At 34.9% G+C, this 57,671-nt stretch carries 52 protein-coding genes and 1 riboswitch (1 of these 53 running past the window's edge); of the genes, 29 read left to right on the forward strand and 23 right to left on the reverse strand.

Annotated elements, in window-relative coordinates:
• Nucleotides 1-31: 31 nt before the first annotated feature.
• Together B3P23_RS05075 and B3P23_RS05080 are read right to left on the reverse strand one after the other, a co-directional pair.
• Nucleotides 32-433 (reverse strand): DUF5606 domain-containing protein, encoded by a 402-nt coding sequence (locus tag B3P23_RS05075; protein ID WP_045756205.1) that lies wholly within the window; start codon nt 431-433, stop codon nt 32-34.
• A gap of 23 nt (nt 434-456) precedes the next feature.
• Entirely contained in the window at nt 457-915 is a 459-nt protein-coding gene (locus B3P23_RS05080; protein WP_045756204.1) for a peptidylprolyl isomerase, read from the reverse strand.
• 189 nt (nt 916-1,104) lie between these two features.
• Here B3P23_RS05080 and radC point away from each other — a divergent pair, with 189 nt between their 5' ends.
• On the forward strand, nt 1,105-1,794 hold the full coding sequence (radC, locus tag B3P23_RS05085; RefSeq protein ID WP_045756203.1) for a RadC family protein: 690 nt from the start codon (nt 1,105-1,107) through the stop codon (nt 1,792-1,794).
• A 785-nt stretch (nt 1,795-2,579) separates the two neighbouring features.
• Here radC and B3P23_RS05090 read toward each other — a convergent pair.
• From B3P23_RS05090 to B3P23_RS05105, 4 genes are all read right to left on the reverse strand, one after another.
• Nucleotides 2,580-3,761: a homoserine dehydrogenase gene (locus tag B3P23_RS05090; protein ID WP_248753879.1), complete on the reverse strand. Its 1,182-nt coding sequence runs from the start codon at nt 3,759-3,761 to the stop codon at nt 2,580-2,582.
• A 40-nt stretch (nt 3,762-3,801) separates the two neighbouring features.
• Nucleotides 3,802-5,109, reverse strand: coding sequence for an O-acetylhomoserine aminocarboxypropyltransferase/cysteine synthase family protein (locus tag B3P23_RS05095; protein ID WP_094772908.1), 1,308 nt, complete (start codon nt 5,107-5,109; stop codon nt 3,802-3,804).
• 228 nt (nt 5,110-5,337) lie between these two features.
• Nucleotides 5,338-5,452, reverse strand: a riboswitch (SAM riboswitch).
• Nucleotides 5,453-6,040: 588 nt separating this feature from the next.
• On the reverse strand, nt 6,041-6,883 hold the full coding sequence (locus B3P23_RS05100; RefSeq protein ID WP_248753878.1) for a prephenate dehydrogenase: 843 nt from the start codon (nt 6,881-6,883) through the stop codon (nt 6,041-6,043).
• A 12-nt stretch (nt 6,884-6,895) separates the two neighbouring features.
• Complete coding sequence (locus B3P23_RS05105) at nt 6,896-8,065, reverse strand: pyridoxal phosphate-dependent aminotransferase (protein WP_248753877.1); 1,170 nt, start codon at nt 8,063-8,065, stop codon at nt 6,896-6,898.
• Nucleotides 8,066-8,911: 846 nt separating this feature from the next.
• On the opposite strand from B3P23_RS05105, the gene B3P23_RS05110 reads away from it, so the two are divergent.
• From B3P23_RS05110 to ispE, 6 genes are all read left to right on the forward strand, one after another.
• Nucleotides 8,912-10,738, forward strand: coding sequence for an ABC transporter ATP-binding protein (locus B3P23_RS05110; RefSeq protein WP_293924969.1), 1,827 nt, complete (start codon nt 8,912-8,914; stop codon nt 10,736-10,738).
• Between the two features lie 98 nt (nt 10,739-10,836).
• Nucleotides 10,837-12,036 (forward strand): aminofutalosine synthase MqnE, encoded by a 1,200-nt coding sequence (mqnE, locus tag B3P23_RS05115; RefSeq protein ID WP_045754395.1) that lies wholly within the window; start codon nt 10,837-10,839, stop codon nt 12,034-12,036.
• Between the two features lie 8 nt (nt 12,037-12,044).
• Nucleotides 12,045-12,671, forward strand: coding sequence for a histidine phosphatase family protein (locus B3P23_RS05120; RefSeq protein WP_094772906.1), 627 nt, complete (start codon nt 12,045-12,047; stop codon nt 12,669-12,671).
• On the forward strand, nt 12,664-13,392 hold the full coding sequence (locus tag B3P23_RS05125; RefSeq protein WP_293924970.1) for a menaquinone biosynthetic enzyme MqnA/MqnD family protein: 729 nt from the start codon (nt 12,664-12,666) through the stop codon (nt 13,390-13,392). Before B3P23_RS05120 ends, B3P23_RS05125 begins: the two co-directional genes overlap by 8 nt.
• 100 nt (nt 13,393-13,492) lie before the next feature.
• Nucleotides 13,493-13,906 (forward strand): NUDIX hydrolase, encoded by a 414-nt coding sequence (locus B3P23_RS05130; protein WP_248753874.1) that lies wholly within the window; start codon nt 13,493-13,495, stop codon nt 13,904-13,906.
• 43 nt (nt 13,907-13,949) lie between these two features.
• The gene (gene ispE / locus B3P23_RS05135; RefSeq protein WP_248753873.1) at nt 13,950-14,765 is read left to right on the forward strand and encodes a 4-(cytidine 5'-diphospho)-2-C-methyl-D-erythritol kinase; all 816 of its coding nucleotides are present in this window, start codon (nt 13,950-13,952) and stop codon (nt 14,763-14,765) included.
• A gap of 265 nt (nt 14,766-15,030) precedes the next feature.
• Here ispE and B3P23_RS05140 read toward each other — a convergent pair whose 3' ends face one another.
• Together B3P23_RS05140 and B3P23_RS05145 are read right to left on the reverse strand one after the other, a co-directional pair.
• Nucleotides 15,031-15,876: an ATP cone domain-containing protein gene (locus B3P23_RS05140; RefSeq protein ID WP_045755731.1), complete on the reverse strand. Its 846-nt coding sequence runs from the start codon at nt 15,874-15,876 to the stop codon at nt 15,031-15,033.
• A 69-nt stretch (nt 15,877-15,945) separates the two neighbouring features.
• Nucleotides 15,946-16,734, reverse strand: coding sequence for a sulfite exporter TauE/SafE family protein (locus B3P23_RS05145; RefSeq protein WP_293924971.1), 789 nt, complete (start codon nt 16,732-16,734; stop codon nt 15,946-15,948).
• Between the two features lie 105 nt (nt 16,735-16,839).
• Between B3P23_RS05145 and B3P23_RS05150 the strand changes: the two genes are divergently transcribed.
• The 3 genes from B3P23_RS05150 (at nt 16,840) to B3P23_RS05160 (ending at nt 21,439) form a co-directional block, all read left to right on the forward strand.
• Nucleotides 16,840-17,139, forward strand: coding sequence for a YgaP family membrane protein (locus B3P23_RS05150; RefSeq protein ID WP_108159815.1), 300 nt, complete (start codon nt 16,840-16,842; stop codon nt 17,137-17,139).
• Between the two features lie 250 nt (nt 17,140-17,389).
• Nucleotides 17,390-18,607, forward strand: coding sequence for a DEAD/DEAH box helicase (locus B3P23_RS05155; RefSeq protein ID WP_045756063.1), 1,218 nt, complete (start codon nt 17,390-17,392; stop codon nt 18,605-18,607).
• Nucleotides 18,608-18,829: 222 nt separating this feature from the next.
• On the forward strand, nt 18,830-21,439 hold the full coding sequence (locus B3P23_RS05160; protein WP_293924972.1) for a hypothetical protein: 2,610 nt from the start codon (nt 18,830-18,832) through the stop codon (nt 21,437-21,439).
• Between the two features lie 68 nt (nt 21,440-21,507).
• On the opposite strand, the gene B3P23_RS05165 is transcribed toward B3P23_RS05160, so the two are convergent.
• Nucleotides 21,508-21,843 carry a hypothetical protein gene (locus tag B3P23_RS05165; RefSeq protein WP_094772900.1) on the reverse strand — a complete coding sequence of 112 codons (336 nt, stop codon included), beginning with the start codon at nt 21,841-21,843 and terminating at the stop codon, nt 21,508-21,510.
• Between B3P23_RS05165 and B3P23_RS05170 the strand changes: the two genes are divergently transcribed.
• On the forward strand, nt 21,842-22,054 hold the full coding sequence (locus tag B3P23_RS05170; RefSeq protein WP_293924973.1) for a hypothetical protein: 213 nt from the start codon (nt 21,842-21,844) through the stop codon (nt 22,052-22,054). The genes B3P23_RS05165 and B3P23_RS05170 overlap by 2 nt on opposite strands.
• Before the next feature lie 132 nt (nt 22,055-22,186).
• On the opposite strand, the gene B3P23_RS05175 is transcribed toward B3P23_RS05170, so the two are convergent.
• Nucleotides 22,187-24,352 (reverse strand): S46 family peptidase, encoded by a 2,166-nt coding sequence (locus tag B3P23_RS05175; protein WP_293924974.1) that lies wholly within the window; start codon nt 24,350-24,352, stop codon nt 22,187-22,189.
• A gap of 144 nt (nt 24,353-24,496) precedes the next feature.
• Here B3P23_RS05175 and B3P23_RS05180 point away from each other — a divergent pair, with 144 nt between their 5' ends.
• Nucleotides 24,497-25,435: a hydrogen peroxide-inducible genes activator gene (locus tag B3P23_RS05180; protein WP_045752219.1), complete on the forward strand. Its 939-nt coding sequence runs from the start codon at nt 24,497-24,499 to the stop codon at nt 25,433-25,435.
• Nucleotide 25,436: 1 nt separating this feature from the next.
• Nucleotides 25,437-27,245 carry a chloride channel protein gene (locus tag B3P23_RS05185; RefSeq protein WP_045752220.1) on the forward strand — a complete coding sequence of 603 codons (1,809 nt, stop codon included), beginning with the start codon at nt 25,437-25,439 and terminating at the stop codon, nt 27,243-27,245.
• A gap of 17 nt (nt 27,246-27,262) precedes the next feature.
• Here the strand turns inward: B3P23_RS05185 and B3P23_RS05190 are convergent, their stop codons facing one another.
• On the reverse strand, nt 27,263-27,853 hold the full coding sequence (locus tag B3P23_RS05190; RefSeq protein ID WP_045752221.1) for a riboflavin synthase: 591 nt from the start codon (nt 27,851-27,853) through the stop codon (nt 27,263-27,265).
• A gap of 712 nt (nt 27,854-28,565) precedes the next feature.
• Here B3P23_RS05190 and B3P23_RS05195 point away from each other — a divergent pair.
• Nucleotides 28,566-30,176 (forward strand): GLPGLI family protein, encoded by a 1,611-nt coding sequence (locus tag B3P23_RS05195; RefSeq protein WP_293924975.1) that lies wholly within the window; start codon nt 28,566-28,568, stop codon nt 30,174-30,176.
• Between the two features lie 58 nt (nt 30,177-30,234).
• Here the strand turns inward: B3P23_RS05195 and ychF are convergent, their stop codons facing one another.
• The gene (gene ychF / locus B3P23_RS05200) at nt 30,235-31,335 is read right to left on the reverse strand and encodes a redox-regulated ATPase YchF (RefSeq protein ID WP_045753537.1); all 1,101 of its coding nucleotides are present in this window, start codon (nt 31,333-31,335) and stop codon (nt 30,235-30,237) included.
• A 70-nt stretch (nt 31,336-31,405) separates the two neighbouring features.
• Between ychF and B3P23_RS05205 the strand changes: the two genes are divergently transcribed.
• Nucleotides 31,406-31,747: a Rieske (2Fe-2S) protein gene (locus tag B3P23_RS05205; protein ID WP_293924976.1), complete on the forward strand. Its 342-nt coding sequence runs from the start codon at nt 31,406-31,408 to the stop codon at nt 31,745-31,747.
• A 301-nt stretch (nt 31,748-32,048) separates the two neighbouring features.
• Here B3P23_RS05205 and B3P23_RS05210 read toward each other — a convergent pair whose 3' ends face one another.
• The 3 genes from B3P23_RS05210 to B3P23_RS05220 all read right to left on the reverse strand — a co-directional run bounded on the left by B3P23_RS05210 (nt 32,049) and on the right by B3P23_RS05220 (nt 36,836).
• Nucleotides 32,049-32,666 (reverse strand): hypothetical protein, encoded by a 618-nt coding sequence (locus B3P23_RS05210; protein ID WP_293924977.1) that lies wholly within the window; start codon nt 32,664-32,666, stop codon nt 32,049-32,051.
• 137 nt (nt 32,667-32,803) lie between these two features.
• Nucleotides 32,804-34,597 (reverse strand): glycoside hydrolase family 15 protein, encoded by a 1,794-nt coding sequence (locus B3P23_RS05215; protein WP_045753538.1) that lies wholly within the window; start codon nt 34,595-34,597, stop codon nt 32,804-32,806.
• A complete protein-coding gene (locus B3P23_RS05220; protein WP_045753539.1) occupies nt 34,575-36,836 on the reverse strand; it encodes a bifunctional alpha,alpha-trehalose-phosphate synthase (UDP-forming)/trehalose-phosphatase in 2,262 nt (753 codons plus the stop codon). Before B3P23_RS05220 ends, B3P23_RS05215 begins: the two co-directional genes overlap by 23 nt.
• Before the next feature lie 677 nt (nt 36,837-37,513).
• On the opposite strand from B3P23_RS05220, the gene B3P23_RS05225 reads away from it, so the two are divergent.
• Nucleotides 37,514-38,035, forward strand: a complete 522-nt coding sequence (locus tag B3P23_RS05225; RefSeq protein ID WP_293924978.1) for a CinA family protein — start codon at nt 37,514-37,516, stop codon at nt 38,033-38,035.
• Nucleotides 38,036-38,053: 18 nt separating this feature from the next.
• Here B3P23_RS05225 and B3P23_RS05230 read toward each other — a convergent pair whose 3' ends face one another.
• Entirely contained in the window at nt 38,054-40,234 is a 2,181-nt protein-coding gene (locus tag B3P23_RS05230; RefSeq protein ID WP_293924979.1) for an ATP-binding protein, read from the reverse strand.
• 374 nt (nt 40,235-40,608) lie between these two features.
• Here B3P23_RS05230 and B3P23_RS05235 point away from each other — a divergent pair, with 374 nt between their 5' ends.
• The 5 genes from B3P23_RS05235 to B3P23_RS05255 all read left to right on the forward strand — a co-directional run bounded on the left by B3P23_RS05235 (nt 40,609) and on the right by B3P23_RS05255 (nt 43,496).
• Nucleotides 40,609-41,229 carry a hypothetical protein gene (locus B3P23_RS05235; protein ID WP_293924980.1) on the forward strand — a complete coding sequence of 207 codons (621 nt, stop codon included), beginning with the start codon at nt 40,609-40,611 and terminating at the stop codon, nt 41,227-41,229.
• A 2-nt stretch (nt 41,230-41,231) separates the two neighbouring features.
• Nucleotides 41,232-41,888 (forward strand): response regulator transcription factor, encoded by a 657-nt coding sequence (locus tag B3P23_RS05240; RefSeq protein ID WP_045753542.1) that lies wholly within the window; start codon nt 41,232-41,234, stop codon nt 41,886-41,888.
• A gap of 137 nt (nt 41,889-42,025) precedes the next feature.
• Nucleotides 42,026-42,247 (forward strand): hypothetical protein, encoded by a 222-nt coding sequence (locus B3P23_RS05245; protein WP_248753864.1) that lies wholly within the window; start codon nt 42,026-42,028, stop codon nt 42,245-42,247.
• 15 nt (nt 42,248-42,262) lie between these two features.
• Nucleotides 42,263-42,427, forward strand: a complete 165-nt coding sequence (locus B3P23_RS05250) for a hypothetical protein (protein WP_248753863.1) — start codon at nt 42,263-42,265, stop codon at nt 42,425-42,427.
• A gap of 184 nt (nt 42,428-42,611) precedes the next feature.
• The gene (locus tag B3P23_RS05255; RefSeq protein WP_248753862.1) at nt 42,612-43,496 is read left to right on the forward strand and encodes an SDR family oxidoreductase; all 885 of its coding nucleotides are present in this window, start codon (nt 42,612-42,614) and stop codon (nt 43,494-43,496) included.
• A 79-nt stretch (nt 43,497-43,575) separates the two neighbouring features.
• On the opposite strand, the gene B3P23_RS05260 is transcribed toward B3P23_RS05255, so the two are convergent.
• From B3P23_RS05260 to B3P23_RS05275, 4 genes are all read right to left on the reverse strand, one after another.
• Entirely contained in the window at nt 43,576-44,043 is a 468-nt protein-coding gene (locus B3P23_RS05260; protein ID WP_108159798.1) for a hypothetical protein, read from the reverse strand.
• 30 nt (nt 44,044-44,073) lie between these two features.
• Entirely contained in the window at nt 44,074-44,580 is a 507-nt protein-coding gene (locus B3P23_RS05265) for a pyridoxamine 5'-phosphate oxidase family protein (RefSeq protein ID WP_153198350.1), read from the reverse strand.
• Between the two features lie 156 nt (nt 44,581-44,736).
• The gene (locus tag B3P23_RS05270; RefSeq protein WP_248753861.1) at nt 44,737-44,967 is read right to left on the reverse strand and encodes a hypothetical protein; all 231 of its coding nucleotides are present in this window, start codon (nt 44,965-44,967) and stop codon (nt 44,737-44,739) included.
• Between the two features lie 320 nt (nt 44,968-45,287).
• Nucleotides 45,288-45,794 carry a GNAT family N-acetyltransferase gene (locus B3P23_RS05275; protein ID WP_108159796.1) on the reverse strand — a complete coding sequence of 169 codons (507 nt, stop codon included), beginning with the start codon at nt 45,792-45,794 and terminating at the stop codon, nt 45,288-45,290.
• Between the two features lie 370 nt (nt 45,795-46,164).
• Between B3P23_RS05275 and B3P23_RS05280 the strand changes: the two genes are divergently transcribed.
• The 7 genes from B3P23_RS05280 to arsC all read left to right on the forward strand — a co-directional run bounded on the left by B3P23_RS05280 (nt 46,165) and on the right by arsC (nt 53,702).
• Nucleotides 46,165-46,539: a DUF1304 domain-containing protein gene (locus B3P23_RS05280; protein WP_211322275.1), complete on the forward strand. Its 375-nt coding sequence runs from the start codon at nt 46,165-46,167 to the stop codon at nt 46,537-46,539.
• Between the two features lie 226 nt (nt 46,540-46,765).
• The gene (locus tag B3P23_RS05285) at nt 46,766-48,004 is read left to right on the forward strand and encodes a Pycsar system effector family protein (protein WP_293924981.1); all 1,239 of its coding nucleotides are present in this window, start codon (nt 46,766-46,768) and stop codon (nt 48,002-48,004) included.
• 170 nt (nt 48,005-48,174) lie between these two features.
• Complete coding sequence (locus B3P23_RS05290; protein WP_108159795.1) at nt 48,175-49,038, forward strand: SdiA-regulated domain-containing protein; 864 nt, start codon at nt 48,175-48,177, stop codon at nt 49,036-49,038.
• Between the two features lie 4 nt (nt 49,039-49,042).
• Nucleotides 49,043-50,146 (forward strand): metallophosphoesterase, encoded by a 1,104-nt coding sequence (locus tag B3P23_RS05295; protein ID WP_293924982.1) that lies wholly within the window; start codon nt 49,043-49,045, stop codon nt 50,144-50,146.
• 146 nt (nt 50,147-50,292) lie between these two features.
• The gene (locus tag B3P23_RS05300; protein WP_293924983.1) at nt 50,293-52,632 is read left to right on the forward strand and encodes a hypothetical protein; all 2,340 of its coding nucleotides are present in this window, start codon (nt 50,293-50,295) and stop codon (nt 52,630-52,632) included.
• A 98-nt stretch (nt 52,633-52,730) separates the two neighbouring features.
• Nucleotides 52,731-53,273: a YceI family protein gene (locus B3P23_RS05305; RefSeq protein WP_094772890.1), complete on the forward strand. Its 543-nt coding sequence runs from the start codon at nt 52,731-52,733 to the stop codon at nt 53,271-53,273.
• 78 nt (nt 53,274-53,351) lie between these two features.
• Complete coding sequence (gene arsC / locus B3P23_RS05310; RefSeq protein ID WP_260949641.1) at nt 53,352-53,702, forward strand: arsenate reductase (glutaredoxin); 351 nt, start codon at nt 53,352-53,354, stop codon at nt 53,700-53,702.
• A 105-nt stretch (nt 53,703-53,807) separates the two neighbouring features.
• Here the strand turns inward: arsC and truA are convergent, their stop codons facing one another.
• The 3 genes from truA to rocD form a co-directional block, all read right to left on the reverse strand.
• Nucleotides 53,808-54,608, reverse strand: a complete 801-nt coding sequence (truA, locus tag B3P23_RS05315; RefSeq protein WP_293924984.1) for a tRNA pseudouridine(38-40) synthase TruA — start codon at nt 54,606-54,608, stop codon at nt 53,808-53,810.
• A 270-nt stretch (nt 54,609-54,878) separates the two neighbouring features.
• Nucleotides 54,879-55,844, reverse strand: coding sequence for an arginase (locus B3P23_RS05320; RefSeq protein ID WP_293924985.1), 966 nt, complete (start codon nt 55,842-55,844; stop codon nt 54,879-54,881).
• Nucleotides 55,845-55,850: 6 nt separating this feature from the next.
• A complete protein-coding gene (rocD, locus tag B3P23_RS05325) occupies nt 55,851-57,110 on the reverse strand; it encodes an ornithine--oxo-acid transaminase (RefSeq protein WP_293924986.1) in 1,260 nt (419 codons plus the stop codon).
• Between the two features lie 129 nt (nt 57,111-57,239).
• On the opposite strand from rocD, the gene B3P23_RS05330 reads away from it, so the two are divergent.
• Nucleotides 57,240-57,671, forward strand: the 5' portion of a protein-coding gene (locus tag B3P23_RS05330) for an Lrp/AsnC family transcriptional regulator (protein WP_108159788.1). The gene runs 21 nt beyond the window's last position; 432 of the gene's 453 nt are visible here — the first part of the coding sequence; the start codon lies at nt 57,240-57,242; the stop codon falls past the right edge of the window.

Genomic DNA, 57,671 nt, shown 5'->3' on the forward strand with positions numbered 1-57,671 from the left:
GCGAAGACCGCTCTTTTTTATTTTAAATAGTTTACACTAAAGGTGCGGGTGCTTCTTCTTCAAATAAAGGCAAATCTTTAATAATATTGTACCATGTAAAGATCTTTTTGATATCTGATGAGTATACACGAGATTCATCATGACCTGGTGCAATTTCGCGGAAAGTATTGCGTAATGTCTCACCGTCTGCTTTTGGATCTACCGACAATCCTTTTTCTTTGATTGTTTCAAAAACATTTAATAAACGGATTTCTTCATCTTCTCCGTAAATTGTGATGTCTTCTAAAGTCGCCATTTTTGTAGAAGATAAACTTACTACAGATTTAATCTTAGCGCTATCTAAAGTCTCTAAAATAAATCCACCTTTATTCTGTCCAACTAATTTGAACAACCCTGGTTTTCCTGTTACAGAAACTAATGCTCTTAAATTCATAATATACTTTTTCTTACTGAAAACTAGTCTTCAATAACTTCAATACTTAAAATACGGTCACCTTGACGGATATCGTCAACGATGTCAACATTTTCAACAACTTTACCAAAACAGGTATGATTTCTATCCAAATGAGCTGTATTGTTACGGCTATGACAGATGAAAAATTGTGAACCACCTGTATTACGACCTGCATGAGCCATTGATAAAACACCTCTATCATGATACTGATTTTCTCCAGTCAATTCACAATCGATTTTGTAACCAGGACCACCTGTTCCAGGCATCCCAGAAGCACCTTCGCGTGAATTAGGACATCCACCTTGGATTACGAAATCAGGAAGGACACGGTGAAAAGTCAGGCCATCATAATACCCTTCTTTAGCTAATTTGATGAAATTTGCAACTGTATTTGGAGCATCTGCTGTATAGAATTGTACAGTCATGTCGCCTTTTTCTGTTTTAATAATCGCTTTACTCATTTTTTTAAAATAAATATGTTCAAATACAAATATAAGATTTCAAAATGACTTGATAAAAAGAATGCACACTCAAGTCGGATTTCACTGAATTTTATTTGTATAAATAATTGATCCTAATAATTTTATGTTTTTATATTTTTGAGTAAATTAGGAAATTATATTGACCATTTATATTCCTAATTTATTAATATGAGTAAACTAGTCATTCGAGATTGGGCGGAAGCAGATCGTCCAAGGGAAAAATTATTAGAACAAGGACGCCGTGTATTGTCAGATGCTGAACTACTCGCTATTTTAATTGGTTCAGGTTCTCGAGAGGAGACCGCAGTAGAGCTCTGCAAAAGAATCTTATCACGATCGCAACATAATCTGGATAACCTTTCTAAAATGGATGTCGTAGATTTATGTGAATTTAAAGGGATCGGACAAGCAAAAGCTATTACAATAATAGCGGCCCTAGAATTGGGGCGTAGACGTAAAGAAGCTGATCAGATAAAAAAACCATTGCTGAATAGCAGTAAACGGGTGTATGATTATTTTAAATATCAATTACAAGATCTTCCTCACGAAGAGTTTTGGGTACTGTATCTCAATACAGCCTGCAAAGTATTGGATAAACAGCTGATTGGTAGAGGAGGGAATGATTTTACACCAGTTGATATCCGTATTATCTTACGTTATGCACTTAATTGCACTGCTAATTCCATGATATTAATTCATAATCATCCCTCGGGAACTTGTCAAGCTAGTCAAGCGGATAAAATATTAACAAAAAAAATTATAGATGCATCCACGCTAATGGACATTCGAGTCAATGATCATGTGATCTTCACAGACAATGGGTACTTCAGTTTTCGCGATGAAGGATTAATGGATTAAAGTTAGGTTATCGAGCAAACAATAAGTCTATCATTTAATCTTGAATCAGAAAATAAGGGGAGTTATAGTCTCCCCTTATTTCCATTAATCGTTAAATTTTCTTTTTTGCCTTCTATATAGAATATAGATAATTGCCAGTAAGGCAACTACTGCAAGAATTATATAACTTGAATTAGAATGTTGTTGTGTATTGACTGCATTGGTATCTGCAAAAACCAAGTTGCCTACCATTATCAGTAGAATTGTTAACCACTTAGCCATAATTTATTATTTATTTAGTAACTCCACAATATAGTGATATTTAATATATCAAGCAAATTTTCTGCCAGTTATTTGTAATTGTGGATTGTGCTATATTATTTTATAAAATAAAGTGTTGAAATCATATATTGACCATGTTTTTTTTAAAGCACTTAAGATGCTGTATAATTTTGTGTATTCTGTTAAAGGATATTTGTTATTTATGCGCTTGATGCGTTGGAATCGAATCGTGTTTTATAATAAATCTTATTGTAGGATGTTTTTTTACTTAATTCTTGAGGAATTTTTGATCAAAAGATCGATACTTGGTTTTATTTGGAGCTAATTGATATGAGTTTGATCTCTAAAAATTAAATATCAGGACTGAGTCTGTATTTGGTATGTAAGTAAATGTCGCTAAACAGATTTGGGTAGAATATTTTTTGATAAAAAAGAACGCTTTATCCTGATATGATGAATAAAGCGTTCTCTTGTTGGATCTACAAACAGCATAATGCTTGAAATCCGATTGATCGTTGTGTTAATTAACCGATCTCAGCGATGAAATTACCTATTTGATTGATTTCATCTTTATGTGCTGTGATTTGCTTAAGATTGATCGTCCCGATGATATATTTAAAGTCAGGAGCATAGTATCTTTCGATGATTTCAGTAAAACCTAGTTTTTCGATCAGGTTGTCTTCCTCATATCTTAAATACACTTTAATTTCATGATCATTGCTATAAGATAGTGCATCGATGTTTAAATGTTTCTTATACTCATATCTATAATCATAACGCAAAGCTGTGATATCAGATAAGACAGCAGATCCAGTAGGGTGACCGCCTGCGCCTTTTCCGTAGAAAAATTGCTCGTCGGCAAAAGCTGCTTTCACAAGTACACCATTATTTTCATTCTCTACATTAAACAAAATATTATCTGCACTGATAAATTTAGGAATGACATAAAGGACTACCTTACTGTTATTGATTTCACGTGCAGTAGGGATAAGTTTAATTTTAAAGTTTTTTTCTTTGGCAAAACGTATATCTTGTGCACCTAATTTATCAATACCAATATTGAACACATCATCTGGATTGACATAGATACCATAGGCATGTGAAGCGACAATGGTCAATTTAAATTTTGGATCAAATCCACCAACATCTAAAGTGGGGTCGGTTTCTGCAAACCCGAGATCTTGTGCTTCCTTCAATGCATCAGCGTAAGGTTGATTCTCGTTGAATACTTTTGACAGAATAAAGTTCGATGAACCATTGAAGATACCTGTTACAGCATGTAATAATTCATTGTCATAGTATTCTTCCAGATTACGAATAATGGGTATACTTCCACATACAGCTCCTTCATAAAGTAAGCTAGTGCCATATTCTTGTTGGATAGCCGCTAATTCCTCCAAATGCGTAGCAATCATTTTTTTGTTTGCTGAAACAACATTTTTTCCAGATTTAAGCGCACGAACTGTTAAAGCATATGCTGCTTCTGCATCATCGATTAATTCTACGACTGTATTGATATCTGGATCGCCTAATACAGCTTCTGCATCCGTTGTAAACAACTCTGGGGCAAGTGATCTTTTCTTGTCAGCATTCTTGATGACAAATTTTTTAATTTCTAAATTTAAGTTTTTAGTCTTGATAATGTCGTACAATCCTTGTCCTACAACTCCGAATCCAAACATTCCAATCGTTAATTTCTTACTCATAGTTGTTTTTTACGCTTTTATATAATGGTGCTATCTGAAATTATTTTATTTTATCGAAAGCTTGTTGTAAATCATCTTTAATATCATCGACATGCTCAATTCCTACCGATAACCGTAATAACCCAACAAATACTCCTGCTGCTTTTTGTGCCTCTGCACTGAGTTGCTGGTGTGTTGTAGCGGCTGGGTGGATGATCAATGATTTTGTATCACCTACATTTGCTAGATGGCTAATTAACTCTAGGCTATCTATAAAAGCATCGGCTTTAGTGACATCGCCTTTTATCTGAAAAGAAAGAACCGCTCCATATCCATTTTTTAGGTATTTCTGTGCATTTGAATAACTTGGTGAGCTTTTCAAGCCCGGATAGTTCACTTGCTCAACTTGCGGATGCGCTTCTAACCATCTAGCGATTTCTAGGGTGTTGTCTACATGACGCTGAACACGTAGCGAAAGCGTTTCTAGACCTTGTATAAGCTGGAATGAGTTGAAAGGTGATATAGCCGGTCCGAAATCACGAAGGCCTTCCACACGTGCACGGATTGCAAATTGGATGTTGCCAAATGGACCATCTGGGCCAAATACATCTGCGAAGACCAATCCATGATATCCTTCAGAAGGTTCAGAAAATTGTTTAAATTTACCATTGCCCCAGTTATATGTACCACCATCAACGATGACACCGCCAATACTTGTTCCATGTCCGCCGATCCATTTTGTCGCAGATTCGACAACAACAGAAGCACCATGCTCTAGCGGTTTGAATAGATAGCCCCCAGCTCCAAAAGTGTTATCTACGATTAAAGGTAAATCGTGTTTTTTAGCAACTGCAGCTATTTTATCAAAATCAGGAATATCATAACTTGGATTTCCAATTGTTTCTAAGTATAATGCTTTCGTATTTTCATTGATCAATGACTCAAACTCCTCAGCTGTTGTCTCTTTCGTGAAGCGGACCTCAATTCCAATTCTTTTAAATGCAACTTTGAATTGATTGTATGTACCACCATAAATATGGCTACTCGACACAAAATTATCACCAGCCTCTAAAATATTATTTAATGCGATGAACTGCGCAGCTTGACCAGAGGCAACCGCCACTGCAGCAACACCACCTTCTAATGCAGCAATGCGTTTTTCAAAAACATCTGTTGTCGGATTCATCAGACGGGTATAGATGTTTCCAAACTGTTTTAATGCAAATAAGTTAGCGCCATGTTCCGCATTTTCAAATACGTATGAGCTGGTTTGATATATAGGTACTGCACGTGCGCCAGTAGTTGGGTCTGCAACTTGTCCTGCATGAACTTGTAGAGTTTCGAATTTTAAATTTTTATTTGTAGACATGGTTTTTTATAATTAATTAGTTGAATATTTTCGTGAATATTATAGAGTGAGGATCTGCACATGTAGATGCACTTGCTATCCATTAAGTAAAAAATGGATAGATCTAACAATAAAACATAAACATGTGCTCAAACATTCGCATTGAAGTTGATGCAAGAGTTGTAAATGTTACGTTGGTAATTGAACTTACCCTGTTGTTTTTTTGTAATGTAAATATCATTGTCGTTTCATTTATATCCTCCATAACAATATTGATATGGACAGGAATTGGCACCTTTTCAAACGTATTTTGAAGGTTGCCAGTGGGTCATTGAGCCAGTCTCTCGCCACTTCTTTATAAATCAAGACCTGATTGAAAGGTTTTGATTAGGTGTATTTCGATTCGATCTACGTTGCAAATATATGTCTTGGAATTTAGAAACCAAAATATTTTGAATTATTTATTTAATACATGAGTAAGAAATGTAGTTTCTTTTTCTTGAGAAAAAGGTGTAATTATTAAATATGAAGAGTGTTAAGTAATTTAGGTTAATTATGGAATCAAAAGAAAACAAAGGATAAGGGAGATGTGCGTCTTCGCATTCTTAAAAGGTGAAAAAAACGCTTTGCACAAATCGGTTACAATTCGACATCTATTCGTAAAGTAGCCGCCAATCCGCTATAATTCCCATTATTATCTATCTGTCCTATAAGGACAAGAGTGATATCGGATATGCTGTTCATCAAGAAGAGCATTTACACATTGATCCTAGTAGAAATAAAGGTTGAATCAAAAGAACAAGTTGATGATTCTCTTAGTTTAGAGAAATGGTTGATTGTATGTGATCGCACAATGGCCGATGATGATGGCTGCGAACAAAAAAATGCTAGAAGTATTGGCTTCTAGCATTTTTTAACTTAAGTGAACGACCCTAAACTAATAACAGGAGCTTTATTTTATAATGCGCTTTATTTTATTAGATTTTTTAATCAACTTATGTAATTGTGTATAGTTTTCCTCTTGAATAGCATCTTTCAGAGCTTGCAACTGTTTAATATTTTCTTCCAATACTTCTAATACGTTTACTCTATTTTGTTTAAAAATAGGTGTCCACATATCGGGAGAGCTTTTAGCCAAACGTACTGTGGATTCAAATCCAGAACCCGCTAATTCAAATATCCTGCCCTGTGATTTTTCTTTTTCTAATACCGTTAAGGCTAGCGCAAAAGAAGTCAGGTGGGAGATATGTGAAACATAAGCGGTATGGGTATCATGTTCTTCCGCAGTCATAAATGACGTGCGCATTTCCAGTTGTTCAGTAATGGAATCTGCGAGTTCAAAAGCGTCTTCATCAGATTTAAAAGCCTCCACGTAGACCATCATTTTATCTTTGAACAAGTTTGGTAAAGCTGCTTCTGGGCCAGAATATTCAGTCCCTGCCATAGGGTGAGCCGCCACATACCGACCACGATTTGGATGTTCTGAGATCAATTGTAAAATATTAAGCTTAGTAGATCCCATGTCAATAATGACTTGGTCTGTTACTAGATCTAATAATTTTGGTGCCAACGAGATAATCGCATCCACAGGAGCCGTGAGAATAATGACCTTGCATTTTTCTAGTGCCTCTTCCAACGTTGCTTTCTGATCGATAAAGCCAATTTGCAATGCTTTTGTTAAGTTAGCATCACTTTTGTCGACACCAAATACCTGATCACAAAAATGCTTTTCTTTTAGTTTCATGGCGACTGAGCCACCAATTAAACCGACGCCAATAATGGCTATATTTATCATGTTATTTTAATCTTAATTCGTTTCTTTAACTTCTTTAATTCGCTCAATAGCCTCTTGCAACACTTCAACTGAAGCACATAAACTAATTCTGATATAGGAGTTTCCAGCAGTTCCAAATATACCTCCTGGAGTAATGAAGACACGTGATTGATTTAATACCTCATCACTAAGAGCGTAGCCCGATTCGTAACTGTCAGGAACTTTTGCCCACACAAATAAACCAACTTGATTTTTTTTGTAGATACAGCCTAGCATGTTCATGATTTCAAAAACTAATGCTCTTCTTTCATTGTAGATTCCATTTAATTCTTGATACCACGATTGATCTAATTGTAATGCTTTGGCCGCAGCAAGCTGTGCTGGCAAGAACATGCCAGAATCCATGTTGCTTTTAAATCGCAGCACTTCATTGATACGTTCTTCTGCACCCACTAACATACCGATTCGCCATCCAGCCATGTTCGATGACTTACTTAATGAATTAAGTTCTAAGGCAACATCTTTTGCTCCTTCAATAGACATAATGCTCTTAGGGCTGTCTGTCAAGATAAAACTATAAGGGTTATCGTGGCAGATTAAAATATGGTTTGCCTTTGCAAAAGCAATCAATTCAAGATAAAATCCTTCATTCGCACTAGAGCCCGTAGGCATATGTGGATAGTTGATCCACATCAGTTTTACTTTCGATAAATCGTTTTCAGAAAGCTTTTTAAGATCAGGTAACCAATCTGTTTCCTCAGATAAATCATAGGTAATAGCTGTGGCTCCACTTAGTCGCACTGCAGCGGCATAAGCAGGATATCCCGGGTTTGGTATTAAAACCTCATCACCTTCTTGCAAGTAAGTCATGCAAATATGAACAATACCTTCTTTAGAACCTATTAAAGGTAAAATTTCTGTATTTGGATTGAATGTTGCCTGATAATAGCGTTGATACCAATCTGCAATAGCTTGTCTCAATATAGGCGAGCCTTTATAGTTTTGATAGCCATGTACATTGGCTTTAGCCGCTTCTGTCGTCAAGGTCTGAATTACTTCAGGATGAGGTGGTAAGTCTGGGCTTCCGATACCTAAATTAATCACACGAGCACCTGCTTTATTGAGCTCATCAATTTCTCTTAATTTTTTTGAGAAATAATATTCTTCGGTTTGTTGCAACCTTTTGGCAACTTCTATTTGCATTATGTTCTGGTATTTTACTATTTACAAGGACTAAATTAGGTTTTTTCTATTAAAATAATAGTATAACCCATTGTACATTTTAAATAATGTTGCTTTTTAAATTATTGATATTTCCGTTGCATATATTTTTGTTGATGTAGTGCATGGTGTTATTGCATTCATCTTGATCAAGATTGCGGTTTTGAATTCATCAAAACATGGAGCATGATTATCAATAGATATGGTGTACGTTGATATCAAGTATAAAAGGCTTTTTTATCCGTAATCTATTGTAATACGTCTCGATATATATGTAGAGCGACCCCAATATATCTTATACATGCAAGCAGGTTGCGAACAGGGTAGTATCATGGTGAAAATACTATAAACACGGACTGAACACGGACTCAACATGGACTTAACATGGACTTAACACGGATTTAAGATGAATATAATAAGCATATCATACCTATTTATGATGAAGCAAACTCGAATAATCTGCGAATACAAGCTCTACTTATTGAAAAGCTAATGCCAATAAAAATTGGGTTTATTGTTGTTAAATCGTGTTTTTTGTAAATTTATTAAAAGATTAGTAATCCCCTCAATAGATTGATTGGCATAAACTAGAGTTATGCTTGAACGGTTAATAATCAATCAACGAGTCCGAGTCAATTATGATCAATAAGATGTTTTCTGAGTTATATTCATAAATCATAATGCAAAACCGCTAGGTATATTGTGGTTTAAATTTGGTGTTTATTGGATGAAATTTATAATATCATCGAAGTGCAAGATTTCATTCCTTGAAAGTATTCCTTATATATTGCGCGTAATTTTAGTATTTTTGCTACCTTAATATTATAAATGAAAACTTACTTTAGGTTATTATCTTTTGCCAAACCCATTGAGAAATACGCAATTCCGTATATTATCTGCACCCTAATTACGGTTGTATTCAGCACATTGAATTTGGCGTTATTAGCTCCTTTGTTGCAAACTCTTTTCAATACAGATCAAGTTTCTTCTCATGTAGTATTAGCAAAGCCCGATGGATATTTTGATATTCTCGGTTACTTCAATTATTATGCAAGTCTGGCTAACCAACAGTTCGGTGCTTATGGTGCATTGAAGTATGTCTGTATCGTGATCGTAATTTCCGTATTTATAAGCAATTTGTTTCGTTATTTAGCCCAACGAATTATGGAAAATTTGCGTATTCACACTTTATTGAATTTACGGAAGACGGTATTTGATAATGTCATGGATCTACATTTAGGCTATTTTAATGGACAGCGTAAAGGCGATATTATTTCCAAAGTATCTTCTGATGTTCAGGTTGTACAGTATTCTGTTACAGGTACATTGCAGGTTGCTTTTAAAGAGCCACTTCAACTCATTGCATATCTGGTTATGTTATTTGTTATTTCTGCAAAACTGACTTTATTCGCTATGCTCGTCATTCCAGTATCTGCTTTTTTTATATCTAAAATTGTTAAAACTTTAAAGGCACAAGCGATTGCTGGTCAAACATCTTATGCGAATATGATTTCTTTCTTAGATGAGGCATTATCTGGTGTTCGTATCATTAAAGCCTTTAACGGAACAAATTTCGTTAAAAAAAGATTTAATGATGAGAATGATCGTTATGCGGGTATCATGCGTGCAATGGCAAGGCGCCAACAAATGGGTTCACCTGTATCTGAATTGTTAGGTGTGATTATGGTCGCTATCATTTTATTATATGGTGGTAATCTGGTTTTATCAGGGAGTGATGAGTTTGGAGCATCTGAGTTTATTGCCTATATCGCTATCTTCTCACAAGTAATGCGTCCTGCAAAAGCATTGACAGATGCATTTAGTAATATTCATAATGGTATTGCGGCTGGTGAGCGTGTACTGGAATTGATTGATACCAAAAGTGAAGTTACTGATAAGCCTAATGCGAAGAAAATTACTGATTTTAAAAAAGCGATTGAGTTTCAGCATGTAGATTTCGCTTATGGTGAGAAAAACATTTTAAAACATATCAATCTAATTATTGAAAAGGGAAAAACAATAGCGCTGGTCGGTCCTTCTGGAGGGGGTAAATCTACTTTGGTGGATTTAATTCCGCGTTTTATGGATGTTACAGCAGGTCAAATTTTGTTTGACGGTATAGATTTAAGGGATCTAGATCAAGAATCTCTACGCACAATGATAGGTGTAGTGAATCAAGAGTCTATCTTATTTAATGACACCATCTTTAATAATATTACCTTTTCCAATACATCTGCGACCCAGCAAGAGGTTGAGAATGCTGCCAAAATAGCTAATGCTCATGAATTTATCTTGAAAACAGAATCCGGTTATCAAACGAATATTGGTGATCGTGGCGCTAAACTTTCTGGTGGCCAACGACAACGAATTTGCATCGCGCGAGCTGTATTGAAAAACCCACCCATTATGTTATTGGACGAGGCAACTTCGGCATTAGATACGGAATCCGAAAAACTAGTTCAAGATTCTTTATATAAGCTTATGGATAATCGTACTACGGTAGTCATTGCACATCGATTAAGCACCATTCAGAATGCAGATAAAATTGTGGTGATAGATGGTGGCCAAATTGTAGAATTTGGAAGTCATACAGAATTGATTCAGAAAGAGGGTTTGTATAGAAAATTGATCGATATGCAACAGTTCACAGATTAATGGTTATTTCATTGATATTGCTGTACCAAAAACAAGGCTAGATTCTACGAATTTAGCCTTGTTTTTGGTACATTTGTTATAGACTAGGAGACATGATAATGGATGCTAAAGAAAAATTAAATTTCTTACTTTCTAATCCGCTTTTGGATAGTGAGTTAAGAAATATAGCAAATAAAGTGTTGCAAGAAGAACGCATCACATTTGATGAGGGTGTATACCTTTATAAAAATGCCGAATTGGGTTATTTGGGTGTTTTAGCGAATTATATTCGGGAGAAAAGACATGGGGATATCACATTTTTCAATCGTAACTTTCATATTGAGCCTACGAATGTGTGTGTTTACGATTGTAAGTTCTGTTCATATTCCCGTATGATCAAAGAGCGTGCAGAAGGATGGGAAATGGAGGTAGATGGTATGATGAACATCGTAAAGAAATATGATGATGAAGCCGTTACAGAAGTTCATATTACTGGAGGTGTCGTGCCCAAACAAAATCTTGATTTCTATGCGGAATTTTTTAAAAGATGTAAGGCACATCGTCCAGAATTGCACATTAAAGGTTTAACGCCAGTAGAATATTACTATATATTCAAGAAGGCAAAACTGAGCCATTATGAAGGTATGAAATATTTGCAGTCTTGTGGTCTGGATTCGATGCCTGGTGGTGGAGCAGAAATCTTCCATCCAGAGATCAGAGAGCAGATTGCACATGATAAATGTACTGCAGAACAATGGCTAGATATTCACGAGCAAGCACATAAATTAGGGATGCATACCAACGCAACCATGCTATACGGTCATATTGAAGAGTTTTGGCATCGTGTGGATCACATGGAAAGATTGCGTCAACTGCAAGATAAGACTGGAGGTTTTCAAACTTTTATTCCATTGAAATTTCGAAATAAAGAAAATCAAATGTCACATATTCCCGAGGTTTCTGTTATTGAAGACTTGAGAAATTATGCCATAGCACGTATTTATTTGGATAATTTTGATCATATTAAAGCCTATTGGGCAATGATTTCACGGGATACAGCTCAAATGTCATTGGCATTTGGTGTTGATGATATTGACGGAACATTGGATGATACGACGAAGATCTACAGTATGGCAGGAGCTGAGGAGCAGAACCCGGGTATGTCAACGCAGCAGTTGGTTGAGTTGATTCGCAAGGTAGGACGTCATCCAATAGAGCGTGATACCTTATATCAGGTTGTCACCGATTACAAGGATGTAGTTTTTGAAGACGATAGCAAGAAAAAAAATTATTATGCACTACCTGTTGTAAATAATTAAGATATATTTTGAAAAAGACTTTTTATTTTATTCGCCATGGACAGACCGATCTGAATTTGAAAGGTATTGTTCAGGGGCGTGGCGTGAATTCTCCACTTAATGAAACGGGACTGGCACAAGCTCAGGCTTTTTATGATGCTTATAAAGATATCCCGTTTGATAAAATTTATACCTCAACCTTATTGAGAACACATCAGACAGTAGAATCTTTTATCAGAGATGGTATTTCTTGGCAAGAACTCGAGGGTTTAGATGAAATTAGTTGGGGAATCTACGAAGGTAAAGAGCAAGACGAATCTATCATGAGTGGATTCAATGAGCTGGTCTCAGCATGGAAAAATGGTGAATTGGATGTCAGTGTAGATGAGGGGGAATCTCCTAATGCATTGATGTTACGTCAAAGTGAGGCCATCGCACATATGGTTAAACAAGAGCATGAAGAAACCGTATTGGTCTGTATGCATGGTCGCGCATTACGTATTATTCTTTGCCTATTGACAGGAGTAGATGCCTCAAAAATGGATGAATTTCCTCATACAAACACTGCCTTATATAAATTAACGTATGATCATGATCAATTTGAAATTATTGACTATTATAATACGAAACATCTAGAGGTATTGACAAATGGATAAAGTGAGAGTATCGGCAGTTTCGTATACGAATACATTGCCGTTTTTAAATGGGATTAGACAATCCGCAGTTTTAGATCAGATCGAATTGAGCTTGGATAATCCGAGTGTATGTGCCCAAAAAGTGATTGATGACCAAGCTGATTTAGGTATAATTCCTGTGGCGGCTTTATTAAGTCTTCCGCATGCGCATATCATTACCGATTATTGTATTGGTACAGAGGGGGCTGTTGATTCGGTTTTTATTTTTGCTCACAAACCGATTGAAGAAATCCAGACATTATATTTGGATAAGCAATCACGTACTTCTAATGGGTTAGCACGAGTACTGCTTAAAAATCATTGGAAGCGCGACGTGAGGATCGTGACAGATATCGAAGGGGCTGACGCGTATGTACTGATCGGTGACCGTACGTTTGGTAAGAAGAAGACGGTACCTTTTGTTTACGATTTAGGACTTATGTGGAAAGAATTTACAGGTCTTCCATTTGCATTTGCAGTCTGGGTGAGTACAAAAACATTAACAGTAGATTTTATAAGGTTATTTAACGAGGCTCTAAAAGTAGGCGTCTCTGAGCCTGAAGCTGTAATTCCGGGCCTACCCAAATATGAAGATTTTGATTATCATCATTATTTAACTTCAAGCTTAAACTATCATCTTACTGATGATAAGAGGAAAGCTATTGATCAATATTTAGTTTTATTAAAAGAGTTAGATACTTAGCAGTAAAACAAAAATTGGTAAAAAGCGATTATGGAGATAATCGCTTTTTACTTTATATTCTTAATTATAGGAAAGTAGTTTGATTTCAATAAAAAAAGATATGAACAAGATTTATTTAGCAGGAGCTATGGTAGTGGATCCGAATAACAGGCTTTTGGTTGTTAGGAAAAAAAATTCTGCATATTACATGATGCCAGGTGGCAAGATAGAAAAAGGTGAGCTTTCTTCTCAAGCACTTGTTCGAGAATTAAAAGAAGAGTTAGATCTAAATATCTCCTTATCTGAGCTGGAATACCTAGGGTTTCATGAGACCGAAGCTGTCAATGAAGTTGATACCATAGTGAGGGGAGAGATCTTTAAAATTGAATTAAAAGCAGCCCTAGATGTCTTTCCACAGGCCGAGATTGAGGAAGCTATTTGGTTAACAGTGGATAATTATGAAAACTATCAATTAGCTCACCTTATCGAACAATTTACTATTCCAATTTGGAAAGCAGGTACTTTTGAATATTAAAATAGAATTTAAAGTTTAACCGATCTCATATTAAACACACATTATGCTATCATTTGCAAATGCTAAAATAAATCTGGGCCTACATATCGTAGGAAAACGGCCAGATGGTTATCATGATTTGGAAACCATATTCTATCCTGTTAAATTATATGATGTGGTCGAAATCATTCCTTTGGAATCCGGTCCAACTGTTTTTTATTCAGAAGGCATTGTTATTCCTGGAGAAGGAATGAACCTTTGTGAGCGTGCTTATCAATTAATTAAACAAGATTTTGATATTCCATCAATCGCAATTCATTTAATAAAAAAAATTCCTATAGGTGCTGGAATGGGAGGAGGTTCCGCTGATGCTGCTTATGTTTTGAAAATGTTAAATGACAGTTTTCAGCTTGAGCTGTCTGTTAAACAATTGCAGACGTACGCGAAACAGTTAGGCGCAGACTGTCCATTTTTTATAGATAATAAACCTGTATATGCTACAGGAATAGGAACCGATTTCTCTCCGATTGAATTAAATTTAAGCGCTTATTATATCGTTGTTATTAATCCTAATATTCACATATCAACAGCAGAAGCCTATCGTGGAGTAGAAGCTAAGCAACCAGAGTTTGATTTAAGATCGATCATCAAACTCCCTATACAAGAATGGAAATACTATTTGAACAATGATTTTGAGTTGAGCATATTTGAACAGTTTCCAAAAATAAAGGAATTAAAAGATGCACTATATTCTTTTGGTGCTATATATGCTTCCATGTCAGGTTCAGGTTCTTCCGTTTACGGGATTTTTGAAAATCCTGTAGCATTGGATGACTTAAAGGTTTTTGGAGATATTTATTATCCAATAGATCTCTCCTGACCGTGTGTAATGCGTAGACAGAAAATGGTCTTTAATTATAAAATTGGTTATTATCCCAAGTTCATCTCTGTAGATTTCTTTTTATAATTGATCAATAAATTACGGATTTGTTTTTCATTATTAAGTATATTTTAGTACTGTTTTTTCGCTTGTTACCGCAGTAAATAAAGTGAAAAAACAATACTAAATTAAAATGTTATAAAAAGTAATCTCTCGTAGTGGAAGATTCATTGATCTTATTTGGTCTAATAAAATATCATACTCATCAGGACTCTTCATCCACTTTATAATCGATCAATTCTTTAGCCTCTTGTAGCACCAATCTTAATTTTTCTGGACTTAGTTGGAGAGATTGGAGAGCATTTTTATCTTTTAAGATATCTTTCACCAATATGATCTGATGTTGCAATAGTGTTTTTTCCTGTTCATCAGTTAGTGTGGTCAAGCAGGTCACCGGATAAAATACGGCTCTATCTACACGTCTTTTTATACTATTGTCTTCGGGATAATCCCATGAAAGAAAGTTTACGCCATAGTATTTTCCAAAATCTTTAGAATCAGAGGTTAAATAAGCATTGGTGACAAGCCAGCCTTGTGTAAACTTTTTGTATTGCCCAAAAAAATGATAATCAATATCACTGATGTCGTTAAATCGAGACAAAAAATACATCGGGGTTGTTACCGAGATTTTAGCGTCAATATCATTTCTGAACTTACATTCAATAGCAAGCATTTCATTGCCTTTAGCAGCCACTACATCAATCTCATGTGACACAGCATGCCCCTGCACTGTTTGTCCTGTTGTACTTTCAAATCCATACTCTTGAAATAATCGACCTATCCATTTCTCGAAATAGAATCCCTCTGGGCCAAGTTCGCGAAGTGCCTTTTTTAGACTATATCGAGCTGCAAGCGAGTTTCTTTGAGATTTCAAAGCCTCAAAAGCTAATTGGTATAAGGCCTTCGTACTGATACCATCAAATAATTTTTCTTTTATTTGAGCGTACACTTTTTCTACCTGATCATGATTAGCTCCCGAACGTGTCAACGAGTGACGTAAACTGTCGCTATTAAATGGGACTAACTCCCCAGAATATTTTTTTACGAGCATAAGATCTTTAATAAGTTACTCCATTTTTAAGTTAACAATACAATTTACGTGCTAATAATAGCAAGATAACTAAAAGAGTTCCTTAATTAAAATATACGTACCCACAAAAAATATAAACCAACCAAAAATTGGTTTTAACTTGTCCGTCGCGATTTTTTTTTGCAGATAACTACCTATTGCTACACCTAGGATCGTTATAGAAAGTAGCTTTACTAAGAAAAACCAATCCATTTGTACATGATCTATATCTCCTAAAAATCCGATGAGTGAATTTAAGGTTATGATGGATAGCGAAGTGCCAATTGCAATTCGGATCGGCATGCGCAATAAAATAACTAAAGCAGGAATGATTAAAAATCCTCCACCAGCTCCTAAGAAGCCCGTCACTAAACCAATTCCAATTCCCCAAAAGATCATTTTTGTTATTGGTTGTTTTATAGGATGATTGGTACTGACCTGAATCTGTTTATTTTTGATCATACTCCAGGAAGCGCCCAACATCAATACCGCAAAAGCAATCATAGTGATCGTTGATTTTGTCAATTGAAAATGATGGATTTGCAAAATAACTTCTGGAATATGGACCAGTAAAACTTTACGAACGATGACGATGACAAAGACGGAAGGAATTCCAAAATAAGTCGCTGCACTATAATCCACACCATTTTCTTTTATTTTAAGGAAACTACCTATTAAGCTCGTGAAACCAACAATAAATAGGGAATACGATGTTGCTAATGTAGGATGTATATGGAATAAGTAGACTAAGACCGGTACAGTTAAAATGGAACCACCTGCACCGATTAATCCGAGCGTGATACCGATGAAAATGGATAAAGTATAACCTATGATTTCCATCGTTGAAACATTGTGTCGCAAAGAACGGAATAAATATTAGTAAACAAAAACAAAACTGTACGCAGATTGTTATAAAAAGTAGAACAACTTATAAAATTTATACATATGGGTACGTTAGTAGATAAAGTAATTAGCAAAGTTAAAAGTAAGGTAGACGAAAACTGTGAAAATGGTAAAATTGAAACCTCAGAGCGTATACTTTCAGTTGTAGCTGGTGGATTTATATTAGGTGCAGGTGTGAGGTTTTTAATAAAGCACCCTTTAACGGCACTTTCTGGGTTGTCTCTAGGAGGAGCACTTGTCTACCGAGGTGTGACTGGCAAATGTGCTGTCAAGAAAGCCATTGAGGACGATGCCGAGCGTGTCGAAGTTATTGAGCATCGATACTTTATAAAGAAAGATTAAGTTGATAATAAGCAATTTCGATATATAAAAAGCAAAGATCTAATCGTGATATATTAGGTCTTTCTTTTTTACTCTATGATCCTTATTATTTTTATTTTAGACGTGTAATAAAATAGAATTATTAATCTCTCCCAAATCCGATAGCTTTATATATAATTTACTGAAAATCATGTAGTTATTATTTAATATACGGTAAATAAGAAAAAAAAGCTTACATTATGCTGATTTTTAAAGTAAAAGATAAAAAATATTGAAATTTACAGAATTTGGTTTAGCATCTTCGTTGGAAGAGGGCTTAGATAGCATGGGATATGAAGATGCAACACCTATCCAGGAACAGGCAATACCTGTTGTGCTGGAGCATAAAGATTTGATTGCTTGCGCGCAAACAGGTACGGGTAAAACAGCATCTTATTTACTACCCGTTCTACATCAGATCGCCGAGGAACAATCCGACTATATAAATACGTTAATTTTAGTTCCAACTCGAGAGCTGGCTTTACAGATTGATCAGCAAATCATGGGTTTAGGCTATTTTACTGGAGCCACTTCCATAGCTGTATACGGCGGGGGAAATGGAATGGATTACGAACAGCAACGTACAGCAATAAAAGAAGGAGCGAATATTATCGTGGCAACGCCTGGTCGCTTAATTGCACATTTGGCTTCAGGAAAACTTCATTTTAATAAAGTGAAGCATTTTATTCTTGACGAAGCCGACCGTATGTTAGATATGGGATTTCATGAAGATATTATGAAAATTATTAGTTTTCTTCCTGAAAAAAGACAAAATTTATTGTTCTCTGCCACGATGCCAGGTAAGATTAGAACACTAGCTAAGCAAATATTACACAATCCAACGGAGATCAATATTGCTTTATCAAAACCTTCTGAAGGTATTAGTCAACAGGTTTATATGGTCTATGATGATCAAAAAACAGCGTTGATACAACACATTCTTACCAACCCTATCTATACAAGCACCATTATTTTTGCCTCTAAAAAAGAATTTGTAAAGCGATTATCTATTGATCTGCATAAGAATGGGATCGCAGTTGAGGCATTTCACTCTGATTTGGAGCAGGTGCAACGTGAAGATATCATGAATCGCTTTAAAGCAAAAAAGATCAATGTATTGATCGGTACTGATGTTATTTCCAGAGGTATTGATATCGTAGGGATCAGTTTGGTTATCAACTATGATGTACCGCCGGATCCAGAAGATTATATTCATCGTGTGGGTCGTACTGCTCGAGCAGCGACCACAGGAACAGCAATTACTTTTGTTAATCAGAAAGATCAACAGCGCTTTGCCAAGATCGAAGAGTTGATCGGATCAAGTATTGAAAAACTGCCACTTCCAGCAGGTTTTTCTGAAGGTCCAGTTTTTGATCCAAATCGTTTTTCGGAACATAAAAAGAAAAATACAAGAAAGAAGAAATTCAAAAAATTCGTTAAGAAAGATTAATTATAAAGGGTTTGGCCATGTCAAACCCTTTATAATTTAATAATTATTCGGTGATTAATTTTTATTTGATATGGCACGCACATCTTGTATAAGCCATTAACTTGCCTTGCTTATGTCTCTTGTTAGATATCAATTTCTGATGAGATGCATGCCTACCATAAGTGCAATTGAAAATTTTATGTATTTTAGATTTAAAATTGACCTTGCATTAATTCATATCGCATGAACCGTTACACATCCCAGCTCTATAAATATAGGTATTGCATCGTCAATGTATGCTTTTTTATCAATTGTATATCCTTATTAAATGCCCAAACAAAAGCCTCATCGGGTGTTGATTCCGTTTATGCTGTGATAGATCCAAGCTATGACAAAGTGAGCAAAATTCATCGATTTTGGCTCGGAGATTCCTATCGCAAATTATACAATACTCCAGTAAAGATGCGAGTGATGAATCTTCAAGATGAATTTGGGGGTCTCAGCATTGTTAAACTTGGAGGAGGGATGCAGACACAATCGTTACGGCTACGAGACAGCACGGGGCGAGAATGGGTGCTGCGCTCTATAAATAAATATCCTGAAAGAAGTCTACCTGAAAATTTAAGACATACTATTGCAAAAGATATTGTACAAGACCAAATTTCTATCGCTCATCCTTTCGGAGCACTGACGGTGCCAACGTTTAATCGTGCATTGCAAATTCCACATGCAAGCCCTTTATTGGTCTATGTGGGGGATGACCCTGGCCTAGGAGAATACCGCCAAATTTTTAGAAATAGAGCCTACATGTTTGAACCTCGCGTACCCTTAGAAGATGAAAATGCTAAAACGGACAATACGCTCAAAGCACAACGTAAGTTAGAAGAGGACAATGATATCCAAGTCGATCAAGGATTGACGTTGCGAGCAAGGTTATTAGATTTTCTATTAGGCGACTGGGATCGACATGAGGACAATTGGCGATGGGATGCTCAAAAAGTGGAAGATAAGAAAGTTTATAGTCCCGTGCCACGAGATCGAGATAAGGTTTATTATAAAACTTCCGGTGTATTCCCTGTCTTACTGTCTATGCAGTGGCTGAAAGCACATTTACAACCTTTCGGAGATCATATTCGCAATGTCGGACAGTGGAATTTCAATGAAAGGCACTTTGATCGTTATTTCCTGAATCATTTAGATGAAAAAGAGTGGAAATCTGAAGTTCAGTATGTTCAAAAGATCATGACCGATTCCTTAATTGATGTTGCTATGGCTCAAATGCCAGATACCATAGTAAAATTGAGTGCTGCGGAACTAAAAGGACATATCCGTGCAAGGAGAGACAACTTGATGGAGACGGCCCTAACTTATTATAGGGACTTAGCAAAAAATGTCGATATAGCCGCCTCAGCGAAAAATGAATTCTTTTATTTCACCTATCATAAGAATGGTTCTATTGAATTGGAAATTAGGAACAAGAAAAAAGATGGATCTGTAGGTAGAAAATTGGTTAAAAGAACGTTTTATCCAAATGAAACCAAAGAGTTAAGAATTTACGGTCTCGCAGGGACAGATGTATATCATCTAAAGGGAAAGAGTAAATCAAAAATAAAACTCAGATTGATTGGTGGGAAAGGAGCAGATAGTTATTACGTAGAGCCTACTTTCGCCCGTAGTAATCGCGTGTATGTTTATGATGATAAAACCGACCAAAATACATTTGAAACGAACAATGCGTTGCAATTAAAACTCTCTAACGATAGCCTTATACATCATTATGATCGGAATAGTTTTAAATACGATAGAACAGGTATACTCGCATCTTTACAGTACAGCGTAGATAAGGGACTCATGTTAGGAGCTGGCTATCTAATCGAGAAACAAGGGTTTAGAAAAGATCCCTATGCATTTAAGCAAGATTTTTGGGCACATTATACCACAGGTCGAAAATCATTTAATTTCAAATATAGTGCTGATTTTAAATCGTTATGGAACAAAAATGATTTTTTAATACAGTTGGAATCCGATGGACCGAATAACCAGGAAAACTTTTTTGGGTTGGGAAATAATACAGAATTTGAGGAACGTAAAAGTAGGGGAATTCAATATTATCGAAATCGATACGATCGAATTTATGCCAACTTTTTATTAAAAAGGGATTTTGGTAATCATTGGAATTGGAAAGCTGGATCTTCCTCTGATTTGATCATCAGCAATGAAGAAGATAACAAAAGTCATTTTTTTGAAAAGTATGCTTTGGAAAACCCCAGCATTCCAGTTTATGGAAAATTTTTCTTTACAGGAATTTTAGCGGCTTTGCAATACGATAGCCGTGATCAAAAAGATAATGCTAAAAAAGGTGTTTTTTGGCACAATTTGATTGAAGCAAAAAGTCAGTTAACTGCCGGTAATCATCAATTTATGAGAGTAAAATCGACATTTAGTTTTTACAAAACAAATACTGCAGATTGGATCACATTAGCGAATCGGACAGGATTTGAAACTTTGTTCGGTGATCCTTTAATTTTTCAATATGCGCAGTTAGGTGGTGAAAACAGCTTACGGGGATTTAATTCTAAGCGTTTTACAGGAAAGACGATGCTCTACAACAATTTTGAATTGAGACTTAAAGTTTGGAGTTTTGACTCTTATTTAGTTCCAGGAACAGTTGGAATCATTGGTTTTCATGATATAGGGCGGGTTTGGATGTCTGAAGAATCTTCTAGCCGATGGCACACGGGATATGGCGGTGGATTATATATCATACCTGCTGATCTTTTGGTCATTCAAGCTGTTGGAGGATTTTCAAAAGAGGGGTTTCGTCCTTATCTAAGTATTGGTCTCCGCTTCTAATCAGGATATTTTTGTAAATGCATAAATGGATTTTTAAACGAGTGTCTAAAAATCCATTTAAGTATATTTTAAACAGGTTGATCTTTTCCACCGAAAGTAACCAATACCATCCCAAAGACAATAATGGCTGAACCTAAAATTTGCAACCAAGTCAACGGTTGTTTGAAGATGAGGGCCATAGCAAGTTGTACCGTAAGAAATGTTCCTCCCGAACATAAGGCAATTACGATAGGCTGAGGAAAAGTTTTAAATAATTGAATTAAAAACCAACTTGCAATTATTAGAATTAAATTTCCTGCAATCAAAGCAGCCCAATGGTATTTAGGATGAATGCCTCCGTACTTGAAAATAACCGTAGATATAATCTGACAAATCCAAAAAGAAACAAAAAAAAAGTAGTTCATGTCATTAATTTTTGATGAAGATAAATTAAATCTAATTGAAATTTTAATAATATCTGCTATTTCTTATCAATTAAATTGCCAGTTAAGATTATCTTTTTGGAAAGCAAATCGTGAAGCTTTGATCGCTCATGAACGATGTGGACGGGCTAGCGTCTCAAGTTATTTGGAAGACCACCTTAAGAAAGAAAGTGGGATAGTGTCGATTGAATAATTATAAAGTATATCCTACTAATTGAAGATTGAGGTGCAAGATTGATCCCTCAGACTTTAAGTAATAAAATTGGCCCCATACAGTATTTAAACTTTATGGGGCCAAATATGAATGTCTTAATTTTTAATAATTTTAGATACCCATTTCTTTAAGGATAAATTGTGCATTATCAATTTTGTCTGCTACCCACAATACATAACGAATATCGACACCAATTGAACGGCTATAGCTATCATTCCATGCAAAATCGTTGATAGTCGCATCATATGAGCGATCGAAGTTGACACCGATCAATTCACCATACGCATTCATAATAGGCGATCCCGAGTTGCCACCGGTCGTATCCATATTGTAAAGCATATTCACAGGCACATCATTTAATTCTTTTTTAACATATGGTCCAAAATTTTTATTTTCCCATGCCGTTTTGATTTCTGAAGGATAGTCAAAGTCTGCTTCACCAAGATTACCCTTTTGTATGATACCCGCTAGTGTAGTGAAGGGTTTCATATAAGTAGCATCTACTGGTGAGTACCCTTTTATATTACCGAATGTCAATCTTAAGGTCGAGTTGGCATCTGGAATGAAGTTTTTGGATTGGTACAATTCCTTAACAGCAACATAGTCACCCATCAATTTATTGAGGACACCATCTCTTCTTTTTTGCTCTACAGCAAAGTTTTGGATATCAAAATCTAATGCAGATTGGAATTTTAGCAGTTCATCAGAATAGGCCAACAGACTCTTCGAATTTGCTAAAATATGATTGAATACTTCTGCACTATTATTTAGTTTTGATTCTGTAATTAATTTTCCTGCATATGCTCCAACGAGTTGTGGATCTTGGAATTTTAACTTTTGAATGCTTTCAATTTGATTATTGCCTTGGAATGCATGTGCATCTTCAAGCATCTTAGCGAATATTCGTAGATCCGCATATTGACTATAGCTTTCATAGATAGCCTCTAAATTTGTTTTTAATTTAGCGCTATTCAATTCAAAAAATTCCTGTTGTTGTTGTGTTGTTTTTTGTTCTAACATAGCTGCTTTGAAGATATTTATTTCTTTTGCAACACGCATTAGACTGGTACTCGTGTAGATATTATTCATCCACATTTCTTTGTAAGCGTCTTGGTTGATCAAGTTATACAATCCATCGATATCACTCATCAATGTACCATATTTAGTTTTCAAATTTGCTTTGCTGTTGATAAATGCGCTTAAAGCCTGATCCTCTTTTCTTTTAGTATCAATCAAAGCAATATTGCGGAGACCTTTTAGTTTTCCTTTGTAATTTTTAAGCACATTAGCATTTCTTTTGATACGTGTTGCCAGGTACAGGGCAGCATTGTTATCTGTTTTGCCCGCCTCATACATACGATCATTTTGAAATTCGTACAAATTAGATACATAAGGCAACAAAAAGTTTTGCTGATATTGGATGTATTGTGCAGGGCGATGTCTAAATGTACGTCCTGGATAACCCAAAATAAATACAAAGTCATTTTCATTAACACCTTTTGGATTTACTTTTAAAAATTTCTTTGGTTGATAGGGTACATTATCTTTTGAAAATTTGGCAGAAGCCCCATCTTTACCCACATATGCGCGTAAGAAAGAATAATCACCTGTGTGACGAGGCCATACCCAATTGTCTGTTTCACCACCGAACTCACCGATATTTTGGCGAGGAATATAAACGAGACGAACGTCTTCAATAGTTTTGTAACGAAATAGAACATATGTTTTACCAATAAACATTTCGGAAACTTCTGCTTTTATCGTTGGATCTTGCTTTTGCGCTTCAGCAACTAATTCCTGTTGCTTTTTCTTTATTACATTGATTCGTTCAGAAGGATCGGTAATCTGTGCAACAGCAGACAATATTTTGTCAGATACATCCTCATAAGAGTCTGTTATACGTATGGTTAGACCTCTAGCCTCAATCTCTTGTTCATGCGATTGTGCAACGAAGCCATTTTTAAGGTAATTATTAATAGGTGTACTAGCTAATTGTACAGCAGAGAACGCACAGTGATGGTTGGTGATAATCAGTCCGCTACCAGATATAAATGAACCCGTACATCCACTCACTTGTACCAAAGCATCTACTAGACCCACTTTTCCAGGATTATAAATATCTTTTTCACTAATTTTTAGGCCAGCACTCTTTAAGCCTGCTCTGCTTAATTCGCTAAGTGGAAACATACCTTCGTCAGGTGATTTCGCTTGGATGGTAAAGGCAGTTGTTGCTAAAAGAAGGAGCAGGCTCCATGATTTGGTGTTCAATAACTTCATGTTTGTATATATAATATTAATAGGAATGTTTCGTTTCCGATCCAACTCCAAAGATAAAAAATAATAAGTATATATCTTTCGCTCTTCATTCGATCATTTGGTATGAAATATGTTTGTTACTTTTGTACAAATAAAATTGCTAAGATGACGCTCATCCAATTAGAGTATATAGTCGCCGTTGATACATATAGAAACTTTGTAGCCGCTGCCGAAAAGTGTTTTGTGACACAGCCCACATTAAGTATGCAAATCCAAAAACTGGAGGAGTCGATAGGAGTTAAGATTTTTGATCGTAGTCGTCAACCTGTCGTTCCGACAGAAATAGGAGATAAGATTATCGCACAAGCACGTACTATCCTTATTGAAAGCAAAAAGGTATTGGAGATTGTACAAAATGAAAATGGAGAATTAGATGGAGAATTACGCATAGGAGTCATTCCTACCATAGCGCCTTATCTGCTACCTACTGTATTGACAAGTTTTATGGATAAATATCCTAAAATACAATTGCAGATCTGGGAATATACAACTGAGCGAATTATTCATGAGTTAAAAGTAGGTCTTTTAGATTGTGGTATCTTATCAACGCCCCTGCATGAAGCCGGGATTGTCGAGAAACCACTATTTTATGAAAATTTCGTTGCTTATATTTCCGAACAAAGTCCACTATTTGGCAAAAAGATGTTGAGTGCAGATGATATCGGAGAAGATAAGTTGTGGTTGTTGAATGAAGGACATTGTATGAGGGGCCAAGTGTTAAATATTTGCCATCATAAACATAATTATGATACTTCGGGTCGCTTTGAGTATAATACCGGTAGTGTTGAGACATTAAAAAAAATGGTCGATATCAACGCTGGTATTACGATTTTACCTGAATTGTCGATTGTGGATTACAATGAAGACCAGCTTAATCGTATTCGCTATTTTAAGGCTCCTGAACCGGTGCGAGAAATTAGTCTTGTAACGACACAGAATTTTGTGAAAAAACATGCCATAGATGCATTATCAAATGAAATCATGGATGCCATACCAGATAAGTTCAAAACAAAGAAAAAAAAGGAAGTTCTAAGTTTTCAATAAAATGATTAATCATACATTAAGAAGTCGGCTAAACATGAAATTAAATGCGCTCAATAATTGGCGTATGCATAAGATTTCAAATCGTAATTTCATCATTATCCTTGCTTTTGTAGTCGGAATATTTGGAGGGATTGCGGCCTCCGTTTTAAAGGCTTTAACACATTTCATCGCATCAACCTTGCAAGATGATGTTGATTGGCACTATAAATATTCATTTTATTTATTTTTCCCCTTACTCGGTATATTATTGAGTGTATTATATGTGCGTAAGGTTTTAAAATCAAAGAATTTAGAGCATGGTATAACTCCTATCATATACGCGATTTCTAGAAAGTCGAGTAATATCCCTGCACATAATATTTATTCACAGATTGTTACCTCTGCCATGACTGTAGGCTTTGGAGGATCTTGTGGTTTAGAAGCTCCAATTGCAATGAGTGGGTCAGCAATCGGATCAAACACAGGGCGTTTTTTTGGGTTACAGTACAAAGAGGTAACGATGCTGCTGGCATGTGGTGCAGCAGCGGGTATAGCCGGCGCTTTCGATAGTCCGTTGGCAGGGATGGTATTTGCAATCGAGATTTTATTACCTGAATTTTCTATTCCGGTGCTTATTCCTTTATTGATCTCTGCGGCTATGGCCTCCGTTATTTCACAATCTTTATATAGTGAACCTTTATTTCATACCTTTAGTACAGAGTGGGAGGTCTCAGCCTTATTTTTCTACTTATTGTTGGCCCTTTTAGTTGGTGGATATTCTGTTTATTTTGCTAAAATAAGTACTGTCGTAAAGAATTGGTTTGCTCATATTCAAAATCCATATAATAAGGTTTGGGTCAGTGGAATATCATTGGGTCTAATGATCTTTATCTTTCCAGCTCTTTATGGGGAAGGTTATATTGCTATTCAACAAATTTTGAATGGTCAATTTAATGCAATTGTGAAAAACAGTCTGTTTTCAGATTATCAGGATATCGGTCTTGTTATATTAGCCTACTCGGTATTAACGTTATTTGCAAAATCTTTTGCAGCCTTATTTACACTAAACGGGGGTGGTAATGGTGGAGTTTTTGGACCAAGTCTGGTCATGGGAGGTTTACTGGGCTTTGCGTTTGCATATGGTGTCAACCTCACGGGAGTGACCGAATTAAATGTTCCTAATTTTGTAGTAGTGGGTATGGCAGGAGCATTAAGCGGGATTATGCATGCACCATTAACAGGAGTTTTCCTTATTGCGGAAATTACAGGCGGTTATGGTTTAATGGTTCCGCTCATGCTGGTTACTTCCATTTCTTATTTAATAAATAGATCTATTCAGAAATATTCTATCTATACCAAGGTATTAGCAGACTCCGGTGATCTGCTCTCGTATGAAGATAAAGATCGATCCGTATTGAGTATGATGAAAGTCCGATATGTACTGGAGACCAATTTTGTAATTTTGCGACCTGATGAAACGCCTAAGATGAGACAATCGGATATCATCCATAGCAAACGCAATATTTTTCCTATTGTCACTGAGAAAGGAAAACTATTGGGAATCCTATATAGTGAACGCTTATTTTCTATTTTACTAGGTGAGGAGGAAGGTATCGATCAACCTTTTCATAAATTAGCTGAAATACCAACCGATCTTGTTAAAATACATGAAGAAGATATGGAATCGGTCATGCTTAAGATGAAAAAAGATGATGTCTGGATTTTACCAGTCATTGATAAGGACGGAAATTATCTTGGCTTTGTGTCCAAGTCCAGTGTGTTTAATAAATATAGAGCACTACTGATGAGGCAGGGACATTACCTAGAATAATATTAATGGCTTTGAGATTAATTTCTCAAAGCCATAATTTTTGAAACATATTTGCCAATAATATCAAATTCCAAATTTACTTGAGTACCTACTTCCACATGCTTTAAATTAGTATGTTCAATAGTATAAGGAATAATAGCTACAGAAAACTGATCAATTTTTGAATTAACCACTGTTAAGCTTATTCCATTTACAGTTATAGAACCTTTTTCAACTGTTATGTTTTGTAGGCTCGAGTCATATTGAAATGTGAATAAAAAGCTTCCATCCAAATCTTGTTTTCCTATACACGTGGCCACTTGATCAACGTGCCCCTGGACAATATGCCCGTCAAAACGACCATTAGCCTGGGTACATCGTTCGATATTCATCTCATCATCAATTTTTAAATCATTTAAATTTGTTTTCTGAAGTGTTTCATCGATAGCAGTAACTTGGTGGATATTATTTTCAATGCCTACCACAGTCAAACAGATTCCATTGTGGGATACACTCTGGTCTATCTTCAATTCATTTGAAAGAGAACTCTCAATAAATAAATGGATATTGGTATCTTCCTTTACTATATTTTTCACCTTTCCTAAGGTTTCAATTATTCCTGTAAACATGCGTTTTTCTATTTTATACAAAGATATAGATAAAATAAGGATATAAAAATGATTAGAATCATTCTAAATTGTAGATTTTCAACTACAAAATTTATATTCATAAAAAAAGAACATTTAAATAGTTGTAATAGTGTTATTTATACACTATCTTTGATGTATCATAATTTAGGTTTATAATTGGTTATAAAGGTTTTCATTCTCCCCGTTTGAAAACCTTTTTTTATTGTATTAATATATAATTTATTGTTCAAAGTTTAAAAAATATCATTATTATAAATTTTTAATTTTATTTACCTTATCGGCATATTCTATTAATCATCTGCTTTAGTGTTGAGCATACACTTTACATATTAGGGTATTATTGTAGGTTTACATGGTTAAAATGTTGAAAATTGGACTTCATTTAAGTATAATTATTTATTGTTTTAAAATAAATAATAGGTGTTGAGCGCTACTATTTTAAATGTTTTTAAATTTTGATGGAAGAATTGTTTTGTAAGAATAATAAATAAATTTTACCTTTGACTTAGGTTTAGGTTGATTACCTCTTTCAAGAGGTACTTTAAAGCCTGGGAAATCGCTCGATTCTCTCAGGCTTTTCTTATTTTTATCCATATTATGAATCATTTTTCTATTTTTGAGTCTTAATCATTTATCCCATACTATGCGAATATTATATCTATTGCTATCGCTTTTTTTGTCGCAATCACTAATGGCTCAGAAAGGAATTTTAGTTGAATATCAAAGATCAAGTAATAATAAGATCTTAGAAAGTCAAGATCCAACTTTAGTTTATGCAAATGCCGAACAAACGGTGATCACAAGTCGGAAAATTGTAAATGGAGAAGCAAAAACTCCTTATGAAGTTTTTGTTGTCAAGCGACCTTCCAATGCCTATTATAAATTAACGCAAATTACAGCTCAACAACAGATTGCGACTATTGATTCATCTGCGATCAATAAGCAAAAGCTGGAAATCACCACAGAAAGTAAAAAAATATTAGGTTATACCTGTTATCGAGCAAGAACGACTGTAAATTCAAATAGTATTGATATTTGGTATACAACAGAATTAAAAATAAAAGGTGGTCCTTCGGACTTAGGTCAAAACTTAGGTTTTGTTCTTGAAGTGGTTCGCAATGGTAATTCTGCGGTTACAGCAAGTAAAATTGAGCATCTAAAAACTTGGCCACAGGCTTTATCGTTACCGGCTAATCTAACCTATGTGGACGATCTGACCTATAAGGATTTGCTATGGAAAAGTAGATTTATACAGATACCTATTTTTAAAAATGAAAAAATAAGTTTTTCTGATGATAGTAAATCTGATAGTATCTTAAGATTTGCGCAAGGTACTGTCATTGTTAAAAAAGTAAAAATTCCAAAGATTGCAGCTGGACAGAACGTATTTATCCAATTGATCGAAAAATCAAAAGGAGATGCTTACGATCGCACAGGCTCTGTTTTTATCATTCCTCAAGATCAGCAACTTTCTTTTTTGGACGGAATGCAGCAGGGGATGAATACGCTTCCTTTATATGATAATGGTAATGGTAAAAAATACCAAGGTGTAGTCCGAACTGCAAATTATACACCCATCTTAGAACTCATGCGCTTTTTTACTCCATTTGGGGTAAGTCAATTTAATTATTTGAAGTTGAAAGGCAAAACTTGGCAAGATTCTGTAGCGTATAGACAGGATATTACTGAACTCGCAAGTGCGATTAGCGATCAAGAAGTTTACGTTGGAACTTTCATCGGCAACTATGACAAAAATGGACACGAAGTGAGCTTAGAGTTAACCGTACATCCTGGGTTTGATAATAAACAAGGGTTAAAAAAACTACTTCCGATTTTTAATACAACCAATGTAATGGAAATGGGCGGTCAAGAGTACGGAACGATGTTCGACAAAGAAAAGGGATTAGAGGTGACTTTTGAATTGAAAGAAGATGCCTCAAATGTTCAATTACGCTATGTGACAACTGGTCATGGTGGCTGGGGCAATGGTGATGAATTTGTTCCAAAAACAAACAGCTTATTTTTGAATGGGACTGCACTTTTCAGTTATACACCATGGCGCAATGACTGCGGTTCTTACCGTTTAAGCAATCCTGCTTCGGGAAATTTTTCGAATGGACTGTCTTCATCAGATTTAAGCCGTTCAAATTGGTGTCCTGGAACAGTAACTTACCCTATATTCATTGATATAGGTGATTTAAAGGCGGGTAAACATACCGTAAGAGTACAAATACCTCAAGGGGAAAGCGAGGGGACAAGTTTCAGCAGTTGGAATGTGTCTGGCGTATTAGTATATGACTAAAAATAAAAGGGCTGAACATACATCTGTTCAGCCCTTTTATTTTGAATTATTACCTTTTTTAGACGTTGAATCTGAAATGCATAATGTCACCATCTTCAACAATATATGTTTTCCCTTCGACAGATAATTTACCAGCTTCTTTACAAGCTGCTTCAGAACCTAATTCAATGAAATCATTATATTTAATAACCTCTGCACGGATAAATCCTTTTTCAAAGTCAGTGTGGATTACACCTGCTGCTTGAGGTGCTGTAAATCCCTTTTCAATCGTCCATGCGCGAACTTCTTGTACACCTGCAGTAAAATAAGTGGCCAAGTCTAGAAGTGAATAAGCAGCTACAATTAATTTCGACACTCCAGATTCTTTCAATCCTAAGTCATCTAAAAACATTTGACGCTCTTCAAAGCTTTCTAATTGTGCGATTTCCGATTCAATTTGAGCTGAAATAATCAATACTTGTGCATTTTCATCTTTCACTTCCTCTTTTACACGGTCAACATAAGCATTTCCAGTATTAACAGAAGCTTCATCGACATTACAAACGTACAATACAGGTTTAGCTGTTAATAAGGCTAATTCTTGAATAAAATCAAAATCATCCTTTTCGATTGGTGCAGTACGAGCAGATTTACCAGCTTCTAAATGATCTTTTACAACAGATAAGATTTCATAAGTGCGTTTAGCATCTTTGTCACCACCTGTTTTAGCCATTTTTTCCACTTTTTGAATACGTTTTACCACCGTGTCCAAATCTTTCAATTGTAACTCTGTGTCGATGATCTCTTTATCACGGATCGGATCTACAGATCCATCTACGTGTATGACATTGCCATCATCGAAGCAACGTAAAACGTGGATAATTGCATTTGTTGTACGGATATTGCCTAAAAATTGATTACCAAGACCCTCACCTTTAGAAGCGCCCTTAACTAAACCAGCGATATCAACAATCTCAATTGTGTTTGGAACAATTTTTTGAGGATTAACTAATTCAGCTAATTTATTAAGACGGGTATCAGGAACAGTGATCACCCCAACATTTGGTTCAATAGTACAAAAAGGAAAGTTTGCCGCTTGTGCTTTAGCGTTAGACAAACAGTTAAATAGTGTTGATTTACCTACGTTAGGTAATCCAACGATACCGCATTGTAAAGCCATAAAATATGCTAGTTTTTTGAATTTACGCAAAGATAAAAAATAAGTCGAAACTTTCTATGTATCTTTAATTATGTTGCAGTGGTATCAGGTAGATAAGACGACTTCTTATCAAATCAATCAAATTTATGAGGTCAAGGCAGGCAATCATCGCATCTGTATTGTACATGACGGTTCTGGATGGAGAGCTTTTTCAAGAAAATGCCCACATGCGGGAGCCTCATTTGTAACAGGATGGTGCGAAGGAGAGGACCTTGTATGCTCCTATCATCGACATCGGTTTAATCTGAATACCGGCAAAGGCTGCTCTGATCAAGGTAATTTTATAAAAATATATCCGACCAGAGTTGAAGATAGTGTTCTTTTTGTGGGTATTGAAACATCTCGATCTTTCTTTACTCAATTATTTAAATAGGTGCTTCATAATATTTCAATAATCGGTTATAATGATCTTGTTAAGGATTTTATTGAATGAAGTGAATAGATACTTGATGTCAATAAATATCTTTAACTATCGTTTGCTAGTTTACTGAATTTATAATTGATAAAATCATCGAAAAGAAATGACAAAATAAAGGGTAGGCTATAGCTCCGCCGTCTATGAAAGGGATCTTGTACCACATATATTTCATAAAATTTAGGCAAATGCAAGGTCTCAAAGATAAATATACATCCACAACGTACACAAAACATGAAGATCAATAAGTATTTTCAACCTATTGATCTAAATTTCTCACCTGATTAGCAAAACCTTTTATTAATGCTTTCCATTGCGGATAAGATGCTCCTAAAGCCGCTCCTAGACCCACAATAAAATTTCTGACATTATCAATTACCTGATGGTTGTCTGTATTGGGTATTTCGTTTCGGCCAGCATATTGGAATAATAGACTATTGTTTCGTTGCTCAAGAATTAAAGTGGAAGTTGCTATACCTTCAAAGAAATGAGCAGTGTCTTTATTATCTGGTTGAGTTGGATCAGGGCAAGGTTTTAGACTGATGGATAGTATTTTATACTCATTCATGTTTTTTGATTCTAAATTAACGACATTTACCCAATCATAGCCTTTTGTGCGAGGTAAACCCGGTCCCGGAATATCAATTCGAATATAATCATGTAATTGTAAAGGTCTCTCTAATGACGATCCATCAGAATCGACCAATTGAAAAACAGCTGCTGGCACTTCAGCAATCTTATGCCAATCATTGATGGATAATAAATTGTATGCTGCTTTTATAAATGCTTGATTAGCAATGTGAGTATTTGAAAACTCAACCGATTCAAAACAGTCCAATTGATTTCCTTCTTTTTGTGTTGGAATGATATTTTTCATATTTTTTATTTAAATAACAATTCATATGATACTAATGTTTATATCTATTTTTAAGTATAGCTAACTGCAGTCAATGCAATATAGATGATCCATGTATAGCAATACCCTACGCGTCTTGATCAGCGTAGGGTATAGTTTTATAAAAATGCAGGGTGATCTAACTTGACTGCGATGCGATTGGCAGCATTGACTAGTCCCACATGACTGTATGCTTGCGGAAAATTACCCCATTGACTACCATCCTGTTCATCGACATCCTCACTAAATAAGTTGAGATGATTACCATATTTGATCAATTGCTTGAATACTTTTTGTGCTTCATCCAGACGACCTACACAAGCTAATGCCTCTACATACCAAAAGGCACACACCAGAAATGTTGACTTGGGTTTTCCAAAATCATCCTTATGCAAGTAGCGATAAAATAATCCATTTTCACCCTTCAGTTCTTTTTCTAGTGCTTCCAAATGATGTTTTGCTTTTTCACTTGATGGATCAAGATAGTTCATCATGATTAATTGTAAAGTAGAAGCATCTAAATTTGAGTTTTTAGTTGCAGTAGTATATACCTTACGTTCTTCATCGTAACAACTTTCAATATGTACACTAGCACGTTCCCGTAATTGCTGCGCTTTTATTTTTATATCTTGAAATCCGTATTGCTCTGCAATTTTTAACGCTGCTGTTGCACCAGCCCACTGAAATAAATTGGAATAACAATGTCTATTTTCAAAATTTCTAAATTCCCATATGCCGGCATCAAACTCGTCGATGGTACTTTCGATCTTATTTAAGATATAATTAGTCCATGACTTGGCCAGTCCCGTATTCTGATGGCTAAATCGGTGATCGGTAAACATGGGAAGCAGCGCGAGTAAAGCTTGACCATAGACATCATTTTGAACATGCTCGTAAGCCTGATTTCCTAAGCGTACCGGTTTATTACCCAAATATCCTTCCAGATGGTCAAGGGTACTTTCTGTCAAGAGATGCTGCCCCATGATCCCATATAAAGGTTGCAGACGTCCGAGATCTGTCTGGGTGATATTGGCAATGTAGGAAGCATATTTTTCCATTTCTTCAAATTGTCCTATATGGCTCAATGCCGTCAATACATAATAACTATCCCTGAGCCAACAATAGCGATAATCCCAATTACGACCACTACCCGGATGTTCGGGTAGGCTAGTAGTACTTGCGGCAATCAATGCTCCAGTATCTTCATATTGATGGAGCTTCAAAACCAGCGCAGATCGGATCACCTCTTTTTGACAGAAGGAGGGAATAGAGGCATTTTTAACCCACCGTTGCCAATAGGCTTTTGTTCTGCTTAAAAAGTCTTCGGCAGTACGCTCTATAGGTGCTTCAAATGGGCTTCCAAAGGTCATAACCAGATAAATCGTACTACTTAGTACGTGCGGTATATCATCAAAAAAATGACTGACAGGCATATTTGTTGCTAAACGGATTTTAATATCTTCTTGCTCGAATTGAATATGATTACTACCTCTATTTTTACTAAACCCTTCTTTTCCATATGCATATTTAGGTGTGCACCGCACACGAATTTTAGGCCGCCCTTCCAGTGGTTCGACCTTCCGAACCAGCATAAGAGGTTTATAATATCGCTCATATTGTTCAAAGCGGGGTGCAAAATCTGTTATCCTATAACTTCCTTCGGCGGTTGTCAAAGTGGTGCATAAGATATTCGTATTTTCAATGTATTGCTGATCTTTATTGGTGATTTCTGATGTAGGCAGAATTGAAAATTCACCACCATCCTTTTGATCTAACAAACTGCCAAATACAAATGAATCTTCAAATGTCGGCCAGCATAACCAAGTTATATTTCCCGTATTATTGACGTGAGCTATATACGAACAGTTGCCAATGATCCCGCTATTGTATTTATGCTTCGCTGTTTTTGTCATAAGTTTTTATTTTGATTTCAGATGATGTGGCGTTAGTCTCTTTTAGTTTCTTTCTGTTGTAGGCAAAATATTCGATCAGTTTAACTGCTTCCTGTTGCGTGTCGACATAAAACTGTGCTGCTGACTTTTTGTTTCCTACTTTGATGGTGATCGCATCGGCTGGAAGCTCTAAAAACATATCTTCGTCAGTAGCGTCGTCACCGATAGCAAAGATAAAGTCAGGATTATAGCTGTTTACAATATCCATAGCTGCTTTACCTTTGTTTAGTTCACTGTTTTTTACTTCAATTACTTTATCGCCCATTAATAATTGTAGACCATGTTGTTGCACAAGGTAACGTAAGCTTTCCACGAGTTCCAAGGCCCTTAAATGACCCAAGCCAGGCTGTGCCTTACGATAATGCCACGCTAAAGAATAGGATTTTTCTTCAATCACACAACCAGCTGTTATATTAGCAAATTTGGTCATGATATGCTTGACCGGAATTTTCCAGCGTGTGGATAATATGGCTCCACTTTGCCATTTATGTGTAGGATAATTGCTCCATGCGCCATGTTCGGCAACTAAATAATATTGTTCATTAGCAAACCAATTGTCAAGTGTTTCATGTGGTCTACCGCTGATAATGACTACTTGGCTCTCGTCATTTTCCTGCAGCATATTAAGTGTTTCGTATAACGATTCGGTTGGTATAGCAGCAGCAGCATCATTTTGAAAACCGATCAAAGTACCATCATAGTCAAGGAAAAACAATCTCCTTGTGGCACGATTATATTGATCAAGAATCGCTTCCTTGGTTTGCGTATTAATCCTCCTTGCCATTTCATTCTGTTGAAAAATTTTGATTTCGCGAAGCCTGTTAAAGAATAATCGTACCCAATGGCGAACATTGAATTTTTTAACGATTTCGATGCTGTCATTCAACCGCATACGTTGCTCGGCTTCGGGCATATGCAAAGAATTGTATATAGCCGTTGTCACTTGGTCGGTGGCATTCGGATTGATCTGGATAGCTTGGGTCAATTCTTTGGCTGCACCTGCTAGTTCACTCAATATCAAGACCCCATTTGTATTTTCCTTGCTGGCTATATATTCTTTACACACTAAATTCATGCCGTCACGCAATGAGGTGATTAAACAAATATCAGCAGCTACATACAAGGATGACAATTCTTCTAATGGAAAAGAATTGTAGAAATAAGCTATTGGTGTCCATTCGTTACTTCCAAACACAGCGTTGATGTGACCAACGGTCCGGTCGATTTCATCCAACAATTGTTTGTATTGTGCCACGTGATCTCTTGATGGTACGACAATCATATAAAGTACAACTTCACCTTTCAGTTCTGGGTTGGTGACCAGTAAGTTTTCAAAAGCCAGCAAACGTTCAATAATCCCTTTACTATAATCTAATCGATCTATACTTAGGATTATTTTTTGGTCTTTGTAATAATCTTTTATCGCTTGTGCACGTGTCTGTATAGGTTCACTATTAGCCAGTTGGGAGAATTTTTCAAAATCTATACCCATCGGATATACTTCTGTAAAAATACTACGACCACCGGTATGTAAACAATTATTTTGTACACTAAGTCCTAAGATATGTGCACATGAATTGAGAAAATGTTGTGTGTCGTTGAACGTGTGAAATCCGATCAAATCAGCCCCTAACAATCCATTTAACAATTCGTTGCGCCAAGGAATACTTCTAAAAACCTCATCGTTAGGAAAGGGGATATGTTGAAAGTATCCAATTGCGATGCTTGGATAGGATTTTCTGACTAACTCCGGCAAGAGCATCAATTGATAATCATGGATCCATACCTCATCTTTCTCTTGGACGTTTTGCTGATCAACTACATCAGAAAATTTTTCATTTACCTTCTGATACATTTCCCAATCGGGAGTCCGGTACACCGCATATGAAGGTCTGTAGTGGAATACTGGCCATAAGACTTCATTAGAAAATCCTTCGTAATATCCTTTTAATTCTTCCTCTGTTAAGAAAACAGGAATCAGGTTGTGTTCTGCTAATCCTTTGGAAATAATTTCTTCTTCCTCAGTATTTAAAGGAATAATACCAGGCCAACCAATCCATATGTTTTCGTCACTTTTGTAAACTGAGCCTAGACCTGTGGCTAATCCTCCCTCACTGGGGATAAATATGAGCTCATTGTCCTTGCGTTCGATGCGTATAGGTAATCTATTTGAAACGATGATCGTTCTTTTCTTATACATGATTTTAATTTTTTATTATAAAAGCCTATTCAAATAAAAATGATAGGTTCTTCTAACTGATATTGTCTTGATTTTTTATGGTTAAATATTTTTCATATTATTTATAAAACCAGGACTGCTGCATATCTTTGATCGATGTTGTAAGCAAATTGACCTTAATTTAACGATTGTAAATGTAAAGCTTTGAGTTGTTGAATGTCTGTTTTGCGTCTCTGATGGAATAGCTGTTTTCATAAATATATTACTTGATATAGTCTATTTACAATATGTGCAATTTGAGTAGCTGTAAGATATAGATGTAAATTGCAACATATTACAAGCGAATTCCTAGCCAAAAAAGCTGATATAAGATGAGAAAATATGGTTTTATCAAGTGACCGTATTAATACCTGCTATATGGTGTTATATTGATTTATATATTGTGCAACAGGGGATTAGTAATTTTTGGATGCAACTCCTGATGATTTAAGAGATGTTGTTTGTGAAATTAATTTTTACAGTTGTTTTCTTTGATTTTACAAATTGGGTATTTATACCCTTTGCTATAACCAGCTCTATACATTAAAATGAATGTATAGGAGTTCATTTACTTTTTAAATTATTATGAGTAGGTGAACATTTACTGATGGAGAGGTGTTTATATATCGATAGTAATTACAAATTTAATAAATGTATTTATGATGGATTATGTAGAGACCTCCACGTTAGATATTGTCGGTAAATTTTTTAAGGACAATAATATTAAAGTATTTGTTGGAGAAAGTATGACCGGTGGTTTTTTAGGAAGCATATTAAGTATGCAAGTTGACTCAGGCGATTATTTTTTAGGCGGGATCACAAGTTACGCTACCTCTGTTAAAAAATCATTACTACATGTAAATAAACATAGCATTGAACATTTTACGACAGAATCAACACAAGTCACATATGAAATGTTGGAAGGGCTCAAGAAACTTGTTGATGCAGATGTATATATTGCGATAACAGGAATGGCTTACCCAGACTCTGATGCTGTACATGATCATCACGCCGAAGTCGGAGATATTTTTATAGCAATATGTTTTAATGGCATATATCTACAAAAAAAGGTACATTGCATTGATTGCAATCCGGCTCAGATTTACATCACAGCTGTCAATCATGTCATTTATGAATTATACAATTTCATCGAAGATCATGAACTGAATAAAGAACAATAGTGAGTTGTTCACTATTGTTTAATCCGCCAGCATGCTGGGAGGGAAGTCTTCCACTATTGGGAAATAAAGATAAACGGAAGTGCCTTTATTGATTTCCGATTCTATTTTGATGCTTCCTCCAAGTCGTTCCATGATCCGTTTAACTAATGAAAGACCTACTCCGGTACCCTCAATATCTTTAACATTGCTTCCCCTTTTAAAAATTTCGAAAATTTGAGTAAGATTTTCTTTTGGAATACCAATCCCGTTGTCTTGGATCAGATAACAAACTTGACCTCCTTCGAAATAACTATTAATATATAAGGTAGCGGTGGTGACATGTGTTGAATATTTGATCGCATTACTGATTAAATTGCTAAATATTTGATAGAGTGCGCTTTTTTCAGCCCATATGGGCAATAATTTTCCATATTCAACTTCATAAGACTTATTTTCGTAAAGTAAGGAGCTGTCATTAAAAATCTGTTGCAGGTTGTAGGCCATTGGAATAGGTTCTTTAGATAAGCTATTCCCTTTCTGTTGACTCAATGATACCACATTATTAATGATCTCTTCGATACTCTCTGTACTTGCTATCAGATTGCTATACCATTTTTGAAGCGCTACTGCATTAAGCACATCTTTACTATTTTGCAAAAATTGAAGACCGATTTTTAATATAGAAAGAGGATTCTTTAGGTCATGAGAAAGTGTAAAGGTTAGCATCTCCAATTCATTATTAGAAGCTACCACCTGTTCATTCCATTGTTGTTTCTCTTTAAGCTTACTGACAATAGATTCTTTTAAAATCTGATTTAATGTCAAAACAAAATTGATCTCGATATCATTCCACGATTTTGCAATATCTTTATTACTACTTTCCGTAATGACTATTCTTGGGGTATTTTGTTCACTGGTTAATGGGTTTAACTGCAAATTTAGTACTTTACTTGCGCTCTCTTTACGAAACCAGATCAATATCTGATCATTTAAAAGACCAACTTTAAGATACATCAAGCCTGCAAATGGCAGCCGACCTTTGAATTTTTTAGCATGTGTTTCTCTGAAATTATTATCTTTAAACAGTGATTTTTCAGTATGTGCCTGTATAAATGCTACTATCTCGTAAAGTTGGGCTTTAGTAGGGCAGATTCCATTAAAACAAACATCCCCTTGATTAAATAGTGCAAAACCATCAGCATCAACCATATCCATGATGATGTCCATATGTTTCATCAATGCACAATTTACACTCTTACTTTTTAAAAGGTCAATTTTTAAATCAACTTCAGCTGTTCTTAAAATCTCGTTTCTTTCAAGTAGATTTTGCTTGAGGTAACTCTCATATTTACTCGTCGCGTTCTGAATTGCGAATGTACATAGTTTACGTTGCTGGAGGTCGATATTTTTTTCTTTACCGTGATGGGCGACCAATAGACCCCAAAAGTTGCCATCAATATGAATTGAAAAAAATAAAGCACTTACCACACCTTTTTCTGATAAAAAAATTTGATGAAGCTCTGGAACAGGGACTAGTTGGCTTTCTAATAATATGAAATCTTGTTTATTAGTATAAAATTTTTGATTGTTGTTTTTTAAATTTGGGCTATAGCGATAGGAGCACATACTATAGAATGGGAAAACTTCTTTGGGCATAAAGCTTTTTGAAAACTCCATGTCTTTGTAGTATTGTTGACCATCTAACGTATCTTCAGCTACTACGTGGCTATATCCAGTTTCTTCTATTTGAACAACAAATACGTGGTCAAAATGTAATATACGATTGATAGCATGACAGACTAGGTCCCAATTATTGGGTTGTATGGTATCAAGTAAGAAACTGAATTCGTTAATTTTCTTTGCTGAAGTATATTTTTTGAACTGTTCCTCCCATTCAATAAAAATTTGATCATCGTGTAAGCTTAACTTTAAATAGACTCTTTTGTTAGCTAATTTTATTGGAATAATCTGACGTGGAATAACGTGGTCCTTAATATTCTCGATTAGTCGATGAATTTTATTTGTATGCTTACCAAAAATAGTAGGGCCTAAAGATTCTAGAGAACAATCAAGTACATGATCGATATGATCGATCTTTAGTTCTTCTAGAGCATTTTCACTAATGCCAATAATATGCAAATTAAGATCTAATATGATGATGCTGCCGAATTGCTGGATATTAATCGTATTTTGACCTGAAATATTTAAATCGACTCTCATATAAAATATATACTCCTATAATGCCCTAAATTAACGAAAATAAATCATAACTATCAGAATGATATAATGGCTTTAAAACTTCAACTAAATTTAAGTATTTCTATGATCAATAGATAAATGACAAAAAATAAAATCACTGGAACTTTTGTGTTTTTTAATTTGCAGATTTTCAGATTTATATATTTCTTTAGATCATGTATCAACACCAGATTGACATATAAATACTAAATAAGTAACCAAGATAACGCAATATGACCACGTATTAATACGGTTGAAATCACGTATTATTTATACCGTGATAGGATCGATATTTGTAATCGATAACACGAATTATAAGGTGTTAGATACATAACATTTTTTTATAAATCTTGGGTATGCAGTCACGAGAAAAATTATATAAATCGATTATTAAAGAATATGAAGATCAAAATTTACTATTGGGAAAACTACTTCATGAATATATAGCTCAAGATTTATATGCAATACAGTTAACTTTACAGCGTTATTCAATAGAACAGGGACATTCACTACCCATTGATCAAGTCAAAGATATTATTAATGGTACGATCGGAAAGGTTCAACAAATGGCGAATGACCTTTTGCCTGTAGTGTTAAGAGATTTTGGCTTCCAAAGAGCCATAGAAGATTTATTTCTTCAATATAGTAGTACCAAAAATGAAGTTTATGTTGACAAGGCCGTCAACAATTTGGATTTTAATTTTCAGCTCAAGTTATTTCAATTGGTACAGTTTATGTTGCGAGCTTCGTTCATAACTGATAATGAGTGTATATTAGTAATTAAATTAGTGGTAAATAAGGATAATCTATTATTGGAAATGGAAGGAGTAAGTGAAAATTATACTAAAGAGCTTAAAAATTATAATAAAGAAAATATCAGAAAATTGCAAGATCGCGTAAATTTATTTGAAGGGACACTCGACATCAATACAAGTTCGGATAGAAATAAGATCGTTGTTAATGTAAAATTAAATTAATCATGATTAAAATTGTTTTGGCTGAAGATCATTTGGTCGTCCTTAATGGAGTTAAATTATTGCTTGAATCACAATCTGATCTCGAAGTTATTGATCAAGGCACAAATGGCAATATGATTTTAGAGATTTTAAAATCTGGAAATATACCAGATGTGCTTATTACAGATATCAACATGTCTGATATGGATGGGTTAGAATTGATTACTCATGTAAAAAGTGACTATCCAACAATTAAAATAATTGTCCTTTCCATGTTAAATAACGTGCAACATGTATTACAGGCTTTCCAAAATGGTGCTAATGGATATTTGGTTAAAAATGTGGGATATGAAGAAATGCTATATGCAATAAGACATGTAGCAAAGGGGGGAAAATTTATATGTGAAGAGATTAGCATGATTATGTTAGATACGCTTCAAAAATCGCCTACAGCATTTCTCAATATAGAACAGATTATGCTTAAAATTGGTTTATCGGAGCGTGAAATGGAAGTATTGGAACTCATCGGAGAAGGTTTTACAAACTTGCAGATCGCTGATAAATTGTTCTTAAGCAAACGCACAGTAGAGGGGCACCGACAAAACTTACTAGAAAAAACCGGTGTTAAAAATACAGCAGCACTTATAAAATATGCGATCAAAACAGGCTTAATGCAATAATTTTTTCACCATAATCTCGAGGTTACTTGGGCGTATTAATACGCAATAGCCTATGATTAATGCGTATATATCGATAGATAACAAACAATAGCTTCAAAATGAAAGTTAGTTATATGTAAATCAAATTAAAAAAGAATATGAAAAAGTTCAAATTGATAACATTAACAGCATTTTTATCTTTAGGTATATTGGGTGCTTGTAAAAATAATACATCCAAAACTGATAGTGAAGGAAATAATAGTAAAATAGCACCATCGGCTGGTGATGAAACACGTTATAATTTAAGTGAGCAACAAGAAATGAGTATGCAAGGTGATACCATAAAGGTAGATTCGACTCAGAGAGATTCGATTAAGTAACTAAAAAAGCTAGTCATGGAAAATAATTTAGATAATAAGACCAATTATTCAGAGAATGAGGTCCCACAGGAAGCACATGAAGAAAATGGCGATAAACCTGCTGCTAAAACTATACCATGGGCGATCTGGATTGCAGTTATTGTGATGATCGTCGTATTTCTTTACATGTGGCAAAAGTAGTTTTTGCTTTTATGCATTCCACAACAGATCAGTTATGTTTTAAAGATTCAAGTCGTTAGCGCCGACTGATGAACAGGTTAAATAAACACAATATCTGTTGTGGAATGCTTGTTTTATTATTTGATATGCTCTTACACCCCAAATAAGAGTTACAAATTAAGGTATTTTTTTAATTCGAATTATTATGAAAGTAACAAATCAACAAAATCCTTCCTATCCACAGCCACCATTTAAAAAGCAAGATCAAATAGTACCAGGCATCTCTGCAAAAATGGATCCTGTGCCCGATCACGGAGAAAAAACATATATTGGAAATAATCTCTTAGCTGGTCAAGTTTGTTTGATCACAGGAGGTGATTCTGGGATAGGAAAAGCTACGGCTATAGCTATGGCTCGGGAAGGAGCGGATATTGCCATCATTTATCTTGACGAAATTGAAAATGAAGATGCTACAGATACTGCTGGTTGGATTGAAAAAGCGGGTCAAAAGGCTTTGTTAATCCGAGGTGATATACGCAATGAATCTTTCTGCCAATCAGCAATTCAGCAAACAGTAGAAACATTTGGTCGTTTAGATATTTTAATTAATAATGCTGCTTATCAAATGACTTACAATTCCGTTACTGATATCTCTGCAGCAGAGTGGAATAAAACTTTTGAGACGAACGTTAGTGCTATGTTCTATCTTACCAAGTATGCTAAACCTCATTTGCCAAAAGGGGGTAGTATTATCAATACGACATCTGTTAATGCTTATGATCCTAATCCTAAATTACTCCCTTACGCTGCAACAAAAGCTGCTATTCAAAATTATACTGCCAGTTTAGCGCAACAATTTTTCGAAGATGGTTCAGATATTCGTGTAAATGCTGTGGCGCCAGGTCCGGTATGGACACCTTTAATTCCAAGTACGATTCCAGATCATGAAAAGTTTGGAGCGAATACACCTATTGGTAGACCAGGCCAACCAGCTGAAATTGCACCAATTTATGTATTCTTAGCCTCATCCGCTGCATCCTATATTTCTGGAGCTACCATTCCTGCCACTGGAGGACGTGTGACGATTTAATGATAAAATGTTTTACCTAAAAAGGCTAGTATCATTGGGATACTAGCCTTTTTAGGTAAAGCGCAATAATGATTTTTGATTATAATGTTCCTCTCGCTGCTGCTAAACAATCATCAGCATATTTCAGAATATGATCCTTGTCCTGAGCTGAAATTTTCTTTTCCAAAAATGCTTTTTCAACATCAGTTCTATCTTCTAATATATCTTTCTCTGCCTCAATGATATTATCATTAGTTTTAGCATTAATACGGTCTACGATCGATTTGCCTAGATCAGAACAAAGTTCTTTCGCTTTACTATTTGACAAAGCAGGCATAGCTATCTTAGCAACAGCTGCATTTGCAGCTGCCATATTCGAATAAATAGTTTTTTCTAAATCAATATGAGCAGCTTTATCAGAAGCTTTTTCAGCATCAGATGCCGCATCTTGTGCTTTTTCTTCTGTTTTTTCCATAGCATTCTCTGCCTTCTCTTGTGGAGTATTGTTATTACATGAGTAAAGCAATGCCCCTGACAACATCATTGATAAAAATGTTACTTTTTTCATAATATGTGATTTTAATAAATTTTTCTCTAATTAAATATGAATTTGACCTTCTCTGCCTTGATCTTCCAAATCTCCACCTACAGACTTAATTAAGGTAATGGCATATGATATCAACTTGTGATGTTTCGTATCCCAATAATGAGCATGTTCAGGCTTAATTTTGAATAAAATAATATTGGGATCTGTGCGACCTTTTTCAAACCATCCTTCAACAAATTTATTCCAGTATTTATCTATTCTACTTTGATCATCCACTATCTCAGCGTTTCCAAAAAGAGACAGATATTTCATAGATGACGGATCTGAAAAATACAGCTGAACCTGTTTGTTCAGTTTAATGTTTCTGTACTTATCGCTATCTTTAGATGCAAGAAACCAGATATTACCTTGATCATCTACTTCCTGTACACTCATGGGAGTGGACTCGAAAGGGGGGTGATTAAGATCAGTACAGAAAAAGCAAAAATTAATACCTTCTGCAAGTTCTTTAATTTTTTTTATCGCTTCCTCCCTTTGATTTATATTTTCTTGACTCATATGTATATAATTATATTAAAATTTGATAATTTAAAAATTGTGCGTTTTGAATTTTAACAGCTAAATAGCCAGCTGCTCTATTATGCTTTTTGACGTACTTAAGAATTTTAAAACGCTTATTGAAAAAGTGAATTATGTATGGACAACATCATTGATTCATAGATTTTTTTTACATCCTATAAATCCCAATACATTCTTTTTAGCAGGATCATTTTGACAATATTTCCAAACTAACAATGCCACTAGTGCACCACCAATCCAGAATATATTGTTGTTTTTTTTTGTCTTTTTATCCTTCTTAAAAGCGTCCTTACCATAACGATGGGGTGAAGTACCGCTACTTTCGTTAACTTGTTCAAATTCGTCTTTTAACTTCGAGTTTTTCATAATAGAATCTTTTATTTAAATATTGAATTTCATTAATTAAACAATCAAAAGACCTAAAATGTTTGTTTTTCTATTAGAAATACATCCACTGCTTATGCGATTCAGAAATTATGATATGATTATAAATGGACATGACGAAGGGAAACCTTGTCATATGATTTCGATTTTAACCCAATGAAATGTGTGAGTACAGATCATGTTGAGTGAATAATATTTAAATGAGGTATCTATTCAATTTCATAATTTAAGAAAATACACTGGTGGTAGTGCCCTAAATAATGAATATGTAGAAGAGAAGGAGAGTGGAGAGGATAGTATTATTATAAAATAATTTCAAAAAGACTGAATGATCCCTCTTTATAGTGCTCGGGTAGAGCTGGTGTCCAATTTATTTGACTGATTCCTTTATAAGTAAAACCGCAACTCATGTAATAGTTATTTATTTTATCATTACCACTATGCGTATCGAGTCTAATATATTTTTTATCACTATTCCGTGCATATTCTTTAGCCCATGAGACAATCTTTTTTACATATGAATTTCCTCTAAAAAGTGGATTGGTCGCTATTCGATGAATATAGATTGATGAGTCATTCGCAGATTCTTTCCATATGATGTCATCTTTAAATGTCAGAACGAATGTACAAGCTAAAACATTTTCTTCTAAGATAACAAAATGTCTATCTTCATCGATCTCTTTCTGTACCTGAGCTACTTCAAATCCTTTCCAGCCTTTATTGCCTACCTGTAACTTATAAGCAGAGGCCTGTTCGTATATGTTGAATATATCCGTTATATCGTTAGCTGTGCTGTTTCTTATTTCCATCGTTTGCGTAATATAGTCTTAAATCATTTTTCCTTATTAATAGGATAGTCCTTTGATCATTTCCGACAAATATATTTAAATTTTTTATGGACAGACTATATTCGTTATATGTTAATGCATATAAAGTTAACGAACACGTAAAATTAGATCTTGTGTCTATGATGCAAAAGAAGTCTTTTTGTCTTTCCGGTCTTGATTTAATATGCAGCCGTCCATCGCAAAATCCTAACCAATAAAAAAAAGAAACAGATCTAGTTTGAGAGTTTTAAATATAAATATCCTTGATTTTTTTTATATTTATCATGATAAATATAAAACTTGTCATATATCAGTGGTATATCATGACATCTTAAACTTAGCAATTTAACTTATGGAAGGACTAATTGGAATTACTGCAAAAATAATAATTGCTTTAGTAGCATTAGAACATATATATATATTATGGTTAGAAATGTTCGCCTGGGAAACTAAAGGTAAGGAAACATTTAAATCTTTACCCGCGCACCTATTTAAAGAAACAAAGACATTAGCGGCCAATCAGGGGCTCTACAATGGATTTTTATCGGCGGGACTTATTTGGTCTCTATATATAAGTGATGTCATTTGGCAGAGTCAAGTAGCGCTGTTTTTTCTAGGTTGTGTTTTCATTGCCGGAGTATACGGTAGTGCGACAGCAGGAAAAAGCATCTTTTATAAGCAAGCAGTTCCAGCTTTAGTGGGTATTATATTGGTTCTACTAAGTTGAATTTGAGCAGTCGTAATCAATGGCACTGACATTAAGTTGAGTCATCAGTTATGACAGTAACCAATTTATATACGTGTTTTACATGTTATATGAAGTGGGTGGATGTAATAGGAGTCGAGCTATCTCTTTTTAAAGGTTTTTTTATCAATAATCGATACCTTCGAGCGGTTAAAGACGTAAGAATTATTGTATTATTTATCCTTATCTTTAAACTATAAAAGCATGAATGAAAAACAAATTGATCACTTATAAAAGTAACTCATATCTCATGGATTATTCTCAATTGATAAAGGAAACTGCAGCATATGTAGGAAAGTATATGGGTGATCATGATCTTTCAAAATTAAGCTTCCATAATAGTGACCATACAGAAGAAGTGGTGGAAGCGGCGCGAACAATGGCATCTTATTATAATTTAGATGAACATGATACCGCAATTGTTACACTATCTGCCTATTTTCACGACCTTGGTTATTGCGTGAATGGTAAAGAAAGTCATGAAGAGAGAAGTGCAGATATAGCTGAAAAGTTTTTCAGGGAAAAAAATGTAGACATTCCTATGATCAGTGCCATTCGCGGATGTATATTAGCAACAAAATTACCTCAATCTCCTCAAAATTTATTAGAAGAAATTGTCTGTGATGCCGACTTGTTTCATTTAGGCAGTGATCGATTTGATGCTCGCAACAAACTAATGCGACAAGAGGTAAAAGCCTGCGGTTATCAGGTCAATAAAGAGGACTGGAGAAAAGGTACTCTCCAGTTAATGGAAAGCCATCATTATCATACGGACTATGGTCGTAAATTTCTGGATCACAAGAAAAAGCAAAATATGGCAACTTTAAAACAAAAAAAAGAATCTGATACAACTGAGTTGGAAAAAAAAGAAAATAAAAAAAACCATAAAAAGGAGCATCAAGCAGAACAGAAAGGTAATAGACCCGAACGCGGTATTGAGACGATGTTCCGAATAACTTCTACCAATAATCAGCGTTTAAGCGATATGGCAGATAATAAATCGAATATCTTAATCACTGTAAACTCCATTATACTATCGGTTGTCATTGCCTTATTACTGCGTAAGTTAGATAGTAATGCCCATTTGATATTTCCCACAGCAATATTGTTATTTACCAGTTTGGCGACTATGGTGATCGCTATTTTGGCAACACGGCCATCTGTTCCAAATGGCAAATATACAGATGAAGACCTGAAGAATAAAAAAGTTAACTTACTGTTTTTTGGTAATTTCTATAAAATGAATTTAGAAAGCTATAGCAGTGGGATGAAACTGATTATGGAAGAACGCGAATACCTGTATAATACCTTGATAAAAGATGTCTACTCACAAGGAGTAGTACTAGGTCGTAAATTTAAATTACTGCGACTAGCTTATAATATATTTATGTACGGTTTAATTGTATCTGTATTTGCATTTCTTGTTGTCGTTATTCTCAATGCTTAGATTTTATAGGTTGCAGGTATGTCAACAAATAAATTGAAAAGCTTACATTTCAAAAACAGTTATAAACTCGTAGAAATGATAAAAATTTAAAAATTGTAGGATTGAGTCATGAACATATCATAACTTTTATGACTTTTACATACTAATGAAGACATTTTGAATTACTGAAAATGAATAATAGAAAATACCTGTTGATCTTACTGCCTTTCGTGTGCTTGTTTTTCTTTTCAGCATGTGCTCAGCATCATATTGTTTACCCAAGTCCAAAGGGTTTTGATTTAAATAATGGAGAGAAGCTGTTTGTTCCAGATGCGCTTCATGAATTATCTGGAATAGCGTTTCCAGAGGAAAGTTCTAACCATATCTTTGCAAATGAAGATGAAAATGGAATCGTATATTTTTTTGCGCCAGGGGAGAAAAAACACCAGGAAATTAAATTTGCGAAGAAAGGAGATTATGAAGATATCGCGATCAGCAATGGTTTTATTATGGTACTTGAAAGCAATGGATCTATTTATACATTCCCCTATACCGATCTGCTTCAGCAAAACGCAGAAAGTGTCAAGGTCGGGAAACACATTATTCCCAAAGCAGAATATGAGTCTTTAGCAGCATCGCCAATGGATAGTTTACTCTATGTTTTATGTAAGAAATGCGCGGTTGATAATAAATCAAAAAGTCTTACAGGTTATATTTTGGCGATTTCTAAAGATGGTGATATTTCACTAAAAAGCGAATTTCAAATTAATGAGCAGCAAATTGATCATTTTAGTAGTTTAAATGGGAAGAAGTTTCGTCCTTCTGCGATGACCAGAAATAAAAAAACGAATCAATGGTATATCCTTTCTTCTATTAATAAAATGCTGGTCGTGACTGATGATAAATGGGAGGTAATTGGTGCCTATCCTTTAAATCCAGCTATCTTCAATCAACCAGAAGCAATTGCTTTTGATCATGCGGGCAATCTATTTATTGGCAATGAGGCTGGAGATAAAAATGGAAAAGCAACATTATTGAAATTTAAATTAAATTGATCACATGTTGAAAAATTGGTTTGTTCTTTTTTTATCATGTCTCACGATCCAAGCTTTTGGACAAGACAGTGTCGTAAATAGGGTCATCTTTATCGGTGATGCAGGTGAAATGAATTTTAAACAAGAAACCATAATACCTCATGCTGCAGCGCTAATTATTAAAGGAAGGAGCACAGTAATGTACCTCGGTGACAATATTTATCCAAAAGGAATGGGACTTCCGGGTAGTAAAGAGGAGCTAGAGACTGCAGCCATTCTACGTTCTCAGTATGAACCTATGCGAAAAGCAGGTGCGCCAGTATATTTTATTCCGGGCAATCATGATTGGGATCGATCTGGAAAAGATGGGCTTGCAAAGATTAGAGCTCAAGGACAATTTTTAGCATCACAAAAGGATTCTCTTTTACGTTTAATTCCATCAAATGGTTGCCCTGATCCGGTAGAAATACCAATTTCAGAGCATATGGTTATGATTGCATATGACAGTGAGTGGTGGTTATTTCCTTATAAAAAGAATGATGGAAGTATGAGGTGTGACTGTAATTCTGAGGCAGAAATATTGGAGAGATTGCGTAAAATACGCGATAAAAATAAAAATAAAACCATATTAGTAACTTCGCATCATCCTTTTTATTCCTACGGTGTACATGCTGGTTATTATTCATGGAAAGATCATATCTTTCCACTTACGATTTTGAATAAAAATTACTACTTACCTCTACCTGTTATAGGGTCGCTGTATCCTTTATTACGATCTACCGCATTTTCAAATCCAGAAGACATGAATCATGCCGCATACAAGCACTTGAAGCAAAGTGTCAAGGAAGTATTTAATGGATTTCCTAACTACTTGTATATTTCCGGACATGACCATGGTCTCCAATTCATTAAAGCGGATGGTCAGTATCAAATTGTTAGTGGTTCAGGTTCAAAAAGCTCATCTATAAAAGGAAATAATCATTTGCTCTATAAGAATTCAATGCAAGGTTTTGTGACTGTCGATATGATGCTCGATAGAAGTACACAAATAACTTATTATACTTATGAGAATAAAGGCATAAAGAAGGATTTTACCTATAATATTCCATTTAAAAATAGTAACTATTAAATATTACAAAGAATTCAAGCATCCAAAATACATGATAACTCAGTTTTTGCTGTTGGTTATTATCCATTAAGCTAATCCTTTAAGAATAGTAAATATTCTTTTTTGTTGGAGTCTTGTACTGGAATCTTGATTTTAATTTATAAAATATGCAATCAGCATTATTCAACATTATTAGCGACGAAGAAGATCAATTCCCTATTATTGAAACTCACCTCTCGTTTGAACCATTTCTAAAATATCTGAAAAGAAGATATAACGATGAACTTTTAATAAGGAGGGATTTTTTAACACATGTATTGCATGATTTTGATAACGCTCTTGCAGCGCATGGACCTGTGAATAATGATAACATATTTAAATTCGAACAGGAATTACAACTGATCCATGCGACTCTCAATCCTCTTTTGTCCGATTATGAAGATAACTACTGGGCTATAGGATTTCCATTAGGAAAAACGATATGTTATGGAACGAATAAATTTTACACATTACTGAAGCAGTATAAGTGTGAAAATCAACTTGATGTAGTAGATTGTTCTGATGCTTTTAATGATAAAATGGAGATGTTATATTCATTTATCCTAGAAAGATTATACGGAATAAAATCAAGCAAGCACTTTGAGATCATTCATTCATTTACAGATGACACTTCGGGCTTAGAAAAATATTATAGGATCAATATTGACCATACTTTTGTCGAGGTACAGGTCATCGGGGAACTACCATTTTTTGATCGATCTAAAGTAATCGATGGGTTTTCAAAAACTTTAAATTTTGAAATCATAAAATCATTAATTCCACTAGAAATGATTCGAATGGAAGGTTTTTCAATTTTATCGGTCACAGATATTACAGAACAGCAGGCTTTAGAAAATATCAAAAACATCATTATTAAAGGCATTGATGAAAAAGATTCATATGAACATGTAATTACTGCTTTAAAAACACTTTCAGGAAATTCGGAAATTGATTTTTCGTTATTGCCCTTTTTTAATTTAAATGATCAGGTGGTGTTTGATTTCAAAGAAAGGAAGACATCAGCATTGCTCGATTTAATAAAAGAAAATAACACAAGTCAGCAACGTATTCAAGAATTGTTAGATCAATTTATTCAGAATCCTCAAATTTTAGTGTTCGATGGGAAAGAGGATATCGCTGATAAAACAATTTCATTTTTTTGGGATAGGTTGAAAAATCTTGGCATTCAAAGTTATGCTCTAATTCCAATCGCTCACAATAAAGAAATCGTCGGAATTATTGAGGTTTTTACAAGAACTGATGCAATTTTAGAAGACCAAATACTGGCTCGTATCTTTAGAGCAAGTACCCTGCTTGCCCAGTTATTGAAAGATGAAATTGTCGAATTCCAGACCCAGATCAATGAGGTGATCAAGGAAAAATTTACATCCTTACAATCCGCGGTGCAGTGGAAATTTAATAAAGAGGCTTGGGAATATTTACAACGGATTGAACAAGATAAACCTAAACCTGTTATTGGTGATATCAAATTTGAACAAGTTTATCCTTTATATGGAGCCGTAGATATCAGAAATTCAACCGTTGAAAGAAATAGAGCTGCATTTCAGGATATGATCGTTCATCTTGAACTACTGGAAAATGTTTTGATTCAGCTAAAAAGCCTAAATAATATTGTTATACTAGATGAAATGATTTTCAATTGCCGTAGATGGCACCAAGAACTCAATGAAGAGTTAATGGATATTATTCAGATTCAACTCAATGACTTTTTCAATCAGCATGTGACTGAAGTGTTGACCTACTTCAAAGAAAACTCAGAGCAAGCACATGGAATTATTTCTGAATATGAAAGGGCCATTCATCCCGTACACGGGATTGTATTCAAAAATCGTAATGTCTTAGAAAGATCGATTCAAATTATAAATAGTGGAATCAGTGGTTATCTTGAATTGTTTGACAAGGAACTACAAAATTCTTATCCTTGTTATTTTGAAAAGTTCAGATCTGATGGTGTTGAATATGATATTTATATTGGACAGTCAATTGCTCCCGATAAAAAGTTTAATGAGATATACCTCAAAAATATTCGCCTTTGGCAATTAACATCTATGGCTGCGATCGCAAAGATTACCCATAGTTTGTTGGATCAGATGGAAAAACAATTATTTACGACCCAACTAATTTTTGTTAATGCTACGCTTATTGATATCACTTTTAGAACGGATGAGCATCGATTCGACGTTGAAGGAGCATACAATATTCGGTATCAGATTATTAAGAAAAGAATTGACAAGGTAACGATCAAAGGTACAAATGATCGCCTAACCCAACCGGGTAAAATTGCCATTGTCTATTTTACAAAACGTGAAGAGAAAGAGTATATTGGGTATATTCAATATTTACAAAAGAACGGTACCTTGTTGGATGATATGGAAGAGCTGGAACTAGAAGAACTGCAAGGTGTGAAGGGCTTGCAAGCATTGAGAGTTGGTATTCAGTTGAACTAGGTCTCATATTTAGGTGCAAATACAATTTATATTTTAAGTGAGTAGTGTTTGATAACCAGTGCTCAGTATCTGGAATATCATATTTTAAAAACGAATGAATGATCGCATCAAATAAATGGTCGATTGACCCTAGTCATAGTGAAGTGTCTTTTAAAGTGAAACATTTAATGATCACTACGATAACGGGTTATTTCGAAAAATTTACACTTGAGCTGGAAACTCATAATGACAATTTTAATACGGCTAAAAACATTGAATTTGCTGCCGAAATTAATTCAATTAATACCAATGATAAACAAAGAGATGAGCATTTAAAATCCGCTGATTTTTTTAATGCAAATGTATATAGTCATTTAAGGTTCAGGGGAAGTAAATATCAGGGAGCTAATAGCCACGCCGTATTAACTGGTGCATTAACGATTGGTTCCATTACTCAAACAGTTAAGTTGGAGGTTTCATTTGGAGGAATCGTTATGGATAGTTATGGTCAAACTAAGGCCGGTTTTTCACTAAGTGGTTCATTGAGCCGTAAGAATTTTGGTTTAACCTGGGATGCTGTAACCGAAGCCGGTAATATTGTTGTCAGTGATGAAGTTCGGATCAATGCTGAAATTCAGCTTATCAAACAAATAGAGGTGTAGAAGTCCGCTATAGGTGGCCAATAAGCGATATGGATATGATCAAATGGCTTATTGTTTTAATTGTAATAAATTGTCATCATGATAAAGATATACCACAATAAATTGTGTAGTAAAAGTTGTGCTGCATTGGATTTGTTAATGAGTAAACATGTCGAATTCAATATACAAGAATATATAAATGATGTGCCCAGTAAGGACGAAATGAAAAATCTATTGGCTATACTCAAAATGAAGCCACTTCAGTTAATTAGACATCATGAAACTATATTTCAAGAAAACTTCAAAGATCTTATACTTACGGATAATGAATGGATCGATGTCATGTTGCAACATCCCATTCTTATCGAACGACCCATCGTAGTAAAGAATGGTCAAGCTGTTATTGGTCGTCCAATCGAAAATATAATTAAGCTATTACAAGAGTTTTAGAGCCGTATTTTTCAATCCCATTATGAGAAATGAATACAATAGGGTAATGAATACGATGTTATCAATGATAAAGTACCAGAAGTATGACAATGGCCGCATGCATATTTAAATCAATAGCCAGTCTGAACTTTGTGTAGGGCTCAAAAAATCAGTTCGTGGGGGCAGGTCTAAATATGGATATTTAACTTTAGAAAGGTATAATCCGACTGGATAGGCTGGGTTTAATATTTTTGGTACATCTAATGTTATTAAATGATTTTCAAATTCATCAATACTCAATTCACCAACAGCTATTTTCAACAATTTACCTGTTATAATACGAATCATTTTTCCTAAAAAGCGATTACTAGCTATATTAAAACGAATCCGATCCCCTTTTGTATTTACATATATTCCGGTCGACGATACTTGACATAGGGTATGCTCATTTTTATCAGGATGAGTACAAAAGGGACGAAAATCTTTGTATTTAAGTAACACTTTAGCGGCCTCGCTCATTTTTTGCAGATCTAAATTTGGATATAAGTATAAAGAACTTTGATTGCTTAAGAAAGGATCTTTATACGTATGTATAAAATAATCGTATTCTCTATGTATAGCGTCAAAACGAGCATGAGGTTTGCCGTCCATTTTTATAATATCGTAAACAGCGATATTGGTAGGAAGAGCTTTGTTTAATCGATAAAGTAAATCAAAATCACATTCTTTTTCCATATCGGCATGAAAAAAATATTGACTGGCATGTACTTGAGCATCCGTACGTCCACATCCAAATATAGTGGTTTGTACTTTTAAAATTTTAGAAAGCGTAGTTTCTAAAACTTCCTGTACACTCTTGACATCTGGTTGTCTTTGCCAACCGCTGTAATCTTGACCTTGATAGGCAATATGGAAAAAAAATCTCAATTTACTTTTGTATATAATACAATTTTACGCAAAAATGCTAGTATAATATTCATTTAGGAGTTTTTTATTATCCAAAAATTGAATGATATCCCATCATATGGAGGGAGATAGGTAGAACCGAAACAGTTCAGCATCGAAAACCTGTTAATCATTTTGGATGGAAGAAGATTTTGTTTACAAGATAGTAGATGCCAACTAAGAAATTTTTAATTGGACAGATGCAATTTAGTTATAAATGTATTATCTGTCCAATGATGAAATAAGAGATTGTTAACGTGTGCTCAATGCCTCGATTGATTCTGTGACTTGTTCTAAAATTTCGAAAGCAACTTCCGCCATTCGATTGCCTTGACTATCAAGTAGGGGATTCACCTCCACAAGTTCTAAACAGATTACTTTTCCTGAAGCAATGATTTCCTGAAGTATTTCGGTAATTTCTGCTGGATCAAATCCCTTAGGAACTGGGGTTCCAGTTCCATTAGAAATTAATTCACTATCCATACTATCAACATCAAAAGAGACATAGACGATATCACATGCTGCTAATTGTTGTAATGCATCGGCAACACAGATTTTGATACTCCTATTTCTGACCTTTTCAACTGGATATTTTTTGATGGCTAGTTTCTCAATTAAATTTTCTTCTGGTGGTTCTGTATCACGGACTCCAAAATAGATCAGATGTTCTGATCTCAATTTAGCATTTGAAGTTCCAATCGATTTTAGTTTATTCCAATATTTTTTAGTTTCCTCGTCAATGTCATTGATTTGATTTTCAAGATTATCAATGCCTAGTACAGCCGCTAAAGGCATACCGTGTAGATTGCCTGAAGGAGTAGTATAGGGAGCGTGTAGATCAGCATGCGCGTCAATCCATATAACCCCTAAGGTTTTATCAGGAAAAGCTGATTTTATACCACTAATAGTTCCAATTGCTGATGAATGGTCTCCCGAGAATACGAGTGGAAATTTTTCTTCTAATAAACAATCTTCCACAGATATCGCTAATAGCTTGCACTGTTGTAACACCTGTTTGATCCGTCTTCCAAATGGATAAATGAGTGGATCATAGATGGTACCATTGCGTGTCTGTATATCGACGTAAGTGTATGTATTAAAATACTGACTCCCTTTGTTAATTGCAGCAATTTCTATGGCATCAATACCGAGGTCAGAACCTCGAGTTCCTGCACCAATATCAGATCTGTTTTTAATTAATTGAATCGCTCTTTTCATGAATATTTAGGAAAAGTGTTTTAGGGATTTCTCAATTATTTTTAAACTTTCCTCGATCTGTTCTTCTGTCATAACCAAAGGAGGGGCTAAGCGAATTTTATTGCCATGGGTCGGTTTCGCCAATAATCCATTTTCCTTAAATTTTAAACAAATTTCCCAAGCTAGATCGTCTTCCTCTTCACTATCAATAACGATCGCATTTAATAATCCTTTGCCTCTGACTTCTGTGATGATGGGACATCTGGTCATCATTTCTTCAAGGCCATTTCTAAATAACTGACCCATATTTTCGGCATTCTCGGCCAAATGCTCATCAAGCACGACTTGTAGTGCTTCCATGGATACTGCGCATGCCAAAGGATTACCTCCATATGTTGAACCATGCTCTCCCGGTTTAATGGTTAACATAATCGCATCGTCTGCCAAAACAGCAGAGACAGGAACTACACCTCCCGATAATGCTTTTCCTAAAATCAATAGGTCGGGCTTAGTACTGTCGTTGTAACCATCGATATCGTAAGAGGCCAACATATTGCCTGTTCGTGCAATCCCTGTTTGGATTTCATCGACAATAAATAGTACATTGTATTTTTTACATATTGCTTTTATACGAGCTAGATAGTCATGATCTGGCACGATGATACCAGCCTCTCCTTGAATAGGTTCAACAATAAATCCGGCTATATTTGCATCATTTTCTAATAAATTTTCAAATGCATCCACATCGTTATAAGGCACTTGAAGCACACCTTCTAGAAATGGTCCAAAATCTTTTTTTGCAGAATCATCGGTAGAAGCCGAAATAATGGAAATTGTCCTGCCATGGAAATTGCCCTGAGCAAAAACAATTTTAGCTTGGTCTTTAGCAATACCTTTAACGAGATAAGCCCATTTTCGACAGAGCTTCATGGCTGTTTCTACAGCTTCTACTCCAGAATTCATGATTAATGCTTTGTCATAACCAAATAGTTTGCACATGTATTCCTCAAAATTACCCAGTTGATCACTGTAGAAGGCCCTAGAAGTAAGGGTCAGTTTTTCTGCCTGTTGCTTTAATGCTTTAATAATTCTTGGATGACAATGTCCTTGATTTACGGCAGAATAGGCAGAAAGAAAGTCGTAATAGCGACGATCTTCTACATCCCAAACAAATACACCTTTTCCTCTCGACAAGACAACAGGAAGTGGATGGTAATTATGTGCTCCATATTTACTTTCCTTTGCAATGAAGGCATTGCTTTTAGTTTCATTTGTTAAATCATTCATAGTATTGGAATTATCAAATAAATGTACAATATTTAAACTAATTAATGCATGAAAAGTTAAATTAAACTTTTTGTTTGCATTAAAATGTGTAATTTAACTTATTCATTCCAGCATATAGAAAAGTAAACTATGAGTCAATTAGATGATTTTGACAGACAGATTTTGAAACATTTGGAGGCAGATGGACGGATGGCTTATTCAGCTATTGCTGCCATATTAGGAGTTTCCAATACCATGATTCATCAACGAATTACGCGATTAATTGATCAGGGAATTTTAGTAGGGATTAAACCTGTTTTAAATGAAAAAAAACTGGGGTATGATTGGGGAGCTTTTACTGGTATCTCCCTGGAAAAGGATCATGATTCTAAAAGAATTATTGAAGAATTGCAAAAAATACCGGAAGTGACAGAATGTTACTATATCACAGGAAATTATACGCTTTACTTAAAAATTATAGCGAAAGACCATGAGCACATGAGACAGTTATTATATGATAAAATAGATAGTATTCCCGGGATTTCAAAAACGGATACCATCATTGAGCTGGGCTGTGCGTTT

The sequence above is a fragment of the Sphingobacterium sp. UBA6320 genome, from assembly GCF_002440335.1.
Classification (GTDB): domain Bacteria; phylum Bacteroidota; class Bacteroidia; order Sphingobacteriales; family Sphingobacteriaceae; genus Sphingobacterium.

Bases quoted from the DNA above. Each gene is read 5' to 3' on its own strand.
- B3P23_RS05075 (WP_045756205.1), bottom strand. From the start codon at position 433: ATGAATTTAAGAGCATTAGTTTCTGTAACAGGAAAACCAGGGTTGTTC.
- B3P23_RS05080 (WP_045756204.1), bottom strand. From the start codon at position 915: ATGAGTAAAGCGATTATTAAAACAGAAAAAGGCGACATGACTGTACAA.
- radC (WP_045756203.1), top strand. From the start codon at position 1,105: ATGAGTAAACTAGTCATTCGAGATTGGGCGGAAGCAGATCGTCCAAGG.
- B3P23_RS05090 (WP_248753879.1), bottom strand. From the start codon at position 3,761: ATGAGTAAGAAATTAACGATTGGAATGTTTGGATTCGGAGTTGTAGGA.
- B3P23_RS05095 (WP_094772908.1), bottom strand. From the start codon at position 5,109: ATGTCTACAAATAAAAATTTAAAATTCGAAACTCTACAAGTTCATGCA.
- B3P23_RS05100 (WP_248753878.1), bottom strand. From the start codon at position 6,883: ATGATAAATATAGCCATTATTGGCGTCGGTTTAATTGGTGGCTCAGTC.
- B3P23_RS05105 (WP_248753877.1), bottom strand. From the start codon at position 8,065: ATGCAAATAGAAGTTGCCAAAAGGTTGCAACAAACCGAAGAATATTAT.
- B3P23_RS05110 (WP_293924969.1), top strand. From the start codon at position 8,912: ATGAAAACTTACTTTAGGTTATTATCTTTTGCCAAACCCATTGAGAAA.
- mqnE (WP_045754395.1), top strand. From the start codon at position 10,837: ATGGATGCTAAAGAAAAATTAAATTTCTTACTTTCTAATCCGCTTTTG.
- B3P23_RS05125 (WP_293924970.1), top strand. From the start codon at position 12,664: ATGGATAAAGTGAGAGTATCGGCAGTTTCGTATACGAATACATTGCCG.
- B3P23_RS05130 (WP_248753874.1), top strand. From the start codon at position 13,493: ATGAACAAGATTTATTTAGCAGGAGCTATGGTAGTGGATCCGAATAAC.
- ispE (WP_248753873.1), top strand. From the start codon at position 13,950: ATGCTATCATTTGCAAATGCTAAAATAAATCTGGGCCTACATATCGTA.
- B3P23_RS05140 (WP_045755731.1), bottom strand. From the start codon at position 15,876: ATGCTCGTAAAAAAATATTCTGGGGAGTTAGTCCCATTTAATAGCGAC.
- B3P23_RS05145 (WP_293924971.1), bottom strand. From the start codon at position 16,734: ATGGAAATCATAGGTTATACTTTATCCATTTTCATCGGTATCACGCTC.
- B3P23_RS05150 (WP_108159815.1), top strand. From the start codon at position 16,840: ATGGGTACGTTAGTAGATAAAGTAATTAGCAAAGTTAAAAGTAAGGTA.
- B3P23_RS05160 (WP_293924972.1), top strand. From the start codon at position 18,830: ATGAACCGTTACACATCCCAGCTCTATAAATATAGGTATTGCATCGTC.
- B3P23_RS05170 (WP_293924973.1), top strand. From the start codon at position 21,842: ATGTCATTAATTTTTGATGAAGATAAATTAAATCTAATTGAAATTTTA.
- B3P23_RS05165 (WP_094772900.1), bottom strand. From the start codon at position 21,843: ATGAACTACTTTTTTTTTGTTTCTTTTTGGATTTGTCAGATTATATCT.
- B3P23_RS05175 (WP_293924974.1), bottom strand. From the start codon at position 24,352: ATGAAGTTATTGAACACCAAATCATGGAGCCTGCTCCTTCTTTTAGCA.
- B3P23_RS05180 (WP_045752219.1), top strand. From the start codon at position 24,497: ATGACGCTCATCCAATTAGAGTATATAGTCGCCGTTGATACATATAGA.
- B3P23_RS05185 (WP_045752220.1), top strand. From the start codon at position 25,437: ATGATTAATCATACATTAAGAAGTCGGCTAAACATGAAATTAAATGCG.
- B3P23_RS05190 (WP_045752221.1), bottom strand. From the start codon at position 27,853: ATGTTTACAGGAATAATTGAAACCTTAGGAAAGGTGAAAAATATAGTA.
- B3P23_RS05195 (WP_293924975.1), top strand. From the start codon at position 28,566: ATGGCTCAGAAAGGAATTTTAGTTGAATATCAAAGATCAAGTAATAAT.
- ychF (WP_045753537.1), bottom strand. From the start codon at position 31,335: ATGGCTTTACAATGCGGTATCGTTGGATTACCTAACGTAGGTAAATCA.
- B3P23_RS05205 (WP_293924976.1), top strand. From the start codon at position 31,406: ATGTTGCAGTGGTATCAGGTAGATAAGACGACTTCTTATCAAATCAAT.
- B3P23_RS05210 (WP_293924977.1), bottom strand. From the start codon at position 32,666: ATGAAAAATATCATTCCAACACAAAAAGAAGGAAATCAATTGGACTGT.
- B3P23_RS05215 (WP_045753538.1), bottom strand. From the start codon at position 34,597: ATGACAAAAACAGCGAAGCATAAATACAATAGCGGGATCATTGGCAAC.
- B3P23_RS05220 (WP_045753539.1), bottom strand. From the start codon at position 36,836: ATGTATAAGAAAAGAACGATCATCGTTTCAAATAGATTACCTATACGC.
- B3P23_RS05225 (WP_293924978.1), top strand. From the start codon at position 37,514: ATGATGGATTATGTAGAGACCTCCACGTTAGATATTGTCGGTAAATTT.
- B3P23_RS05230 (WP_293924979.1), bottom strand. From the start codon at position 40,234: ATGAGAGTCGATTTAAATATTTCAGGTCAAAATACGATTAATATCCAG.
- B3P23_RS05235 (WP_293924980.1), top strand. From the start codon at position 40,609: ATGCAGTCACGAGAAAAATTATATAAATCGATTATTAAAGAATATGAA.
- B3P23_RS05240 (WP_045753542.1), top strand. From the start codon at position 41,232: ATGATTAAAATTGTTTTGGCTGAAGATCATTTGGTCGTCCTTAATGGA.
- B3P23_RS05245 (WP_248753864.1), top strand. From the start codon at position 42,026: ATGAAAAAGTTCAAATTGATAACATTAACAGCATTTTTATCTTTAGGT.
- B3P23_RS05250 (WP_248753863.1), top strand. From the start codon at position 42,263: ATGGAAAATAATTTAGATAATAAGACCAATTATTCAGAGAATGAGGTC.
- B3P23_RS05255 (WP_248753862.1), top strand. From the start codon at position 42,612: ATGAAAGTAACAAATCAACAAAATCCTTCCTATCCACAGCCACCATTT.
- B3P23_RS05260 (WP_108159798.1), bottom strand. From the start codon at position 44,043: ATGAAAAAAGTAACATTTTTATCAATGATGTTGTCAGGGGCATTGCTT.
- B3P23_RS05265 (WP_153198350.1), bottom strand. From the start codon at position 44,580: ATGAGTCAAGAAAATATAAATCAAAGGGAGGAAGCGATAAAAAAAATT.
- B3P23_RS05270 (WP_248753861.1), bottom strand. From the start codon at position 44,967: ATGAAAAACTCGAAGTTAAAAGACGAATTTGAACAAGTTAACGAAAGT.
- B3P23_RS05275 (WP_108159796.1), bottom strand. From the start codon at position 45,794: ATGGAAATAAGAAACAGCACAGCTAACGATATAACGGATATATTCAAC.
- B3P23_RS05280 (WP_211322275.1), top strand. From the start codon at position 46,165: ATGGAAGGACTAATTGGAATTACTGCAAAAATAATAATTGCTTTAGTA.
- B3P23_RS05285 (WP_293924981.1), top strand. From the start codon at position 46,766: ATGAAAAACAAATTGATCACTTATAAAAGTAACTCATATCTCATGGAT.
- B3P23_RS05290 (WP_108159795.1), top strand. From the start codon at position 48,175: ATGAATAATAGAAAATACCTGTTGATCTTACTGCCTTTCGTGTGCTTG.
- B3P23_RS05295 (WP_293924982.1), top strand. From the start codon at position 49,043: ATGTTGAAAAATTGGTTTGTTCTTTTTTTATCATGTCTCACGATCCAA.
- B3P23_RS05300 (WP_293924983.1), top strand. From the start codon at position 50,293: ATGCAATCAGCATTATTCAACATTATTAGCGACGAAGAAGATCAATTC.
- B3P23_RS05305 (WP_094772890.1), top strand. From the start codon at position 52,731: ATGATCGCATCAAATAAATGGTCGATTGACCCTAGTCATAGTGAAGTG.
- arsC (WP_260949641.1), top strand. From the start codon at position 53,352: ATGATAAAGATATACCACAATAAATTGTGTAGTAAAAGTTGTGCTGCA.
- B3P23_RS05320 (WP_293924985.1), bottom strand. From the start codon at position 55,844: ATGAAAAGAGCGATTCAATTAATTAAAAACAGATCTGATATTGGTGCA.
- rocD (WP_293924986.1), bottom strand. From the start codon at position 57,110: ATGAATGATTTAACAAATGAAACTAAAAGCAATGCCTTCATTGCAAAG.